The following is a 56,588-nucleotide window of genomic DNA, read 5'->3' as shown; positions in this document are numbered from 1 at the left end:
CGCCAGGTGCGTCGTAGGCTTTACACGCGACCAGCAGGCGATCAATCGGCTCGGGGCTGTCGGATGTTTGTGCACTAACCGGGTAAGACTGGGTATGCCCCTGCTCGATCAAGGTCAGCCCGGGCGTTGTCCGATAGCGGGCCAAGCGTGCCTGGTCGCGCAGGATCAGTGTGACAGGCAAGCCTGCGCGGGCCAGGCGTGCGGCCCATAACGTACCGAGACTGCCGGCGCCGAGGACATGCCAGGTGGTGGACATCAATTTTGCTCCGTCGGCCTTTGGGTGAGCCAAGCAGCTCAGGGTAAAGAATCGTTATAATGCCCCGGCATTTTACCCGCAAGCCAGGCGCGCTCCATCTTTACTGAGCCGCGCCCCTTTTTTATTGGAGAAACTACATGCCGTCGTTCGACGTGGTATCTGAACTGGACAAGCACGAAGTCACCAACGCCGTCGAGAACGCCGTCAAGGAGCTGGACCGTCGTTATGACTTGAAAGGCAAAGGCAGCTTCGAGTTCAAGGAAAAGGAACTGACGGTCAACCTGACCGCTGAAGCCGACTTCCAACTGGAAGCGATGATCGAGATCCTCAAGCTGGCCCTGGTCAAGCGCAAGATCGATGTGCAGTGCCTTGAAGTCAAGGAGGCCTATGCGTCGGGCAAGTTGATGAAGCAGGAAGCGGTGCTCAAGGAAGGTATCGACAAGGAGCTGGCGAAGAAAATCGTCGCTCACGTCAAGGATGCCAAACTCAAGGTCCAGGCCGCGATCCAGGGCGAGCAGGTGCGTATCACCGGCAAGAAGCGCGACGACTTGCAGGACGCGATTGCCGCCCTGCGCGCCAAGACCTTCGATATGCCGCTGCAGTTCAATAACTTCCGCGACTGACCCGGTTTTGGGGAACCCGCGGGGCTTTTCGACGTCCCACGCCCCAGCACCTGCAGAAACGATTGAGCCCTTCGGGGCTCAATTGCTGTGGCGACCTATATATGCAGTGGTAAACAGGAGAATCTAGATGGACTTGAATGCTGAAGTGGATCATTTGATCAAGGCTTCCCAAGCCTGGGTCCCGATGATCATGGAATACGGCAGCCGGGTGCTGCTGGCGGTATTGACCCTGGCCATTGGCTGGTGGCTGATCAACAAGCTGACCCACAAGGTTGGGCGCCTGCTGGCCCTGCGCAATGCCGACCTGGCGTTGCAGGGCTTCGTGACCAGCCTTGCGAACATCGTGCTCAAGGTGATGCTGATCGTCAGCGTGGCCTCGATGATTGGCGTCGAAACCACTTCGTTTGTTGCCGCGATTGGTGCCGCGACCCTGGCCATTGGCCTGGCGTTGCAAGGCAGCCTGGCCAACTTCGCCGGTGGCGTGCTGATCCTGCTGTTCCGTCCGTTCCGTATCGGTGACTGGATCGAAGCCCAGGGCACGGCGGGTACCGTCGATAGCATCCAGATCTTCCACACGGTGATCCGTACCGGCGACAACAAGACAGTCATCGTGCCTAACGGCATCTTGTCCAACGGCATCATCACCAACACCAACCGCCAGCCAACCCGCAAGGTGGTGTTTGATGTGGGTGTCGACTACGAAGCCGACCTGCAGAAAGCCCGCGCAGTGCTGCTGGAACTGGCCAAGGACCCACGGGTTCTGGCGGACCCAGAGCCGGTCGCTGTGGTTTCGACCCTGGGCGACAGTTCAATCACTGTTTCCCTGCGCGTATGGACCAAGACGGCGGATTATTGGGATGTGATGTTCATGTTCAATGAACTGGCGCGTGACCGTTTGAAAGCGGCGGGAATTGATATCCCGTTCCCGCAGCGTGTTATTCGCGTGATGCAAGACGCGCCTGCCAAATAAACGGGTACAGGGATTTAACTTGGCTGAAGAGTCAGGTTTCGTCTCGGCAATAAACTTGATAGTTAGCTTGCTAGTTATCAAGGTCGCAGAAATAAAAGTGTAATAAAAAAGCCGCTCACTGGTTAAAAGTGAGCGGCTTTTTCATTAAGAGCCGAAGCCCTCGGGCATCTTTGATTACAAGATGTTCAGCGGGTATTGCGCAATCAAACGCAGTTCGTCGATGGACGAAGAACCGTAGTAAACACCGTCAGACGAACGATAAGTCGCTTGGCGAATACGCAGGCTCAGGTCTTTGGCCGGGCCGCTCTGGATCACGTACTTGGCTTCGAGGTCGCGTTCCCACTCTTTGCCGTTCGAGGTCAGGGCGGTGTTGGCGCCGCTACCAGTGACGTACGCAGCCAGGAAGCTCAGGCCAGGTACGCCGAAGGTGGCCATGTCGAGGTCATAACGGGCCTTGAAGGATTTCTCGCCTTCGGCGTTGAAGTCGGAACGGGCCACGGAGTTGGCCAGGAACACTGTACCGCCGCCATCGATGCCGTAGCCGTAATCGCCGTCACCGGTAACCTTCTGTGCAGCCAGGGTGAAGGTGTGTGCGCCGATGGTGTAGGCACCCTGCAAGCTGAACGCGCGGTTGTCGAGTTTGGTAACGTCGTCTTTGAAGGCGCGTTGCAGGCCGGCTCCGTCGCTCTTGGTGTCGTAGATGTTGAAGTCTACGGCCACCGACTGGTCATCGCTAAGGGCGTGGGTCCAGTTGACGTTGGCGTAGTATTTGCGCCAGTAGTCTTCGACTTTCGAGTAGTAGAGGCTGGTGGTGAACTCAGGCGTCCAACCGTAGGTGCCGCCCACGAAATTGGCTTGCTTGATGCCTCGGGAGGTTTCAGGGAAGTCGAGGATACTGTCCTTGAAGGTTTGCGCCTGGGCAACGCTGGAAGTGAAGTGGCCGGCTTCCAGCTTGAGGTCCTTGATCTCGTTACTGACGATCGAGATACCTTGTGGCAGCTCTGGCAGCAAGCGACTGTCGTCGGATGCGAATACCGGTGCGGTGGTGTACTGGTCGCCGACTTTCAGCACGGTATTGGAGAGGCGGAACTTGATGGCGCCGCCGCCCTTGGAGTATTCATCCTCTGAGCGGCCATCCGAACCTTCCGGGAACAGGCCGGTGCCATTACGGCCTCTGCCGCTGTCCAGTTTCACGCCCAGCAGGCCGATAACGTCAACACCCACACCGATGGTGCCCTGGGTGAAACCCGACTGGTACAAACCGTTGAAGCCCAGGCCGGTTTCCCGGGTGTAGCTCGTACCCGACTTGTTGTTGCGGTTATCTCGGCTGAAGTACAGGGTGCGGGTATTGATGCTGAACGTACTGTCTTCGACAAAGCCCTTGGCATCATCTTGGGCGGACGCCATTGCGAACTGTGAGGTGCCTGCTGAAACAGCGAGGGCGATCATGCTCCACTTCATCACGCGCATCGTGATTTGCTCCTTTGGTTTTAGGAAGAGTACTGCCGTCCCACCTGTATTTTTGTCTGGGCGGCTCTTTCTTTTTTGTGACAGCGCAAACTTATAGCACGCTGGCAATAATTGGCGATACTTGCACATCTGTCCTTTCAGCTTCTTTACGAGGCTGTCGTAAATTGCTAGATCCATGTCGCAAATCTACAGTCTGTTTGTAGCCAGACTGACAACTTCAATACTGTTTTTAATACCCTGGACAGAGGTGCAAAGTACCCTGTTCAAAGTTTTAAAACTTCCTGTTTGTGTATTGGCTCACTGTTCTTTTTATCGTGAAGCACCGCCTTCCTGGCAGGTGCCGTTGTCGACGATATGGGAGTGAATGCAACAAGCGTGCTCAAACTGCCAGGCAGATGTCATTTTTTCGTGAAAAATGTGGTGAGTCTGTGAAAACCGCCTGGATGCGGGGCTTTTGCGTGGTTTTTTTTGGAATTTGGGGCGTTGGTTGTGCGGGATTTCGAACGGGTGAAAATACGTTTCCGTCAGAAATGTTACCGGTTCACCCTGCGCAGTGAGTAATCGGCGGATAGGCCCTGCCCGATGCGGGGCATAAAAGACTCATTTTGGTGCGTTGGCTTGCGGTCGGCAGATTGCCCATGGGGTGTGCGGCGATTGCCCCGTGAAGCAGCCGTCATTCGCAGGTATGCTGGGCGCCTGAAACTGACTAGCCGAACGGAGTGCCTGCGGTGTTCGCCTTGGATCCACGTCTGCAAAACGACACCTTGCCCATCGGGGAATTCCCCCTGTGCCGGCTGCTGCTGTCCAACGACTCTAACTACCTCTGGCTTATCCTGGTGCCGCGCATTGCCGGTATCAGCGAAGTGTTCCAGCTTGATGCTGGCGACCAGTCCCGGTTGTGGCACGAAACCACCACGTTGGCGCAACTGCTCAATGACGGATTCGGCGCCGATAAGATGAACATCGGTGCGCTGGGTAACGTGGTCAACCAGCTGCATGTGCACGTGATTGTGCGCAAGCGCGACGATGCGGCCTGGCCCGCACCGGTCTGGGGCAGGCACCCGGCGGTACCTTATTCCGACGACCAGGTAGCGCTGATTCGAGCCCGCCTGCGGGAGTTGATGCCGCCCGAATTCACTTTTGCCCAGGATTGAACCATGGACCTGCAAGACCGCGTGATGGACCTTGAGAGCCGCCTGGCTTTCCAGGACGACACCATCGAGACATTGAATGACATCCTGGTTGCCCAGCAGCGTGCGGTAGAGCGCCTGCAATTGCAGATGGCTGCCTTGCTCAAGCGTCAGGAAGAAATGGGCGGGCAGTTCGAATCCTCCGAGGAAGAGGCGCCGCCGCCTCATTATTGAGGGCAGGGGAAAACTTGCGGCCATAAAAAACCGCGATGCAGTTTCAACTGCATCGCGGTTTTTTTTCGGGCCTGGTCTGAATCAGCGACGCGGCAGGGCGGCGATCACGTCTTCAGCTTGCAGGCCTTTGTCACGGTTCATGACGGAAAACTCCACGCGCTGGCCTTCTACCAGAACGCGATGGCCTTCGCCGCGAATAGCCCGGAAGTGGACGAAGATATCGTCGCCCGAGTCCCGGGAAATAAAGCCGAAGCCTTTGGAAGTGTTGAACCACTTGACGGTCCCGGTATCCCGGTTGGTCATGTCGTAGTTTTGCGAAGTGGCCGGAGCAGACGAACGGTAGAAGCTGATGGCCAGGTGAAGAACGATAGCGACCACAGCGATGGCCAGGCTGAGCAGGATGGCTGGATGGCCGCCGACTTCAGGCATGGGGGCCAGGAGGGTGAGGGTTTGTACGACGACAGTCAGTACCAGCAATGCGCTGACCAGGTTTTGCAGTTGATGGCGTGTGCCTTTGTTCCAGTAGGGAATCACTGGCGCCAGCGTCAGGTTGAGAAGGCCGAACAGAGCCAGGTACAGCGCGTCGTGTTGTTGCAGGTACGGCAGGCTTTCTGGTTGCAGGCTCGGGATAAAGGACAGCAGCAAAGCTGCAGCGCCCGTTAGCAGGTGGACGATTTTCAACATTTTGATTAACTCACGTTAAGACGGATCACAAGGAAGAGCTGACTGGCACGGTTCGCTTCTGAACAATGGGAGGCGTTGGGCACGTGCGCGGTTATCAGCCTATGCCGCTTGCCGCAGGAAATAGCGGTGGCGACACGCTGCCTATTTAACAGCAAAGCCTGTGCCTTCTCAAATCAAGCGTTTCAAGGCGTTGCGAAGATCATCGCATTTGTGCGGCAAACCCTTGTCCTAGACAGGTCAGGCTGCTTTTTGCCGCGCCACGCCTTGCCGCTCGTGGTTGCGCGCGCTGTAACACGGCGATTTGCCGCAGGCCTGCTGCGGCACCAGAGCTGCGCAAGGCGAGTACTCTTGCTAGAGTGGGTAAGCACCTGATCAATGAATTTTCATCAATTGAAGGGAATAGACATGGCAATCGATATCGGTATCAGTGAAGAAGATCGTAAATCCATTGTTGACGGACTTTCACGGCTGCTTTCAGATACCTATGTACTTTATCTGAAAACCCATAACTTTCATTGGAACGTCACGGGGCCGCAATTCCGTACATTGCACTTGATGTTTGAAGAGCAATACAACGAGCTGGCGCTGGCAGTTGACTCCATCGCCGAGCGTATTCGTGCCCTGGGCTTTCCTGCGCCGGGTGCTTATTCCATCTATGCCCGTTTGTCCTCGATCAAGGAAGAAGAAGGCGTGCCCAGCGCTGAAAACATGATCAAGCAACTTGTCGATGGGCAAGAAGCCGTTACCCGGACGGCGCGCGGGATCTTCCCGTTGCTTGATAAGGTCAGCGACGAGCCGACCGCGGACTTGCTGACCCAGCGCATGCAGATCCACGAGAAAACCGCCTGGATGCTGCGCTCGCTGCTCGAAGGCAAATAAACCCTACGGGCCAGTGGTGCCTGGCAGGCGCCACTGGCTTGGCCTGATCACTTCCGGATACTCACGTTGGCTTGTCCTACGCACACCGACTCCCCGTCTTCTGGCTGCTCGTGGCTGCTTGATGTTTTATAGGCTCAACGGCAACTAAGAGCAGTTCATTCAACAGCCGTTTGGCAAGGGAGTGTCAAGTGTATGTCGCGTGGTATGGGTAATGGTGTGATGGAAACTTCCGGTTTTCAAAAGATCAAGATTGATCCCTTTGTCAAAGGGTTTGATATGGCGCTGGCGCGGCCATTGTCGCGGTCTGTCCGATTAAATGGTTTCTCGACATGCCTGCGGCTTGAAGAAGTCTATTGGAATATTCTTGCTGAGATTGCCAGGATCAATACCTGCTCGATCAGTGCGCTGCTGTCGTACGTGGATCGCGAAGTGCATTTACGTTATGGCGGAGTCAAGAATTTCAGCGGGCTGGTCCGGGTGGTGTGTGTGGTTCATGCGCTCAAAGGGCAGGCATCGGCCACAAGCCAGGCCGGCCTCATGTAGTCGGGTTGCGCGGTAGTGCAGGGGCTGGGCGGTTCTATATATAGTGCGCTGCACGTTGCTACGGCTGCACAGCCTCGATTTAACGGATATAATCTCGCCCTTTGCTGCGCACCCGGCTGGTACGGGGCGTGGCGCAGCAGTGACGTGATCGCCGAGATACTCCATGCCCATGTACGATTACCAATGCGCTTCCTGTGGTCACCAATTGGAAGCCATTCAGAAGATCAGCGACGCGCCGTTGGTCGATTGCCCCGCTTGCCGGGCGCCCGAACTGAAAAAGATGTTGTCCATGCCGGGCTTTCGCCTGAGCGGTAGCGGCTGGTACGAGACCGACTTCAAGACCGGCGCCAAGAAGAATCTGGCGGGCGGCGACAAAGCAGACTGAGTTGAACTCTACGCGCGAGCTCCTGCATTATCCGTGGCCTGACTCAACAGGTGCGGTGCCCGAGCAGGAACTCCACCGAATTTCGAATTACGAGAAGTGAAACCACTACCATGATGCGCAGCCACTATTGCGGCCAACTGAACGAGACCCTGGAAGGTCAGGAAATCACCCTTTGCGGATGGGTTCACCGTCGCCGCGACCATGGCGGGGTGATTTTCCTCGATATCCGTGATCGTGACGGTCTGGCCCAGGTGGTATTCGACCCGGATCGCGCCGAGAGCTTCGCCGCCGCCGACCGCGTGCGCAGCGAGTACGTCGTGAAAATCACCGGCAAGGTTCGCCTGCGTCCGGCCGGTGCCACCAACGCCAACATGGCGTCGGGCATGATCGAAGTCCTGGGCTACGAACTGGAAGTGCTGAATGAGTCGGAAACCCCGCCGTTCCCACTCAACGAGTTCTCTGACGTTGGCGAAGAAACCCGCCTGCGTTATCGCTTCCTCGACCTGCGTCGCCCGGAAATGGCCGAGAAGCTGCGCCTGCGTTCGCGTATGACTACCAGCATCCGTCGCTTCCTCGACGAGAATGGCTTCCTGGACGTCGAGACGCCAATCCTGACTCGCGCTACGCCAGAAGGCGCACGTGACTACCTGGTGCCGAGCCGTACCCACGCCGGTAGCTTCTTCGCCCTGCCGCAATCGCCGCAGCTGTTCAAGCAACTGCTGATGGTTGCCGGTTTCGACCGTTACTACCAGATCGCCAAGTGCTTCCGTGACGAAGACCTGCGCGCCGATCGCCAGCCTGAATTCACCCAGATCGACATCGAGACCAGCTTCCTCGATGAAAAAGAGATCATGGGCCTGACCGAAGAAATGATCCGCAACCTGTTCAAGGAAGTGCTGGACCTGGAATTCGGCGAGTTCCCGCACATGACCTTCGAAGAGGCCATGCGCCGCTACGGTTCCGACAAGCCAGACCTGCGTAACCCGCTGGAACTGGTCGACGTTGCCGATCAGCTCAAGGAAGTCGACTTCAAGGTGTTCAGCGGTCCGGCCAACGACCCGAAATGCCGCATCGCCGCACTGCGTGTGCCTGGCGGCGCGAGCATGCCGCGCAAGCAGATCGACGACTACACCAAGTTCGTCAGCATCTACGGCGCCAAGGGCCTGGCTTACATCAAGGTCAACGAGCGTGCCAAGGGTGTTGAAGGCCTGCAGTCGCCAATCGTCAAGAACATCCCGGAAGACAAGCTCAATGTGATCCTCGATCGCGTCGGTGCCGTTGATGGCGATATCGTGTTCTTCGGCGCCGACAAGGCCAAGATCGTCAGCGAAGCCCTGGGCGCGCTGCGGATCAAGCTGGGTCACGACCTCGACCTGCTGACCTGCAAGTGGGCCCCGATGTGGGTCGTCGACTTCCCGATGTTCGAAGAGAACGACGACGGCAGCTTCAGCGCCCTGCACCACCCGTTCACCGCGCCCAAGTGCACGCCGCAAGAGCTGGAAGCCAACCCGGCTGGCGCTCTGTCCCGTGCCTACGACATGGTGCTCAACGGCACTGAGCTGGGTGGCGGTTCGATCCGTATCCACCGCAAAGAAATGCAACAGTCGGTCTTCCGCCTGCTGGGTATCAACGAAGCGGAACAGGAAGAGAAGTTCGGCTTCCTGCTCGACGCCCTGAAATACGGTGCTCCACCCCACGGTGGCCTGGCCTTCGGCCTTGACCGCCTGGTGATGTTGATGACCGGTGCCCAGTCGATCCGTGAAGTGATTGCCTTCCCGAAAACCCAGAGTGCTGCGGACGTCATGACCCAGGCACCAGGTGTGGTGGATGCCAAGGCACTGCGCGAGCTGCACATCCGTCTGCGCGAGGCGCCGAAGGCTGAGTAAGTCTGCGGCGTGAAAGCGCGATAAGGTTGTACGCAGTCAAAAAGGCGCATCTTCGGATGCGCCTTTGCGTTTAAAAGAGGGAAATCCTGCCTGGGGTGGGATTGAAAGGTTTCTAGAGAATTTCGGAGTTGTGTTATGGCTGGCCATTCCAAGTGGGCGAACATCAAGCACCGCAAAGAGCGTCAGGATGCCAAGAAAGGCAAGATCTTCACCAAGTGGATTCGCGAACTGACCGTCGCAGCCCGCCAGGGCGGCGGTGACCCAGGCTCCAACCCACGCCTGCGCCTGGCGTTGGACAAGGCCCTGGGCGCCAACATGAGTCGCGACATCATCGACCGCGCCGTGGCCCGTGGTGCGGGTGCGGCGGATACCGACGATATGGTCGAACTGACCTATGAAGGGTACGGCCCGGGCGGTGTCGCGGTAATGGTCGAGTGCATGACCGACAACCGCAACCGCACTGCAGCTGCCGTACGCCATGCGTTCAGCAAGTGTGGCGGCAACCTGGGTACGGATGGTTCGGTGGCCTATCTGTTCGAGCGCAAGGGGCAGATTAGCTTCGCGCCGGGGACGGATGAAGATGCGCTGATGGAAGCCGCAATGGAGGCGGATGCCGACGACGTGGTGACCAACGAAGACGGCTCCATCGACGTGTTTACCTCGTTTGCCGGTTTCTACGCGGTGCGTAACGCTTTGGAAGCTGCTGGCTTCAAGGGCACCGACGCGGAAATCGTCATGCTGCCGACCACCAGCGCCGAACTGGACCTGGATGGCGCGCAAAAGGTGCTCAAGATGTTGGATATGCTTGAAGACCTGGATGATGTGCAGAACGTGTATTCCAATGCCGACATCCCGGAATCCGTCGCCGAACAGCTAACTTAAGCGCGATGAAAATCTAATGTGGGAGCTGGCTTGCCTGCGATAGCGGTTTATCAGATACAGAATTTCTGACTGAAACACCGCTATCGCGGGCAAGCCCGCTCCCACATTGGATCTATATGTACCCATAAACCCGCAGGCGTTATGACTTTAATCCTAGGTATCGACCCCGGTTCGCGCATCACCGGCTTTGGCGTGGTGCAGCAGACGCCGCGTGGCTGCATCTACGTCGCCTCGGGGTGTATCCGTACCGGCGCTGGCGAGCTGGCCGAGCGCTTGCAGATTGTCTATCGCGGCGTGCGCGAAGTGATCCAGACCTACGGGCCGGTGACCATGGGCATTGAAAAGGTGTTCATGGCCAAGAACGCCGACTCGGCCCTGAAGCTGGGCCAGGCCCGTGGCGCAGCCATTGTTGCCGGGGCGGAGGAGGGTATGGAAATCGCTGAATACACCGCGACCCAGGTCAAGCAGGCCGTGGTCGGCACCGGTGCGGCCAATAAAGAGCAGGTGCAGATGATGGTCATGCACATGCTCAAGCTCACGTCAAAACCACAGATCGATGCCTCTGACGCGCTGGCCATCGCCATTTGCCATGCCCATACCCGTTCCAGCCTGCTGCCCCACGGCCTCGGTACGGCACGCAGTCGTGGCGGGCGCCTGCGTCTCTGATAGCATCAGCGCAATCGTTATGGTCGGGCCTCGATCTGACCTCAAGCTTTAAGGATCTGAACCGTGATTGGACGCTTGCGCGGCACCCTGGCTGAGAAACAGCCGCCGCACCTGATTCTGGATGTAAACGGGTTGGGGTATGAGCTGGAAGTGCCCATGACCACCCTGTATCGCCTACCGTCGGTCGGTGAACCGATAACCTTGCACACCCATCTGGTGGTGCGCGAAGACGCGCAACTACTCTATGGTTTCATTGGCAAGCGCGACCGGGACTTCTTCCGCGAGCTGATCCGCCTCAATGGTGTCGGCCCGAAATTGGCCCTGGCATTGATGTCGAGCCTGGAAGTGGACGAGTTGGTGCGTGCCGTTTCGGCCCAGGACACCTCGGCACTGACCAAGGTGCCGGGGGTCGGCAAGAAAACCGCCGAACGCCTGCTGGTAGAGCTCAAGGACCGCTTCAAGGCCTGGGAAGTGGTGCCAAGCATGTTTGCCCTGGTACCCAACCAGCCGGATCTGCCGGCGGCGCAGGTTGCCAGTGCCGAAAGCGACGCCGTCAATGCGCTGATTTCCCTGGGCTACAAGCCCCAGGAAGCCAGCAAGGCAGTGTCAGCCATCAAGGACAAGAACCTGAGCGCCGAAGACATGATCCGCCGAGCCCTGAAGGGAATGATTTAAGTGATTGAAGCTGATCGTCTGATTGCAGCCACCGGCCCTCGCGACCGTGAAGAGGTCCAGGATCGGGCCATTCGCCCCCTGAGCCTTGCCGACTACATCGGCCAACCCACCGTGCGCGAGCAGATGGAGTTGTTCATCCAGGCGGCGCGCGGGCGTGCCGAGTCCCTGGACCACACGTTGATCTTCGGCCCGCCGGGGTTGGGCAAGACCACCCTGGCCAATATCATCGCCCAGGAAATGGGGGTGTCGATCAAGAGCACCTCCGGCCCGGTGTTGGAGCGCCCGGGCGACCTGGCCGCGCTGTTGACCAACCTTGAGCCCCATGACGTGCTGTTCATCGACGAAATCCACCGGTTGTCGCCCATCGTCGAAGAGGTGCTGTACCCGGCTATGGAAGATTTCCAGCTGGATATCATGATTGGCGAAGGGCCGGCTGCGCGCTCGATCAAGCTGGATCTGCCGCCGTTCACCCTGGTTGGCGCCACCACCCGTGCGGGTATGCTGACCAACCCGTTGCGAGACCGTTTCGGCATTGTTCAACGTCTAGAGTTCTATAGCACTGCCGACCTTGCGACGATTGTCAGTCGTTCGGCGGGGATTCTCGGTTTGCCGCTCGATCCGGAAGGTGCCTTTGAGATTGCCCGGCGCGCCCGTGGCACGCCACGGATCGCCAACCGCTTGCTGCGCCGGGTACGGGACTTTGCCGAAGTGCGAGCCAAGGGGCATATCACCAAGGCCGTGGCCGACCTGGCGTTGAACCTGCTGGACGTTGATGAACATGGTTTCGATCATCAGGACCGGCGCCTGCTGTTGACCATGATCGAAAAATTCGATGGTGGGCCGGTGGGCGTGGACAGCCTGGCCGCTGCCATCAGTGAGGAGCGCCATACCATCGAGGATGTTTTGGAGCCTTACTTGATTCAACAGGGTTACATCATGCGTACACCGAGGGGCCGTGTGGTCACGCGCCATGCGTATTTGCACTTCGGGCTAAACATTCCGTCACGATTGGGGGAGATGCCTGTGGTAGACGAATTCCTCGATGCAGTGGACGATTAAAAAGGCATGGCGAGTCGATTTATTCGACGTTTGTGCTGTCCTAGTGGCTGGCGTCGTCATTCTTTCGTTAGAAATGTTGCAGAGAATGAAAAACAGTTGCCTGGCCGGATTGGCAACCTGAGGAGTAAGCACTAGAGTATGCGCGCGCAAAACGGGGATCAGTCGTTCGCACATCGCTGTCGCGTTTATTACGAGGACACCGATGCGGGCGGCATCGTGTATTACGTCAACTACCTGAAATTCATGGAACGGGCTCGAACCGAGCGGCTGCGGGAGCTGGGCTTTGCCCAATCCCAGCTTGCAGGGGAGGACCTGTTATTTGTCGTGCATTCCAGCGAGGCCCGTTACCACGCGCCGGCGCGACTGGACGATGAGTTGCTGGTCAGCGCCGAAGTAATCGAATTGAACCGTGTCAGCCTGCGCTTTAAACAGCAGGTCAGGCGGGCAACGGATGCAACGCTGCTCTGTGAGGGGCAGTTCCTGGTGGCGTGTGTGCGCACCAATAGTTTGAAACCCCGGGCCATTCCCGAAGCTTTACGTGCGGCCTTTGCCGGCGTGAGCGGCGCCGGTAAACAATCAGAGCAGGAGATTTAGCGTGGAACCTACCGTCGTCGACCATTCCTCCATGTGGAGCCTGGTCAGCAATGCCAGTGTCGTGGTTCAACTGGTGATGCTGACCCTGGTAGCCGCATCGGTTACCTCATGGGTCATGATTTTTCAGCGCAGCAACCTGCTGCGTGCCGGTCGACGTGCCCTGGAGAGCTTCGAAGAGCGCTTCTGGTCGGGTATCGACCTGTCCAAGCTGTATCGCCAGGCAGGCAGCAACCCAGACCCGGATTCGGGCGTAGAACAGATCTTCCGCGCCGGGTTCAAGGAATTCTCCCGCCTGCGCCAGCAGTCCGGCGTTGACCCGGAAGCGGTCATGGAAGGCGTGGCCCGTGCGATGCGCGTCGCGATCTCCCGTGAGGAAGAAAAGCTCGAACAGAGCCTGCCGTTCCTCGCAACCGTCGGTTCGGTCAGTCCGTATATCGGTCTGTTCGGTACCGTATGGGGCATCATGAACTCCTTCCGTGGCCTGGCAACGGCCCAGCAAGCGACCCTGGCCACCGTGGCCCCGGGTATCGCCGAAGCGCTGATCGCCACTGCCATCGGCCTGTTCGCTGCAATCCCCGCAGTAATTGCCTACAACCGTTTCGCCGCCACCAGCGAAACCCTGATTGGCCGTTACTACACCTTCGCCGATGAATTCCAGGCGATCCTGCACCGTAAAGTGCACACCAGCGAAGAATAAGCAGGTAATTCCCAATGGCTTTAATCGCTCGAGCTCGCAAAAAGCGCAAGCCGGTCGCCGAGATGAACGTAGTGCCTTACATCGACGTGATGCTGGTGCTGCTGGTGATCTTCATGGTGACCGCGCCGATGCTCAATCAGGGTGTGAAGGTTGATCTGCCCAAGGTTTCCAGCGAAGCCTTGCCGCAGGACAACAACACCCAGGTCCTGACCATCTCGATCAAGGCTGACAAGACCTATTACTGGAACCTTGGCAGCGAAGTCGACACCCAGAAGCAACAGGACAAGGCCATGACCTTGCCGCAAATGACCGACGCGGTGACCAAGATCATCCGCGCCGGCAATGAAGGCGGCAAGCACACCCAGGTGTTCATCCGCGGTGACAAGTCGGTCGACTACGGCTCCGTCATGGGCGCCATGGGCGGGCTGCAGAAGGCCGGGGTCGGTAATGTTGGCTTGATTACCGAGGCGCCCTGATGCAGCAACAGCGAGAGCCGTCCGCCTCGGAAAGCTTCTTCTGGCCTAGCGTCTGGGCAATTGCCCTGCACGTTCTGGTGTTTGGCATGCTGTTTGTCAGCTTTGCCATGACGCCGGAGCTGCCGCCAGCCAAGCCGATCGTGCAGGCGACCCTGTATCAGCTGAAATCGAAGAGTCAGGCCACCACCCAGACCAATCAGAAGATTGCGGGTGAGGCCCAGAAGTCGGCTGCGCGCCAGACTGAAGTCGAACAGATGGAACAGAAGAAGGTCGAGCAGGAAGCGGTGAAGGCTGCTGCGGAACAAAAGAAAGACGAGGCGGCTCAAAAGGCCGAAGAATCGAAAAAGGCTGACGAAGCCAAGAAGGCCGACGAGGCGAAAAAGGCTGATGAAGCCAAGAAAGCCGAGAAAGCTGCCGAAGCTAAAAAAGCCGAAGAGAAACAATTGGCTGATATAGCCAAGAAGAAATCTGAAGAAGAAGCCAAGAAAGCGGCTGAAGAAGAGGCCAAGAAAAAGGCCGCTGAAGAAGCCAAGAAGAAGATAGTCGAAGACGCGAAGAAGAAAGCCGCCGAAGACGCCAAGAAAAAAGCTGAAGCAGACGAGGCGAAGAAGAAAATCGCCGATGACGCGAAGAAGAAAGCTGCCGCCGATGCCTCGAAGAAAAAGGCCCAGGAAGCAGCGCGTAAATCCGCCGAAGATAAAAAGGCCCAGGCCTTGGCTGATTTGCTTTCCGACACGCCGCAACGTCAGCAAGCTTTGGCCGATGAACGTGGTGATGAAGTCGCGGGCAGTTTCGACGACCTGATTCGGGCGCGGGCAGCAGAGGGCTGGACACGTCCACCTTCGGCACGCAAAGGCATGACAGTGGTGCTGCAGATCGGCATGTTGCCGGACGGTACGGTGACTTCGGTCAGCGTGGCCAAGTCCAGTGGCGACGGTTCGTTCGACAGTTCAGCGGTTGCAGCGGTCAAGAACATTGGCCGGTTGACCGAGATGCAGGGAATGAAACCAAGCGACTTCGCTCCCTATCGTTCATTCAAGATGACATTCACACCTGAGGATCTAGCCTTGTGAGAAACCTTCTTCGAGGAATGCTTGTCGTTATTTGCTGTATGGCAGGGATAGCGGCGGCGGATGAAAAGAACATCCTGGTAACCAGCGGTAGCGATCGGGCGACCCCGATTGCAGTAGTGCCGTTTGGTTGGCAGGGCGGTAGCGTACTGCCGGACGATATGGCGGAAATCATTGGTAATGACCTGCGCAACTCGGGTTACTACGCGCCCGTTCCGAAGCAGAACATGATCAGCCAGCCGACCCAAGGCAGCGAAGTGATCTACCGTGACTGGAAAGCCCTGGGCGCCCAGTACCTGATGGTAGGCAGCATCGTGCCAGCGGGCGGTCGCCTGCAGGTGCAATACGCCCTGTTCAACGTGGCCACCGAGCAGCAAGTGCTGACCGGTAGCGTGTCGGGCAGCGTCGACCAACTGCGGGACATGGCGCACTACATCGCCGACCAGTCGTTCGAAAAACTGGTGGGTATCAAAGGTGCGTTCTCTACCCGCATGTTGTACGTGACGGCTGAGCGTTTCTCGGTGAACAACACGCGCTACACCCTGCAGCGTTCGGACTACGACGGTGCCCGGGCAGTGACCCTGCTGCAATCGCGCGAGCCGATCCTGTCGCCGCGTTTTGCGCCGGATGGCAAGCGTATCGCCTATGTGTCGTTTGAACAGAAGCGTCCGCGCATCTTCGTCCAGCACATCGACACCGGCCGCCGTGAGCAGATCACCAACTTCGAAGGTTTGAACGGTGCACCAGCCTGGTCGCCGGATGGCAATCGCCTGGCATTCGTACTGTCCAAGGACGGTAACCCGGATATCTACGTGATGAACCTCGGTTCGCGCCAGATCACCCGTGTCACTTCCGGCCCTGGCATCAACACTGAACCGTTCTGGGGCAAGGATGGTTCGACCATCTACTTCACATCAGACCGTGGCGGCAAACCGCAGATCTATAAGAGCAGTGTTGGCGGTGGTGGTGCAGAACGTGTGACCTTTATCGGCAACTACAACGCCAATCCGAAGCTTTCGGCCGATGAAAAGACCCTGGTAATGATCCATCGCCAGGATGGTTTCACTAATTTCAAGGTGGCGGCCCAGGATTTGCAGCGCGGAAGCGTAAAAATCCTCACAGATAGCACTCTTGATGAGTCGCCTACTGTTGCGCCCAACGGCACCATGGTAATCTACGCCACCCGCCAGCAGGGCCGGGGAGTCTTGATGCTCGTGTCCATTAATGGACGCGTAAGGCTCCCGCTTCCTACCGCACAAGGCGAAGTCAGAGAACCGTCCTGGTCCCCTTACCTGAACTGACGCGGCGCTACAAAAAGAAGTACTTAACACACTGGGGTTCATTAGGAGTTTCACGATGGAAATGCTGAAGTTTGGTAAGTTTGCTGCTCTGGCTCTGGCTCTGTCCGTAGCCGTTGGTTGCTCGTCTAAAGGCGGCGACAATGCCGGTGAAGGCGCAGCTGTTGATCCAAACGCTGGTTACGGCGCCAACACTGGTGCAGTTGACGGCTCCCTGAGCGAAGAAGCTGCTCTGCGCGCGATCACCACTTTCTACTTCGAATACGACAGTTCGGACCTGAAGCCAGAAGCCATGCGCGCTCTGGACGTTCACGCGAAAGACCTGAAAGGTAACGGCGCTCGCGTTGTACTGGAAGGCAACACCGACGAACGTGGTACTCGTGAGTACAACATGGCACTGGGCGAGCGTCGTGCGAAAGCCGTTCAGCGCTACCTGGTACTGCAAGGCGTTTCCCCAGCTCAGCTGGAACTGGTTTCCTACGGTGAAGAGCGTCCAGTTGCTACCGGCAACGACGAGCAATCCTGGGCTCAAAACCGTCGCGTCGAACTGCGTAAGTAATTCGTCATGCGAACGTGCCGTCGTGTTGTAACCGTATTGGCTCTCAGCCTCGCACCGCTTGCGGTGTGGGCTGCGGTTCCCGTGGAAGATAGCAACTCTGGCTATAACAATAGTGGGAGCAGCTATCCACCTGCAGGTTATGGCACGAACGGCGCCTATGCGGGGGGAGCGGCCACGGCCGCTCCTTCGGCACAGGGCGAACTGTTCAACCAACTGCAACGCATGCAGGATCAATTGGCGCAGCAACAAGGCACCATTGAAGTTCTGCAGAATGAGGTGCGTCAGCTCAAGCAAGAAGGCCTGGAGCGTTACCAGGATCTTGACCGACGTATAGGAACCGGCGTTACACCAGCCGCTACTCCTGATAATTCTTCTGCCGGTGGCGCCGCAAGCGCCGCCGGTGGTGCAGCCGCAGGCGCCACACAGGCCCCTGCCGCCAGCAGCGAACCGGCTGACCCGGCGAAGGAAAAGCTGTATTACGACGCAGCCTTCGACCTGATCAAGGCCAAGGATTTCGACAAGGCCAGCAAGGCGTTCACCGCTTTCCTGGGTCGTTATCCAAACAGCCAGTATGCGGGCAATGCCCAGTACTGGTTGGGTGAGGTCAACCTGGCCAAGGGTGATTTGCAGGGTGCAGGCCAGGCGTTTGCCAAGGTCAGCCAGCTTTACCCCAAGCACGCCAAGGTGCCAGATTCGCTGTACAAACTGGCTGATGTAGAACGCCGCCTGGGTCATACCGACAAGGTCAAAGGCATTCTGCAGCAAGTAGTGGCCCAATACCCGGGCACATCTGCCGCCCAGTTGGCCCAGCGCGATTTGCAGCGTTTGTAAGCATTGCTGATCCGCTTGGAAGAAACCCGCGCCTGTCGCGGGTTTTTTCGTTAGAATCCACGCCCTTTTATGAAATACGCTTTTTGGGGTTCACGCTTTGCCGGGATCCCATGAAGTGCCTGACGGAGGCGGACAGCCTGTTTAGCTGTTACGCCCGTGGCGACTATGCAAGACACATTACGCATCACCGAAGTTTTTTACTCGTTACAGGGTGAAACGCGCACTGCCGGCCTGCCCACAGTATTTGTGCGCCTGACCGGTTGCCCGTTGCGCTGCCAGTACTGTGACAGTGCCTACGCGTTCAGCGGCGGCACTATTCGTACCCTCGACGACATCCTGGAGCAGGTGGCAGGCTACAAGCCGCGCTACGTCTGTGTTACAGGCGGCGAGCCGTTGGCCCAGCCCAATGCCATTCCTTTGCTCAAGCAGCTGTGTGACGCCGGTTACGAGGTGTCCCTTGAAACCAGCGGTGCCCTGGATATTTCCGCAGTCGATCCTCGCGTCAGCCGAGTGGTTGACCTGAAGACGCCGGACTCCAAGGAAGCGCATCGCAATCGCTATGAAAATATCGAGTTGCTCACCGCCAACGACCAGGTCAAGTTCGTCATCTGTTCACGGGACGACTATGACTGGGCCAATTCCAAGCTGATCCAGTACGGTTTGGACCGACGCGCCGGCGAGGTGCTGTTTTCTCCAAGCCACCATGACTTGAACGCTCGCGACCTGGCTGATTGGGTGGTCGCGGACAACCTGCCGGTGCGCCTGCAATTGCAGCTGCATAAATATCTTTGGAACGACGAGCCAGGACGCTGAAATGACTGAACAAACCACTGAGCAAAAACGTGCCGTAATCCTGCTGTCTGGCGGCCTCGACTCCGCCACCGTGGTGGCGATGGCACGTGCCGAGGGTTACAGCTGCTATACCATGAGCTTCGACTATGGCCAGCGCTCCCATGCCGAGTTGCACGCTGCCGCCCGTGTCGCCCGCGACCTCGGCGTGGTGGAGCACAAGGTGATTGGCCTGAACCTCAACGGCATTGGCGGCTCGGCCCTGACCGACAGCACCATCGACGTGCCTGAGGCGCCCACTGAGGGCATCCCGGTCACCTATGTACCGGCACGCAACACCGTGTTCCTGTCGCTGGCCCTGGGCTGGGCAGAGGTACTCAATGCCCGCGACATCTTTATCGGCGTCAATGCCGTCGACTACTCCGGCTACCCGGACTGCCGTCCAGAGTTCGTCGAGTCGTTCGAGCGCATGGCCAACCTGGCGACCAAGGCGGGCGTAGAAGGGCACGGCTTCCGTATCCAGGCGCCACTGCAAAACCTGAGCAAGGCGGATATCGTCAAGGCAGGTGTAAGGCTTGGTGTCGACTACTCGCTGACTGTTTCCTGCTACCAGGCAGACAATGACGGTCGTGCATGTAGGAAATGTGACAGCTGCCGACTGCGTGCAGAAGGCTTCCAAGCGGCCGGAATTACTGACCCAACGCGTTATTTCTGATTTATTTAAAATAAGGTGTTGAATAATCCTTAGAAATCAGTATTATACGCGCCACCACACAGCGGGTCGTTAGCTCAGTTGGTAGAGCAGTTGGCTTTTAACCAATTGGTCGTAGGTTCGAATCCCACACGACCCACCATTTTTGGCGGTTTAGAAAATCCGGAAGGCCCACGCAAGTGAGGATTTCCGGGTTTTTTTTTGCCTTGTACAAAGGCAAGCGTAGGGCTCTCTGAGGAGCGTGACGTACTGCTTGCACGGCCTCCTCAGCAAATACAATTTCAGGCTCCCCACCTCATCCCCTTCCTGTTACCGCCCCAAACCATATGACTACGCCTGAAGTCTTAGGGCGCTGATGATGAAAGCATGAAGGCTATTGACCGCCTTAGACCCGCGAGAGGCTCGGCTACGTAAAATCGAAACTTCCATAGGTTCAATGTTCCCTAAGCCGTGCTCGCTACTTAAGACGTGAAGCGAGGCCTGTACGCTGCACTGAGTGATTGCGGCAATAGCGAGCCCGCCCTCGACTGCGGCCACCTGGCCAGCAAGGCTGGAGCTGTTGTACACCACCTTGAATTCGCGCCCCTGCTGGGTCAGTGAGTTCACTGCATAACGCCGGGCCAGGCTTTCACTTTCGTAGACTGCGATAGGCACCGGGTCTCGCCTCCACAGTTCGAACTGGGGTGAGCCCACCCAAACCATGGGTTCTTTGAAGAGAAATGTTCCGCTTTGAGGCGAGTCCCTGGACACCAGCGCCAGATCAAGATCGCCGCTTCGCACACGCGGGATAAGCGTGGTCGATTGTTCACAGGTCAGTTCTATTTCCACGCCTGCGTAACGCGGCGAAAAGCGCTTCAGCACCGGAGTGAGATACTTGGCCGCGTAGTCCTCCGCGACGCCAAGGCGGATTCGTCCGGTCAACTCTTCACCATGAAAAGCCGCTTGGGTCTCGGCGTGCAGTGCGAGCATGCGACGGGCGTAGCTCAGCAGTGTCTGGCCGTCAGCGGTCAGTTGAAAGTGCCTCGGGCCACGACTCAACAACCGCCGTCCAAGCGCGGCCTCGAGTTTCTTCATCTGCATGCTGACGGCGGACTGCGATCTGTTTACCTCGTGGGCTGCGCCAGATAGCGAACCTGCATCCACCACTGCCACGAAGCACTTGAGCCAATCGATCTGCAAATCACTGGCAGGCATCGCTGTTACCTCTATTCGTTAATCGAATGGCTAAGACGTGAATTATGCGCTTTTTATGATGGCTGCTCACCCGCAAGATACTGGCCTGAACCAACACATACTGGATCTGATTATGCCATTTGAGACCTGGTTGCTCTATCTGTTTACCTGCTGCGGCATAGCGGTAGTACCAGGGCCCAATGCGTTATTGGTGCTAACCCATGGAGCTATTCACGGGAGTCGCAAAACGCTGTTCACTATCACCGGTGGCGTGCTCGGCTTTGCCGTGGTGCTTTCGCTTTGCGCGTTGGGATTGGGCGCACTGATCCAGGCGTCGGCCACCTGGTTCACAGCCTTGAAGGTGGGCGGCGGGCTCTATCTGATCTGGTTGGGCTTCGGGCTGTGGCGGGCTGCACCCGTCAGCCTTGATACGACCGGCACAACAACCTTGCAACGTTGGTCACTGTTCCGCCAAGGGCTGGTATCAGCCATTTCAAACCCTAAGGCACTGCTGCTATTCATGGCGTTTATCCCGCCGTTCCTGAATCCCCACAGAAGCATCATCGCGCAGACGATCGTCATCGCGCTGACTTACGCGGTCGTGGAGTTCGCCGTTGAGTATCTAGTGGCCAGCGCTGCGCACCGGGTCAGGCCTTGGTTAGCCCGAACCGGGCGCAGATTCAATAAAGTCTGTGGTGGGTTTTTTGTACTTTTCGGGTTGGCCCTGCCCATCCATACCTGAAGCCACGGCTACCCGTATCAGACGGGATTCTGACCACAAATGTGGTGACAGTTGATGCGCTCAGGTTGCGCATTGCCGCTCACGACTTGCGCTGGTAAACCGGCCGCCTTGTCTGGCTTTCAGCCCCGGCGCCCATTCATCCACGGGCTGTAGTCCACCTGCACATAACCCAGGGGCAGGCCTTTAGGGTGGTTGGCAAATCCCGGCATCTGGCGCAGGTCCAGCCGTTTGCACTGCGTGGCGAGGCGTTGCTGCAACGCGCTATCTGCCTTGAACCCCTGTGAGCGGAACGGGCTTTGATTCAGGTTGACCATGCACTCACTCACTTTGCCCTGTGCGTCGGCAATGAAGTGGAAGCTGGCGACGCCAATGCTCTGGATGTCATGCCCTGCAAACAGTTGTTCGCGGAAGAAACGGATCTGCCTATAGAGGTCGATTCGGGTTTTCTGCAGTTGCTGCTGTTCTTCCGAGAGCCCAATCAGAGGGGTGAACACCATGGGGGCGACAATCACCTGGGAATCCTCGTTATCAGCGAAGGCCTTTTGTGAGACCTCGGGAAACAGTGTGGTCCAGCACAGCTCGGTGACCAGTTTGGCCAGCTTGGCCTGACGCAGTTGGTTCTGGCCCTCGTTGGGCAACAGCGTTCCGCGTTGGGTTGAGCAGTCCACTACATGGTTCTGCGTGTCGACGGTCATGACCATATTCATCACACCTGTCAGCTCCTGTTCATTGGCGGCCAGGGCATAACTGCGCAGTATTGTTTTGAACGAGTTGACGAACTTTGCGTATTCCTGTCGTCCCTGTGCCTGTTCTGCTAGCTGCTCTGGCGTTTGACTCTGGCAGCCGGACAGTGACAGTAGGCTTGCACCGAACAAGGCCAGTAGCCAGCGGGATGAAGAAGGCGCGTTGAATTCCATTTCTTGGGGGCTCATACACAATGGATTGGAGAAAATGTAGACGGGAACCATTCTCACCCATCGGGCGTTAAAGTGCGATTCGAAATAACGAAAAGCATGCCACTAGGACCTTTGGTTTTAAAAGCTGACACGGGATGTTGTAGTGGTTTGCTCTGTAGACCTCAGGCGTCTATATTTGAGTCTGTAGATTAATTTGAGGTGGCACCATGAGCCTGGCCCTACAAGTACAGCCCTTTACCCGCGAGCAATGTGTCGCCGGACTACGGGCGGCCGTGAGCATCCTGGAAAAATGGCGGGCCAGCAGCGACCAGGCCTGCCGCATCTTGCGCATCTCGCGTAGTACCTACACCCGCGCCCGGCAGTGCGATGCCGCCTGGTCCGTGAGCCTGGATGCCGATCAGATGCAGCGCATCAGCTTCGTGCTGAATATCCACGCCACGCTGCGCATGGTGTTCGATAACCCCGAGAACGTGTACGGCTTCCCCGCTATGCCCAACGACAACCTGTTTTTCAACGGCCGCTCGCCTCTGGAGATCATGGCCCAGGGCGATATGATTTCCCTGTACGAAACCTTCCGGCGCATCGATGTGCTGCGTGGCGCGCAATGGTGAGGGCCAGCCAGTTGGGCGATCTGCCCGGGGGGCAGTTGCAGGCCTATCGCCTGGTCAATTCAAAATTCCCGCCGATTGCCTTATTTGACGATGTGGCGGATGCCGAGGAGTTTGAGGCGCTTTATCAGATCCAGGCCCTGACCAACCCGCGACTGGGCAATGAGGTCGGGCGGATCGAGCTGATAGCCCGTAGGGAAATCCCGTTCGGGATTGTGGGATGTTCCTACGCAATTGCGCCGTTCACCCACGTCAACCCGGCAGGGTCGCGTTTCAGCGCGGGTGATTTTGGTGTGCTGTACCTGGCGGCCACTATCGAGACGGCACTGGCAGAGGTGCGTCACCACCAGAACCAGTATTGGTCCGGGGTCCGTGGCCTTAATTATGAGCGTTTTGTGTTTCGCGCACTGGCGTGTAGTTTTGCCGGCGACTCGATGAAGGATGCGACGTCGGTGCCTATGAGCGACCCGATCTACGACCCTGACGACTACAGCCACGCCCAGCGCTTGGGTGGCGAGTTGAAGAAGGCCGGTTGTCCCGGCCTTCGTTACCTGTCGGTGCGCTCAGAGGGCGATCACTGCTGGGCCTTGCTGACACCCCGGCCGGTGTCGTCGATTGTCCAGGCCTCCCATTATGAGATGGTCTGGAATGGCCAGATCACCAGTGTCAGCCAGATCCGCGAAGCCTGACTCTGGCGAGTCAGATCTGCCCGCGCACCAGGATTGACTCATCGATCTGCGCAATCGACGTAACCCCGGTCAGGGTCATGGCCACGCGCATTTCCTTGGCAAAAATATCCAATAGATTCTCCACGCCGCGCTGGCCATCAGCGGCCAACGCGTAGGCGGGCGCTCGTCCCAGCAACACACCCCGGGCGCCCAGGGCGAGCATGCGCACCACATCCAGCCCCGAGCGCACCCCAGAGTCCACCAGCACCGTGAGGTCGCTGCCAACCGCCTGGGCAATCTCAGGCAACGCCTTGGCGGTAGACAGCACGCCATCGAGCTGGCGGCCGCCATGGTTGGACACGACGATACCGTCGGCCCCGAAGCTCACCGCATCCTTGGCATCCTGTGGGTCGAGGATGCCCTTGATGATCATTGGGCCCTTCCAGAACTCGCGGATCCATTCCAGGTCTTTCCAACTGATGGACGGGTCGAAGTTGGTGGCCAGCCAGCCGATGTAGTCTTCAAGGTGGGTTGGTTTGCCGAGGTATTTGGAAATATTGCCCAAGTCGTGGGGGCGGCCCATAAGTCCCACGTCAAAAGCCCAGGCTGGCTTGGTCACGGCCTGCAACATGCGCCGCTGGGCGGCGTACGGGCCGGACATCCCGGAGTGAGCATCGCGGTAGCGGGCACCGGGGGTTGGCATGTCGACGGTGAACACCAGGGTTTTCACCCCGGCGGCCTGGGCGCGCTCCAGGGCGTTCTTCATGAAGCCGCGGTCTTTGAGCACATAGAGTTGAAACCAGATCGATTGCGCGGTCTGCGATGCGACTTCCTCGATCGGGCACACGGAAACGGTCGACAGGCAAAAAGGGATGCCTTTATTGGCCGCCGCGTTCGCCACCTGGACTTCCCCGCGCCGGGCAAACATGCCGGTCAGGCCTACCGGGCTCATGACCACCGGCATCGCCAGCGGTTGGTCGAACAGCGTGGTTTCCAGGCTCAGGCTCTCGACGTTGCGCAGGACGCGCTGGCGCAGGCTGATGTCTGCCAGGTCCGAGCTGTTGGCCTTGAGGGTGTGCTCGGCGTAGGCGCCACCGTCAATGTAGTCGAACAGGAAACGCGGCAGTTTGCGGCGTGCGGCTTCGCGGTAATCCGATGCAGACGAAATGATCATGAACAGTGAGGCCCCGGAATAAGGAAAACGGTGGGTGGAGGATAGTCAAAGGCTTTTCATGGTAAAAACAACTTTTACAACTTAATTCAAGTCGCAAATGGAATAGTCATGAACCTGCGAACGCTGCGAGCCTTTGTCGAAGTGGTGCGCCAAGGCAGTTTCTCACAAGCGGCCGAGATGGTTTCGCTCACGCAATCGAGCGTCAGCAAAGCGGTCAAGACCCTGGAAGAGGAGCTGGGCACGCCGCTGTTCAGCCGTATCGGCCATAAGAGTGAACTGACAGCCGCCGGCGAGATTGCCTACCGCCGCGCCCTGGTGCTGCTCGCCGAGCGCAGCGACCTGGTGGCCGAGATCAATGACCTGCTGGGTCTCAAGCGTGGCGTCTTGCGCATCGGCCTGCCGCCGGTGGGCAGTGGTGAGTTGTTTGCGGCGATGTTTGCCGAGTACCGCCAGCGTTACCCGCAGATCGAGATCGAGCTGATCGAGCATGGCAGCAAGAAGCTGGGCGAGTGCCTGCAAGCGGGGGAGGTGGATGTCGCCGCGCTGCTGGTGCCGGTGGAGGGCGAGTTCGAGTATCAGGACGTGCGCGTCGAGCCGTTGATGGTGGTCCTGCCCAGCAGCCATCCATTGGCCGGGCGCAAAAGTGTGGATTTTTCCGACTTGTCCGACTCACCATTCATACTCTTCGAGGCTGGATTTGCCCTGAACCGCATCATTCTTTCCGCCTGCGAGCGTCGGGGTGTCTCGCCGAAGGTTTCTGTGCGCAGTGCCCAGATCGACTTTATCGTCGACCTGGTCGGCGCGGGCCTGGGCGTTGCCTTCCTGCCGCGCATGCTGGCCTATAAACACCTGCATGCCGGCATTGCGTTGATTGCGTTGGATGAACCCCGGACCGACTGGCATATAGCCCTGACCTGGCGGCGTAATGCTCACTTGCCGCCGGCTGCGCGAGCCTGGTTGGATCTGGCCAGGGAAATGGGTAATGTCCCTGCGCCATATTAGGCTTTTGAATCCAATCGATATTCTGTAGCCTTGCGCAGCTTCACCCGTGCTTGATGAACACAATCACTTCGTCCGGCGGCGCCCGAAGGGCTCCAGAGCCGGTGGTACACTCGACTTTCGCGCAACTGCGCCTGTAGGTCTTGCGAACATGACGCAAATTTCCGAACGCCTTCTGGTCCAAGCCCACCTCGATGCCAAGCAACCCAAGGTGCTCAGTGCCGAGCAAGAGGCAAGCTTACGTTCTGCCATCGCTGCCGAGCTCAAGGCTCAAGACGCGGTACTGGTGGCGCACTTTTACTGCGACCCGGTGATTCAGGCCCTGGCTGAAGAAACCGGCGGCTGTGTTTCCGACTCCCTGGAAATGGCCCGCTTCGGCGCCGCCCATCCGGCCAAGACCGTACTGGTTGCTGGCGTGCGCTTCATGGGCGAGACGGCGAAAATCCTTACCCCCGAAAAACGGATCCTGATGCCGACCCTGGAAGCCACGTGCTCCCTGGACCTGGGTTGCCCGGTGGAAGAGTTTTCGGCGTTCTGCGACCAGCATCCGGAGCGTACCGTGGTGGTCTACGCCAACACTTCGGCGGCAGTCAAAGCCCGTGCGGATTGGGTGGTGACCTCCAGTTGCGCCCTGGAAATCGTCGAAAGCCTGATGGATAACGGCGAAACCATCATCTGGGGCCCGGACAAGCACCTGGGTACCTATATCCAGCGCCAGACCGGTGCCGACATGCTGCTGTGGGACGGTGCGTGCATCGTCCACGAAGAGTTCAAGTCCAAGCAGTTGGAAGACATGAAGGCGCTGTACCCGGATGCAGCGATCCTGGTGCACCCGGAGTCACCAACCTCGGTGATCGAGTTGGCCGATGCCGTGGGTTCTACCAGCCAGTTGATTGCGGCGGCGCAGCGTTTGCCGAACAAGACGTTTATCGTCGCCACTGACCGTGGCATTTTCTACAAGATGCAGCAGCTGTGCCCGGACAAGGTCTTTGTCGAGGCGCCCACCGCCGGTAATGGCGCGGCATGCCGCAGTTGTGCGCATTGCCCGTGGATGGCGATGAATACCCTGGAGCGCACGTTGCAATGCCTGCGTGAAGGCAGCAACGAGATCTTCGTCGAACCCTCGTTGATCCCCCATGCCGTACGCCCGCTCAAGCGCATGCTGGACTTTACCCAGGCGGCCCGCCTGAAGCTGGCCGGCAACGCCTGATCCAAGGCTGCCACAACCAAACTGTAGGAGCAGGCAAGCCTGCTGCTACAGTTTGATTTGCATCGTTTGGCGCTATTTCTTTTTCTTCGGGATTCGCACCAACTGCGTGTCCGAATAAATGTCATGCCAGGCCCGCTGTTTCTTGTCCACCAGCGACCAGATAAACCCCAGCCCTGCGCACAACCACGACGCAATCGATACCACAAACCGCAACAGCGCCTGCCATAGGCTGATGCGCGAGCCGTCCGCGTTCTGCACGCGCACGCCCCACACTTGCATACCCAGGGTCTGCCCGGAATGGGTCCAGAACTTGGCAAAGAAGCCAAACAGTACAAAAAACAGAATCGTCGACAGCAGCGGATCACCGTCCAGAGCGCCGGACTCCGAGAGCGTGCGCATTTTTGCCTCGCCCACAAACGCGATCCACACCAGCTTGTAGAGGAAGGCGGTAACGATCAGCAGGGCGGTACACAACAGGAAGTCATAGAACATCGCTGCCAGACGACGGCCCAGGCCAACGGCGGGGAATTCGCCTTGGGGGCTTAGCAGGTGTTTCGACATGGCTCGGCTCTCTGGAGGAAAAAAGCCATTTTACGGACAAACGCACATAAAAAAGCCTCTGATGTCACCATCAGAGGCTTTTTGTCGCAGTAAGGATCAGGCTTCTGCTTGTACTTCGTCCGCTTGCATGCCTTTTTGGCCCTGCACAGCGATGAAGGTCACTTTCTGGCCTTCTTTGAGGCTCTTGAAGCCGTTGCCCTGGATAGCGCGGAAATGCACGAACAGATCCGGACCGCTTTCTGGAGTGATAAAACCAAAACCTTTCTCGTCGTTAAACCACTTGACGGTACCGCTCTGACGTTCAGCCATTTTCTTATTTCCTTGACGCTAAAAATTAATGACAGCCCCTTTCACATGAAAGAGTACTGGGCTGGGTTGCAGGAAAGTAAGAGACGTCGAACGGGTTGTAGCACAACTACTTCAGCTACTGCCCAGGTCCAGGTTCCAAGCGACCCATGCAAACACAGTGGGCAAACTCTACGCCAACTAACACAGGAAAAACAAGCCCTCTGCAAGCCACGTATTTACTAGCCCTGCTCGCACTTAGGGCAATATTGCCGCAGGGTGTTATTCGATAGATTGAGTCACTTGTTATAGGTTGATCGACATAACATTGACTATCGTCGGCGCACTGTTTTATGGCGGTTGTGTTACAGATTAGTGCAAGTGAACACAACCGCGTTACTTATAGGAACAGTCAATCAGCCACGATAGTAACGCTGTGGCACGAATGGCATTTTACTTACACGAAGTGGCACCTTTTTCCCACGCACCAACGCAGAGACTTCGCTATCCAACGCGGTGAAGGCCATGTCGAGGTAGCCCATGGCGAGCGGGCCGCCCAGGCTTGGGCCAAAGCCGCCGCTGCACACGGTGCCGATCACGGTGCCGTGGTCGTCGACAATCTCTGCCCCTTCACGCACCGGCGTGCGCTCCTGTGGCAACAAGCCAACGCGCTTGCGGCTGATACCGGTCTGCTGCTGGGTGAAGATCCGGTCTGCGCCCGGGAAGCCACCGGCACGCGCACCATCAGCACGGCGGACCTTGGAGATGGCCCACAGCAGGCTGGCCTCAATCGGGGTAGTTTCGCTGTTCATATCGTGCCCATAGAGGCACAGCCCGGCTTCCAGGCGCAGGGAGTCTCGAGCGCCCAGGCCAATGGCCGCTACTTCTGTTTCGGCCAGCAGACTGCGCGCCAGGCTCTCGGCGTTGGCCGCGGGGACGGAGATTTCAAAACCGTCTTCGCCGGTATAACCGGAACGGCTGACATAGCACTCCACCCCCAGCAGGCGCAGGGGGGCGAACTGCATAAAGGTCATCTTGGTCACTTCCGGGGCCAGGCGCGCCAGCACCTTCACCGCCGCCGGGCCTTGCAAGGCCAACAGGGCGCGCTCTTCAAACAGCGGCTCGATCTGGCAGTGCTCGCCGATATGCTGGCGCAGGTGGGCCAGGTCTTGATCCTTGCAAGCGGCGTTGACCACCAGGAACAATTCATCGTTACCCAGGTTGGCGACCATCAGGTCATCGAGGATGCCACCCTGGTCGTTGGTGAACATGGCGTAGCGTTGCATGCCCACTGGCAGGTCGATGATATCAACGGGCACCAGGGTTTCCAGGGCCTTGGCGGCATTGGCCCCGGTCAGGCGGATCTGGCCCATGTGCGACACATCGAACAACCCGGCCTGTTCACGGGTGTGCAAGTGCTCCTTCATCACACCCAGTGGGTATTGCACCGGCATGTCATAGCCGGCGAACGGCACCATGCGTGCGCCCAGTTCAAGATGCAGGGCGTGCAGTGGGGTTTTCAACAGGGTTTCGGTGGACATATTCAGCTCCTGAAAAACGTGCTGGCGCGTTTATAAGCATCAGCACTCGATAATGTTGACGGCCAAACCGCCACGGGCGGTTTCCTTGTATTTGCTTTTCATATCGGCGCCGGTCTGGCGCATGGTGCGGATCACCTTGTCGAGGGACACGAAATGCTGCCCATCGCCGCGCAAGGCCATGCGCACCGCATTGATCGCTTTCACCGAACCCATGGCATTGCGCTCGATGCAGGGCACCTGCACCAGGCCGCCAATCGGGTCGCAGGTCAGGCCGAGGTTGTGCTCCATGCCGATCTCGGCGGCGTTCTCCACTTGAGAGACGCTGCCGCCCAACACTTCGCACAGCGCGCCCGCCGCCATCGAACAGGCCACGCCAACTTCACCCTGGCAACCGACTTCGGCGCCGGAAATCGAGGCGTTTTCCTTGTACAGAATGCCGATGGCAGCGGCGGTGAGCAGAAAACGCACCACGCCGTCTTCGTTCGCGCCGGGGATAAAACGCATGTAGTAATGCAGTACGGCGGGCACGATCCCCGCAGCGCCGTTGGTGGGCGCCGTGACCACGCGCCCGCCGTTGGCGTTTTCTTCGTTGACCGCCAGGGCGTACAGGTTGACCCAGTCCAGCACCGACAGCGGGTCGCGCAGGGCGGATTCGGGGTTCTTGCACAACTGACGATGCAGCGCGGCGGCGCGACGTTTGACCTTCAAGCCTCCCGGCAGGATTCCTTCATTGCGACAGCCTGCGTCCACGCAGTCCTGCATCACCTGCCAGATCTTCAGCAGGCCGCTGCGGGTCTCGGCTTCCGGGCGCCAGGCGCTTTCATTGGTCAGCATCACCTGGCTGATGGACAGCCCATAGGTGGTGCAATGGCCAAGCAAATCCTTGGCATGTTTGAACGGGAAGGTCAGGGGCGTGGCGTCTTCGACGATCCGGTCGGCGCCGGCAGCGTCTTCATCCACCACAAAACCGCCGCCGACCGAGTAGTACTCGCGGCTGCGGATCTGGATGCCGGCAGCGTCAAACGCACGGAAGATCATGCCGTTGGGGTGATAGGCGAGGGGTTTGCGAATCATCGCCAGGTGTTCTTTCTCGTTGAACGCAATGCTGTGTTCACCGAGCAGGTTCAAGCGCGCGTCGCTGCGCATCTGCGCCAGGCGTGCGGCCACGGTTTCAGTGTTCACGGTGTCTGGGTGTTCGCCCTCCAGGCCCAGCAACACGGCCTTGTCGCTGCCGTGGCCTTTGCCGGTGGCGCCCAGTGATCCATAGAGCTCCACCTTGACGCAGGTGGTGGCGTGCAGCAGGTCGTCACGCTTGAGGCCTTCGGCGAATCGGGCTGCGGCGCGCATCGGGCCAACGGTGTGAGAGCTTGAGGGGCCGATGCCAATCTTGAACAGGTCGAACACGCTTAAAGACATGAGTGGTTCTCCGGTTTCTTATTATGTGGCGGGTACAATCGGTCCAATTGTGGGAGCGGGCTTGCTCGCGAATGTGGAGTGTCAGTTGATGCATCTGGTGACTGAACCACCGCATTCGCGAGCAAGCCCGTCACTCAGTCAGATCAGGCGTAGCTCTCGATCGACGGGCACGCACACACCAGGTTGCGATCACCAAACACGTTATCGACCCGGCCAACCGGCGGCCAGTACTTGCCTTCGATCAACGACGCCACCGGGTACACCGCTTGTTCGCGGCTGTACGGATGGCTCCATTCACCGACGATTTCGGCAGCGGTGTGCGGTGCGTTCTTCAGTGGGTTGTCATCCTTGTCCAACGTGCCGTTTTCCACTGCGCGGATTTCTTCGCGGATGGCGATCATGGCGTCGCAGAAACGGTCCAGTTCTTCCTTGGATTCACTTTCGGTCGGCTCGATCATCAAGGTGCCGGCGACCGGGAACGACATCGTCGGTGCATGGAACCCAAAGTCGATCAGGCGCTTGGCCACGTCATCGACGCTGATACCGCTGCTGTCCTTGAGCGGGCGCAGGTCGAGGATGCATTCGTGTGCCACCAGGCCGTTGCTACCGGTGTACAGCACCGGGTAGTGCTCTTCCAGGCGACGGGAAATGTAGTTGGCATTGAGGATTGCCAACTGCGAAGCGCGCTTGAGGCCCGCGCCGCCCATCATGCTGATGTACATCCAGGTGATCGGCAAAATGCTTGCGCTGCCGAATGGCGCCGCGCACACCGCGCCTTCCTTGCGTTCCATGGCCGCGTGGCCGGGCAGGAACGGCGTGAGGTGTGACTTGACGCCAATCGGGCCAACGCCCGGGCCGCCACCGCCGTGGGGGATGCAAAAGGTCTTGTGCAGGTTCAGGTGGGACACGTCGCCGCCGAACTTGCCAGGGGCGCACAGGCCGACCATGGCGTTCATGTTGGCGCCGTCGATATACACCTGGCCGCCGTTGTCGTGGATGATCCCGCAGATTTCGCGGATGCCTTCCTCGAACACGCCGTGGGTCGATGGGTAGGTGATCATCAGCGCGGCGAGGTGTTCGCGATGCTCGATAGCCTTGGCGCGCAGGTCTTCAATGTCCACGTTGCCGCGGGCGTCGCACGCGGTGACGACCACGCGCATGCCGGCCATGTTGGCGGTGGCCGGGTTGGTGCCGTGGGCCGACGATGGGATCAGGCAGATATCGCGGCGTTCTTCGCCACGGCTCTGGTGATAGGCACGGATTGCCAAGAGGCCTGCGTACTCACCCTGGGAACCGGCGTTCGGTTGCAGGGAGATGGCGTCGTAACCGGTGGCCGCGCAAAGCATGGCTTCCAGTTCGCTGGTCAGTTGCAGGTAGCCGGCGCTTTGTGCGGCCGGGGCGAACGGGTGCAGGGCGCCAAACTCGGCCCAGGTCACCGGGATCATTTCACTGGCAGCGTTGAGCTTCATGGTGCACGAGCCCAGCGGGATCATGGTGCGATCCAGTGCCAGGTCCTTGTCGGCCAGCTTGCGCAGGTAGCGCATCAACTCGGTTTCGGAGTGATAACGGTTGAACACCGGGTGGCTGAGGATCGGCGACTGACGCAGCAGTGCGGCGGGCAGGGTGCTGTCGACGCTGGCGGCCAGGGCGGCGAAGTCTGGCAGGGCTTTACCGCCTGCGAACACGCTCCACAGGGTTTCGATATCGGCTTGGGTGGTGGTTTCGTCCACCGACAGGCCCAGGCGTGCCGCGTCCACTACGCGCAGGTTGATGCGCTGGGCGCGGGCCTTGTCGTGCAGGGCAGCGGTGTTGGCGCCGGTGGCCAGGGTCAGGGTGTCGAAGAACGTCTCTTGTTCAACCGTGAGGCCCAGCGCGCTCAAGCCATTGGCCAGGATCGCGGCCAGGTGATGGATACGCGTAGCGATCTGCACCAGGCCTTTGGGGCCGTGGTACACCGCGTACATGCTGGCGATGTTGGCCAGCAGCACTTGGGCGGTGCAGATGTTGCTGGTGGCTTTCTCGCGGCGGATATGTTGCTCGCGGGTTTGCATGGCCAGGCGCAGGGCCGGCTTGCCGAAACGGTCCACGGACACCCCGACCAGACGGCCCGGCATATCGCGCTTGAACGCATCCTTGGTGGAGAAGTACGCCGCGTGCGGGCCACCAAAGCCCAGCGGCACGCCGAAGCGTTGGGCACTGCCGATGGCCACGTCGGCACCGAACTCGCCCGGTGGGGTCAGCAGGGTCAGGGCCAGCAGGTCCGCGGCCACCGCCACCAGGGCGTTGGCGGCGTGGAAGCGTTCGGTCAGTTCGCGGTAGTCGAATACGTCACCGTTGCTGGCCGGGTATTGCAGCAGGGCGCCGAAGAACGGGCTGACGTCGGTCAGCTCGCGCTCATCGCCCACCACCACATCAATGCCCAGCGGCTCGGCACGGGTGCGCAGCACGTCGAGGGTCTGCGGGTGGCTGTGCACCGAGGCGAAGAAGGCGTTGCTGCCTTTGTTCTTGCTCAGGCGCTTGCAGAAGGTCATGGCTTCGGCGGCGGCGGTGGCTTCGTCGAGCAGGGAAGCGTTGGCGATCGGCAGGCCGGTGAGGTCGCTGATCAGGGTCTGGAAGTTCAGCAGCGCTTCCAGGCGGCCCTGGGAAATCTCTGGCTGGTACGGCGTGTAGGCGGTGTACCAGGCCGGGTTTTCCAGCAGGTTGCGCAGGATCGGCGACGGCGTGTGGCAGTTGTAGTAGCCCTGGCCGATGTAAGTCTTGAACAGTTGGTTCTTGGCCGCGATGGCCTTGATCGACGCCAGGGCATCGGCTTCGCTCAGGCCGTCGCTCAGCCCCAGCACGGCGGTGCCCTTGATGCTTTCCGGGATCACGCTGGCGCTCAGGGCTTCGAGGGAATCAAAGCCCAGGGTCGCAAGCATCTGCTGCTCGTCGTCCTGGCGCGGGCCGATATGGCGGGCGATAAATTCGTTGGCGGTGGTCAATTGAACGGTCATGGCACGCTCCTCAAGCTTGCGCATTGGCTTTGATCAGGCGGTCGTACGCATCCTGATCCAACAGCTTAGCTACCGCATCGGCATCGGCCGGTTTAAAGCGGAAGAACCAACCTTCGCCCATCGGGTCTTCGTTGACCAGTTCCGGGCTGTCGCTGAGCTTGTCGTTCACTGCCAGCACTTCGCCGGTCAAGGGCATGTACACACCGCTGGCGGCCTTGACCGACTCTACGGTGGAAGCTTCTGCACCCTGGTCGTAGGCCTGCAGCTCAGGCAGTTGTACGAAAACCACATCACCCAGTGCGTTTTGCGCGAACGCAGTAATACCTACGGTGACGCTGCCGTCGGCTTCGGCACGCAGCCATTCGTGATCTTCAGTAAAACGCAATTCGCTCATGGAAACTCCTCAGGGCCAGAATCGTCTGGTGGACGGGATTGGAATGGGTAAGTCCTTAGCAAAAATGCGGCCAATATATTTTTATCGTTACAAATCAATAAGTTAAAAAATAATGCCGCGTGTGAGTTCCCAACAGCTGTAGCGAAATCGCTACGCTTCGATGGCAGAAAAAAAGCCTATGCGGATCAAAGCCTTGCATAGCGAAGGAGGATCAGTGGTGTATTGAAAACGTTCCGCTGTAGCGTTTTCAATACATGCGTCCCGCTCGATGAAGCGCCAGTGCATTGATTTATGTAGTGCCCCGCACGCCCATGGCCAACCTATTTTCCCCGCTCCGAATCATCAGGACGCGCGACATGAGCCATTCACCGGCGGCACTTCACGACACTTCACAGGCATATGCCTCCCGCGACTACCTCGGGCGTATGTTTGCCCAGCGCCCGACATTGATGCAGGTGGCCGAGTCGATGATCCAGGACTGGCTCGACGAAGGGTTTGCTGGCGCCGGCCTGCGCGCCACGGCTACCTGGATCGGCGTGCGAACCCAGGCGCCGGGCACATACGGGCAGCTCACTTGCCTGGGAGATGCGTTGATTCGGCGTCGCATGGGGGCTCAGGAGGGGAGCGACAGTGCAGGTCGCTATCAGTTACTGGTCAGCTCCATCAGTCGAGACCTGGTACCGGCCCCCGCCGGGGTTTCGGTCGACGATATCGAACGCATGCTCGACACCCTGGCCCCTGGGTTGTTCGAGGCCTTCAGTGCGCGGTTGGTGGCCTTCTGGAATGCGCCGGTGGCGGATGATCCTGGCCTCAGTCGCTGGGGCGCGGTGGGCAAGCAACTGCGCGCGTGCCTGCTCACGGCCTGGCAAAACCCGCCGCTGACGTCGCAGGAGGGCAGTCAGCTGTTGGGCTTGGGCGACGGCCCGCAGCAGCTTTGGGGTTATCTGGCGGACCGCCAGGCCCTGGGCCAGCCGGATGCGCTGCATATCTATCAGGTCTATGCCGCCCAGGAAGGCCAGCCGGGGGAGTGGCTGACGCTGTTGGTCCTGCAGCGCCAGGTGGCGCAGCAGCCGGTGACCCTGGTCTATGTGCCGGTGATGAGTGTGCTCAAACTCACGACGCAGGACGAGTTGGGTCACTTGTTGCCGCGCTATATGAGCAACTACAGGCCCGGCCTGCTCGTCAGCTGGGTGCTCAAAGAGCCCCAGGGTGATGTGTTCGATGCACAGGCCCAGGCCTTGCTGGAGCGCCAACTGCGTAACCTGCAACAGGTCAATTGGCAGGCGCTGCCCGGTGTCGACAGCTACAAGCGCCTGTTCAGCCGGCTCACCGCGCCCCAGGTGTGGTTCGATGCCGATTATGTCCAGCAGCCCCACGAAGAGCAGTTGCCCCTGTGGCTGCAGACCGCTGACAGTGCTGATCGATACACCTATGGCCAGTGGCTTGAGCGCTTGGCGCACCTGCAAAAACGCAGCGCTGGCGCATCGTTCCTGGACGGGCTCGATCCGATCGACGTGTACGCGCGCAAGGCGCTGCAACGCCAGATGCGCCTGGACTACCCGCACCAAACGCCGGTCAATCCGGATGATTGCCAACTGACGTTTGAACGCACCCAAGGCGCAACGGTGGGCTGGACCGAACGCACCACCAAGAGCCTGACGTTGTGGTCGCTGGAAAATCCCTTTGCCACACCCTACGCCAGCGTACAGATCAGCCCAGGGGCGCATGGCGGCTGGGTCACGCCTGGCTACCTGAAAACACTCATCGAAACCGTCGATGTGGGCCGGCACTATCCGGCGCGACTCAAGGCCGCGTTACTGTCAGACCCGCTAGAGTCGGCACGCCGCCGGCGTTTGTTTGTCGAGCAGATGGCGCTGCAACTGCCGATGCGAGCCTTGGAAAATCGCTTGCGTCAACGCCATGGGTTCACCGCGGCAGGCGTGCGGGTGGTGCAGGCCTTGCTGCAGAGCAGCCCCGACCAACCCGTTATCGTTGGCCGGCCCCTGGCGTTTCTGACCCATGCCGGCGGCGTCGTCCATAAGGCCAGCAACCTGTTTGTCATCGGCCCGCGGGACAACAGTGAGCTGCCCCATATTCTGTATCGGCCCGATCAGGTCGAAGCTGCGCTCCAGCAGTTCCCCAGCCGCCAGGCGTTGCTCGACGCGATCGCCAGCACAGGCAGCGACCTGCAGGCCGTGGTGCTGGAACGCCTGGACGAAAACAGCCGGACGCTGTTCGCCAATGGCGGTTTCCTGCACCCCCATGTCCAGCGTTTTCTGCAGGGAGACGAGTACAGCGCACAGCCAGCGTCCAGCCCAGCCTTGCTCAGTGACGAGGCGGTGCCGGGGGTGTTTCTTGAGCGCGTCTTTGATGAAAACGCCAGGAACCTCTGGCAGACCGCTGAAAAACAATCCATCTCTACCGAAGCATTACGCTGGACGCTGTTCAGAAATGACCTCTGGCAGTTGTTCAACGCGCTCTTGCCCATGCTCAGGGGGCCGGTGGCGGTGGCCGGGTGGCTGACCCTGGTATTGGGCAGCTTTCGCACGGTACTCGCGTTGCCAGCCACGGCCAGTGAAGAAGACCGCGCCACGACGCTGGTGGAGTTGATGGGCAGTCTGGCGGGCCTGTTGTTGAGCCCCATCGTCGGAATCGATGAGCGCCTGCGCCTGAGCGAGACCAGGCCCGTCACCCAGCGCTCGATTGCGCGGCTCGACAGCCTGCCGGTCAGGCATGCCCGGCAGACGCCGGCGACGTTCGCCTGGCAGCGCTCGCTAGGGGATGTCACCGGGATGGATTTCTCCTGGGCCAATGCGCGCTTACGGCTTGACCCCGCGCAGCAGGCCCAGCTTGAAACCTTCCACTGGTCGCCGGGGCGCGGTGAGCGGTGGCCGGGACCTCCCACCATCACCTCGGCGGATACGCCTGTCCGCGGGCAGGTCATGGTCCGGGACGCGCAAGGGACCGTTCGCCATGGCGATTACCTGCTGCTCGACAGCAAGGTCTATGGGGTCAAACAGGCCGAAGGACGCTGGCGAATCGTCGACCTCAGAGCACCGCTGCGTCAGGGTCCCTGGCTGCGCAAGAATGCGCGCGGGGTATGGAAGCCGGACGTGGGCCTGCAGTTGCTCGGCGGCCAGCCCAAACCCTCGGTCGCCAGCCGTCGCGCGAGCATTCAGCGGCATAACCAGATGCTGGAACGTCTTTACCAGGAGGCGACGACGCGCTTGGTGGCGCAGGAGACGGCGGTCGCTACCGCGCAAAAGCGCTTTCAGAAGGCCCATATGCGCCAACCGGAAAGTTTCACTGAGGCAGACCGGCAAGACATCCGCGCCAGTTTTATCGTGCAACTGGAAAAACAAACCCAGGCACAACTCGCCAAACTGGATGCATTGATTGCCTGTAACGCCAACAAACCGGTGGCGCGGTTCGAGCAGGAAAAGATCCTGCAACTCGAAGACCTCGTCGAAACGCTGCGCATGCAAATGGCGGTGCTGATAACCAGCCGCGCGTCCGAGGCGTTCACCGGCGAGCGCCGCAGCCAGTTGCAAGCGCAACTGGAAGATGAAGACGTCGCCGTTGCCCAGGCCGCGCACCAGACGTTTTTCCAGGCGACGCAGAAGATCATCGGCTACAACGACAAACTGATCGAGTTGAGCATCCTGGAACGCAACAACCATGCGCGTCTGGCCCAGGTGCCCGGTTACGACGCACGTCCCGACGCGGTGCCGCCTTCGGTGCTCGGGACGCCGCTGGACTGGAAGTCTGTCCAGCTGAAAGCCCTGAGTGGCGTGCTGCTGCGCAGGCCGCCGCTCCTGGAGGAATATGACGACTTCATGCAGATCAGGTCGTTGATCGATGAGGCGATTCAATCGGTCCAGTCACAAAAAACCTTGCAGGCGGCCGGCCCCCTGAGTGTGCAACAGCGTATCGAGGGGTATGACGCGCTGCTGCTTGAGTACGACAACACCCAGGCGCGCCTGCGCGAGTACGACGACACCGCGGCCGACCTGCTGTACGACGGCAGCATCGGGCACGTAAACCGTCTGCTCAACGCCCTCGAACACGAAGTCAGGGGCTCAATGGCCACACTGCTGCGCGAGCGCGAGCGCACCCCCGGGCGCAAGCCGGGGCCCGCGCTGGGCGCTGGCAAACGCTTGATCCGAGATCGCAAGAACCGCTACCTGGTGGGGCAGGCCCGTAGTACTGCGGCGGCGGTGGACGCGGGTGTTGTCGATGTCATCAACCCAGTCGATCAGAGCCTGGTGGCGAGCTTTCGCCAGACACCGGGCAGTGAAGCCTTTGAGACGCTCACCGAGACCAGCACAGCGCCCGTGCGAGCCGTGCGCCCGCTGGAAAAGCTGCTGGGGGATGCGCGTAAACTGCTGGAGCGCCAGGCGATCGTTCTCGACCAGGCGCGCAACGAAGCGCTCCAGGCCAGCCTGCCCGCCAGCGTCGAGGCCAGGTTGTCGCGCCACAGCGAGAAGATGAACGTGGTGGCCGAAAAAATCCGCAAAGCCCTGGGGCAGGACAGTTCCCAGGCCACCCAAGAGCCGTTGCTCGGTGAGCTGGCCCAGGGCTCGCGCAACCTGCGCGAGCAAGGCCGGCTGATTCGCATCGAAATGGTCAAGCGCCTGCCACCCGACGAAGCGGGCATTGCGTATCTGCAAAGCCAGAATCAGGTGCAGATCGTACCGATAGAGGGGCGCATTGCGCTCAAGCGGGCGAATGATTTTTTACAGGAATATACGGTCAAGGACATGGACGGCAAGGTCTTGGCCTACGCCCATTTTCATTACCGCACGCCCGCGACACCGAATGCCGACTACAGCGCCGGGCATTTGAAACGGCCGGAACAGCGCTTCATGAGCTTTCGCAGCCTGGCCGACAAGACCGACAGCGATGTCATCGCCATCTATTATTCGCGGATCAGCGCGGCCATGGCCCAAAGCCTGTTTTTCAGCGCCACGGGGGCGGTCATGCAACGCGGGCGGCGGATCTTCTGGTGAGTTCCTGGTTCAGGGTTTGCCGGGGATACCGTACTTGCGCAACCGATGGGCGATCGCCGTGTGGGATGTTTGCAGGCGGTTGGCCAGTTGGCGTGTCGAGGGATAGCTGACGTAGAGCTTTTCCAGCAGGCTGCGTTCGAAGTCCTCCACCGCTTGCTCCAGGCTGTCGACCTCGCCGTCGCTCTGGCGGGCGACCGAGGTGCCGGCGATGTCCAGGTCGCCAATGTCCACCAGGTTGCTTTCGCAAATGGCGGCGGCGCGGAAGATCACGTTCTGCAACTGGCGCACGTTACCCGGCCAGCGGTTACCCAGCAGGGCCGGGTAGGTGCCCGGCGCCAGGCGGCAGACCGGACGCTGGATCTGCGCGCAGGCCTGCTGCATGAAGTAGCGGGCCAGCAGCAGGATGTCCTGGCCACGCTCGCGCAGTGGCGGGACTTCGACATTCAGCACATTGAGGCGGTAGAACAGGTCTTCGCGGAACGTGCCTTCAGTGACCATTTTCTCCAGGTCGCGGTGGGTGGCACTGAGGATGCGCACATTGACCTTGACCTCACGGTCGCCACCGACCCGGCGAAAGCTGCCGTCATTGAGAAAACGCAGGAGCTTGGCCTGCAGGTAGGGCGACATCTCGCCAATCTCATCGAGAAACACCGTGCCCTGGTTGGCCAGCTCCATTAGCCCCGGCTTGCCGCCGCGCTGGGCACCGGTGAAGGCGCCGGGGGCGTAGCCGAACAGCTCGCTTTCGGCGAGGTTCTCCGGCAGGGCTGCGCAGTTGAGCGCCAGGAACGGCGAGCTATGCCGCGCACTGATGGCATGGCACGCGCGGGCCACCAGCTCTTTGCCGGTGCCGGTTTCGCCTTGGATCAACAGCGGGGCATCGAGGGCCGCGACCCGTTGCGCGCGGGTCTTGAGGGTACGGATGGCCACGGATTCGCCCAGCAGCGCATCGAAGCCTTCGGCATGGTCATGGTGCAGGGCTGACAGCCGCTCACCGATCCGGTTGGGCGGGTACAAGGTCAGCAGCGCGCCCGCATCGGTAATCGGCGTGGCGTCCAGCAGCAAGGTCTGGCCGTTGACGCTGATCTCGCGCAGGGGCAGGCGAAAGCCATGTTCAAGCAAGGTGTCCAGCAGCGCCGGATCGTCAAACAGCTCGGCGATACTTTCGCCCGCCGGCTCGCGACCATACAGGGCAATCAGCGCCGGGTTGGCCAGCAGCACCTTGCCGGCACTGTCCAGGGCCAGTACCGGGTCGGTCATGGCCGCCAGCAGTGCGTCAAGTTGCAGGTGGCGACGCTGGCCGGGAAGGATATCCACCACCGTCACCGCTTGTACGCCGTGGACGCTGAACAGTGCGTCGCGCAATTCTTCCAGCACTTGCACGCTCAGGGTCGGCGCGTCGATGTAGACGTTGGGCGGGATCATCTCCACCGCATCCAGGTTGAGATTGCGCCCACCGAGCAGGGCCAGAACTTCCTGGGTGATGCCGACGCGGTCGATGAAGCTGACGTGGATACGCATGGGGCGGACTTTGATTCTGCAATGCGGAGGGTGGCCAGTATGCCTGAGCGGGGGTGGAGATCAAAAAATGTGGGAGCTGGCTTGCCTGCGATAGCCATAGGTATCTACACAACTTTCAGAAACTGACGAACTCTCCTGTGGCGAGCGGGCTTGTCGGAACGCCGCATCGCCCGCGCTGGGCTGCGAAGCAGCCCCAAAACCAGCCGCTGCGGTGTATCTGGTACAACGCATTCGGCTTATAGGGGCTGCTTCGCAGCCCAGCGCGGGGCAAGCCCGCTCGCCACAACAGCCCTATCTGCTTGGATTTAGGCGTTGCGGCAACGTTGTGTAGATCCCTATCGCAGGCAAGCCAGCTCCCACATTTGACTGGTTATGGCAGTGGAACCGAGGTTATTCCAGATGCTCTGGCTTGATCGGGTCGCCCGGTTTTACATCCAGTTGGTGGCGCACATCCTCGAACATCAGGTCGTACTGTTTATGCATGCCACCGTTGAGCACCGCAGTTTTCGGCATGCCGTACTTCTGCGCGATGTTCATGGCGTGGCGGGCAAAGTCGAAGGCCTGGTCCTTGGGCAGGAAGAATTCTTCCTTGAGGTCTTTGCCCTGCACCGAACCGTGCATCTTGAAGAGCATTCCCTTGCCTTCCTTTGGGTCCTGGCTGACTTCGTAGTCGATGCACAGGTCGTAGCTGTGATCCTGGGCATTCAATGCATGGCGTTCAACATGCAAGTGACCGGGTTCAAAAATGGCCATAGGCGTCTCTCCCTAACAAGGCATTGGAGAAGGGCGGCTGCAACAACCGCCCGGGGTGTATTTATAAGTAGGTGATGCCAGGTTTTGCCGTGCTGATACGGGTGCCGGCGGTGCCCTGGACAATGGCTTCGATGTCCGAGAGTGAACCGATCACTGCGGTTTTGCCAGTGTTGCGGGCGAACTCGCAGGCGGCCTGGACCTTGGGCCCCATGGAACCGGCGGCGAAGCCGAGTTTTTCCATGTCGTCAGGGTGCGCCTGGCCGATGGCTTTTTGCGTCGGTTTGCCGAAGTCGATAAAGGCCGCATTGACGTCGGTGGCGATCACCAGCAGGTCGGCTTCCAGTTGCTGGGCCAGCAGCGAGGAACACAGGTCTTTATCGATCACAGCTTCGATGCCCTTGAGCTTGCCGTTCTCGTCGTACATGGTCGGGATGCCGCCGCCGCCGGCGCAGATCACGATGCTGCTCTTTTCCAGGAGCCACTTGATCGGGCGGATTTCAAAGATGCGTTTGGGCCGTGGGCTGGCCACTACCCGACGGTATTTATCGCCGTCGGGGGCAATTGCCCAGCCTTTTTCGGCGGCCAGTTTTTCGGCTTCGGCCTTGGAGTAGACAGGGCCGATCGGCTTGGTCGGGTTCTGGAAGGCCGGGTCCTTGGCGTCCACTTCGACCTGGGTCAACAGGGTGGCGAAAGGCACTTCAAAGTCCAGCAGGTTGCCCAGTTCCTGTTCGATGATGTAGCCGATCATGCCTTCGGTTTCGGCGCCCAGCACGTCCAGCGGGTAGGGGGAAACCTGGGTGTAGGCGGCCGCTTGCAGCGATAGCAGGCCGACTTGCGGCCCATTGCCGTGGGCGATCACCAGCTCATTACCGGGATGAATCTTGGCAATCTGTTCGGTGGCGACCCGGATATTGGCGCGTTGGTTGTCCGCAGTCATGGGTTCACCACGGCGGAGCAGGGCGTTACCGCCCAGTGCAACGACGATACGCATAATGCAATCCTTCTAGAATTCTGCCTTGTGAACACTGGGCCAAGTGTGGGAACAGGCTTTATGTAGGAGCCGGGCTTGCCCGCGATGCAGTCACCTCGGTCTGCCAGACATATTGAGGTGATGCCATCGCAGGCAAGCCAGCTCCCACATAAAGCTCGCGCCCACATTGACCGTGTTGCATCAGTGGGAGCGGTGCCGGGTTACAGGTCCGCTAGGGTCGAAACCAGGATCGCCTTGATGGTATGCATGCGGTTTTCCGCTTGCTCGAAAGCGATGCAGGCCGGGGACTCGAACACGTCGTCGGTCACTTCGATGCCGTTGGCCAGGTGCGGATACTGCTCGGCAATCTGCTTGCCGATCTTGGTATCGCTGTTATGGAACGCCGGCAGGCAGTGCATGAACTTGGTGCGTGGGTTGCCGGTGGCTTTCATTAGTTGGGCATTGACCTGGTATGGCAGCAGTTGCTCGATACGTTCGGCCCAGGCCTCTACTGGCTCGCCCATGGACACCCAGACGTCGGTGTGGATGAAGTCCACACCCTTGACCGCCGCTTTCGGGTCTTCGGTGAGGGTGATGCGTGCACCGCTTTCTTCTGCGTATTTTTTGCAGCGACCGACCAGATCGTCATGGGGCCACAGGGCTTTTGGCGCGCAGATGCGCACGTCCATGCCCAGCTTGGCGCCGACCAGCAGCAGCGAGTTGCCCATGTTGTTGCGGGCGTCGCCCAGGTAGGCGTAGCTGATGTCGTGGATCGGCTTGTCGGCGTGTTCACGCATGGTCAGCACGTCGGCGATCATCTGGGTTGGGTGGTACTCGTCGGTCAGGCCGTTGAATACCGGCACGCCGGCGAATTTCGCCAGTTCTTCGACGATTTCCTGCTTGAAGCCACGGTATTCGATGGCGTCGTACATGCGCCCAAGTACGCGGGCGGTGTCTTTCATGCTTTCTTTGTGGCCGATCTGCGACGAGTTCGGGTCGATGTAGGTGACGTTGGCGCCCTGGTCATAGGCCGCCACTTCGAAGGCACATCGGGTGCGGGTCGAGGTTTTCTCGAAGATCAGCGCGATGTTGTTGCCTTTGAGGTGCTGCTGCTCGGTGCCGGTGTACTTGGCGCGCTTGAGGTCGCGGGACAGGTCCAGCAGGTAGCGCAGTTCGCGCGGGGTGTGGTGTTCCAGGCTCAGCAGGTTACGGTTGTGGATGTTGAACGCCATGATGATTCTCCTTGGATTCGGTAATCGGCCCGTGCGGCATCGGGTGGACGCCGCCGGGGAGATGGTCGTTTAGTAGTCGATAGGGTCGCGGATGATCGGGCAGGTCATGCAGTGGCCGCCGCCACGGCCGCGCCCCAGTTCGCCGGCGCTGATGGTGATGACTTCCACACCGGCCTTGCGCAGCAGAGTGTTGGTGTAGGTGTTGCGGTCGTAGCCGATCACCACGCCAGGCTCCACGGCCACCACGTTGTTGCCGTCGTCCCACTGTTCGCGTTCGGCGGCGAAGCTGTTGCCGCCGGTCTCCACTACGCGCAGGGCCTTGAGGCCGAGGGCGGCGGCCACGGTATCGAGGAAGTTGGTTTTCTCCCGTTGGATATCAATGCCGTGGGGCTTGCTTTCATCTGGACGCAGGGTGAAGGGCACGATCTGGTTCACCACTTCCGGGAAGATGGTCACCAGGTCGCGGTCGCAGAAGCTGAACACGGTGTCCAGGTGCATCGCCGCGCGGGATTTCGGCAGGCCGGCAACGATGACCTTTTCCACGGCCTTGTTCTTGAACAGGTTGCGCGCCAGTTGGCCGATAGCCTGGTGGGACGAACGCTCGCCCATGCCGATCAACACCACGCCGTTGCCAATCGGCATCACGTCGCCGCCTTCCAGGGTGGCAGCGCCGTGCTCCTGGTCAGGGTCGCCGTACCAGATCTGGAAGTCGGCGTTGGTGAACTCGGGGTGGAACTTGTAGATGGCGGTGGTCAGCAGGGTTTCCTGACGTCGCGCCGGCCAGTACATGGGGTTGAGTGTCACGCCACCGTAGATCCAGCACGTGGTGTCACGGGTGAACTGAGTGTTGGGCAGCGGCGGCAGGATGAAGCTGGCGTGGCCGAGGAAGTCGCGGAACATCTCGATGGTCTTGCCACCGAAGCTGCTCGGCAGATCATCGGCGGACACGCCACCGATCAGGAACTCGGCGATCTTGCGCGGCTCCAGGCTGCGTAGCCACGAGCCGACTTCATCGACCAGGCCCAGGCCAACGGTGTTGGCGGTGATCTTGCGCTCCAGGATCCAGTCCAGCGCTTCGGGGATGGCGACAATCTCGGTCAGCAGGTTGTGCATTTCCAGCACATCGATATCGCGCTCGCGCATCTTGGTGACGAAGTCGAAATGGTCGCGCTTGGCCTGGGCCACCCAGAGCACGTCATCGAAGAGCAGTTCGTCGCAATTGTTGGGGGTCAGCCGCTGATGGGCCAGACCTGGGGAACACACCATGACTTTGCGCAGTTTGCCGGCTTCGGAATGTACGCCGTACTTAACTTTTTCCGTGGTCATTACAGATCCTCCAGTGAACAAAAAGATTCAGGTGTTACAGGGTCAGGAAGCCGTCGTAGAGCCCATAGGCCGCCACCAGGGCGCCAATGACCACTGCGGCGAAAATCAGCTTCTCGACGTTGGTGAAAATCGGTTTGCCCAGCTCACGCTTGGCCTTGGCGAACAGGATCGCGCCAGGGGCGTAGAGCAGGGCGGACAACAGCAGGTACTTGGTGCCACCGGCATACAACAGCCAGACCGCGTAGATCAGGGCGATGGCGCCGATGAACAGGTCTTTCTTGCGCTCGGCCAGGGCCGCCTCGTAGGTCTCGCCGCGTACCGCCAGCAACAGTGCGTAGGCCGCCGACCACAGGTAAGGCACCAGGATCATCGAGGTGGCGAGGTAGATCAGCGACAGGTAGGTACTGGCGGAGAACAGGGTGATTACCAGGAATATCTGCACCATGGCGTTGGTCAGCCACAGGGCGTTGACCGGCACATGGTTGGCGTTTTCCTTACGCAGGAACTCCGGCATGGTGTGGTCTTTGGCGGCGGCGAACATGATCTCTGCGCACAGCAGCACCCACGACAGCAATGCCCCGAGCAGGGAGATGATCAAGCCGACGCTGATCAGCACCGCGCCCCAGTGGCCGACCACATGCTCGAGCACGGCCGCCATCGACGGGTTCTGCAGCTTGGCCAGTTCCGGTTGAGTCATGATCCCCAGGGACAGCACGTTCACCAGCATCAGGAACAGCAGCACGGTGATAAAGCCGATGACGGTGGCCTTGCCCACATCCGAGCGCTTTTCGGCACGGGACGAGAAGATGCTCGCGCCTTCGATACCGATAAATACCCAGACGGTAACCAGCATCATGTTGCGCACCTGGTTCATCACACTGCCCAGGTCGGGGTTTTTCACGCCCCAGATATCCGCGGTGAAGATGTCCAGCTTGAACGCGAACAGTGCGATCAATACGAACAGCACCAGCGGCACGACCTTGGCGACCGTGGTGACCAGGTTGATGAACGCTGCTTCCTTGATGCCGCGCAGCACCAGGAAATGCACGGCCCACAACAACACCGAGGCGCCAATCACTGCCGCCGGGGTGTTGCCTTCGCCGAAAATGGGAAAGAAGTAACCGAGGGTGCTGAACAGCAGCACGAAGTAACCGACGTTGCCCAGCCAGGCGCTGATCCAGTAGCCCCAGGCCGACGAGAAACCCATGTAGTCGCCAAAACCGGCCTTGGCGTAGGCGTATACACCGCCGTCCAGGTCGGGTTTGCGGTTGGCCAGGGTTTGGAACACAAAGGCCAGGGTCAACATACCTACGGCGGTGATAACCCAACCAATCAATACCGCACCAACATCGGCGCTGGCGGCCATGTTTTGCGGCAACGAGAAGATCCCACCGCCAATCATTGAGCCCACAACTAGAGCAACAAGGGCGCCTAATCGAAGTTTTCCGGGAGATTCAGACATTGCGTGACTCCAATGCAGGAGAAGAGAGACCACAGAATAAAACTGTGCGCTATTCAAACAGCTGACTCAGATCACTTCATTGGCACATTCCATTGTGAATTAAAGACTTATGAATAAATGCTGCGGGCGTATAATTACTCGGATAAGCGCGTCCCAGAGCTTTTATCCGTTTGGATTAATGCGATATGCGTAAGGCGTGGATGTTTGAAGCTAGCCCGTTTTCGCAGATGTGCAAACTTTTTCAAAAGGCTTTGCCAAATACCTCTCAAGGATAAAAGACAAGGGGTATTTAAATTCTAAATTTGCCTAAACTCGACTAACTGAAATGTCATTAAGTTATGAGGCGAGCAGTGTTATTCGCTATAGATAATAAACGTTGCATGTTTTCGATAAATTAGCCGAGTGCACAGTTGTTAGCTCAATGACGGTTTTATCTGCAGGAGTTTCTATGTCGCAACCGGCACAAAAGCTGCGCCTCAGCGCCCTGGTGGCGTTGGTGGTGGGCTCGATGATTGGCGGCGGGATCTTCTCGTTGCCGCAGAACATGGCGGCGCGGGCAGAGGTGGGGGCGATCCTGATCGGCTGGGGCATCACCGCCATTGGCATGTTGACCCTGGCCTTTGTGTTCCAGACCCTGGCCAACCGCAAGCCCAACCTGGACTCGGGTGTGTATGCCTACGCCAAGGCCGGTTTTGGTGACTACATGGGCTTCTCGTCGGCCTGGGGCTACTGGATCAGCGCCTGGATGGGCAACGTCGGCTACTTCGTGTTGCTGTTCAGCACCCTGGGCTATTTTTTCCCGGTGTTCGGCCAGGGCAACACGCCCGTGGCGATCGGTTGCGCGTCGTTGCTGCTGTGGGCCGTGCATTTTCTGGTGATGCGCGGCATCAAGGAGGCGGCGTTTATCAACCAGGTCACGACCGTGGCCAAGATCGTGCCGTTGCTGATGTTCATCGTGATCGCCGCCGTGGCCTTCAATGCAGACATTTTTACCCGGGATATCTGGGGCCTGGGCAACCCGCAATTCGGTGGGGTGATGGACCAGGTGCGCAACATGATGCTGGTCACCGTGTTTGTGTTTATCGGCATCGAAGGCGCCAGTGTGTACTCGGCGCGCGCCGAAAAACGCTCCGACGTGGGGCGCGCCACGGTGATCGGGTTTGTCGGGGTGCTGGCCCTGCTGGTGCTGGTGAACGTGCTGTCCCTGGGGATCATGAGCCAGCCCGAGTTAGCCAACTTGCAAAACCCGTCACTGGCGGGCGTGCTGGAACATATTGTGGGCCCCTGGGGCGCGATGTTGATCAGCATCGGCCTGGCGGTGTCGTTGCTGGGGGCGCTGCTGTCATGGGCCTTGCTGTGCGCCGAGATTCTCTACGCCACCGCCCATGACAAGACCATGCCGGCCTTCCTGAAGAAGGAAAATGCCAACCGTGTGCCGGTCAATGCGCTGTGGCTGACCAATGTGATGATCCAGCTGTTCCTGGTGATCACGCTGTTTTCCGCCAGCACCTACACCACGTTGATCTACCTGGCCTCGTCGATGATTCTGGTGCCGTATTTATGGTCGGCGGCCTATGCCGTGCTGCTGTGCGGGCGCGGGGAAACCTATGAGGGCGCCCAGGGCGAGCGGCTCAAGGACCTGCTGGTGGGCGTGATTGCCCTGGGGTATGCGGTCTGGCTGCTGTATGCCGGTGGCTTGAAATACCTGCTGCTGTCGGCGCTGCTGTATGCGCCGGGCGTCATCCTGTTTGCCCAGGCCAAGCGCGAGCAGGGCCAGCCGCTGTTTACCTTGTTGGAAAAAGGCATTTTCAGTTGTGTGATCGCTGGGGCGAGCCTGGCGGCGTATGGGTTGTACAGTGGTGTGTTGAGCCTGTGAGCGATTGTGCGGGCTTCATCGCGGGCAAGCCCACATTGACTGAGCTGTACACAATCAACTGTGGGAGCGGGCTTGCCCGCGATGACAATCCCAAGGTCACCACTGTGCCCGATGCGCGCCCAATTCCCCGGCCGGCAAGTCCCATTGCAGCGGTGTCCCGGTAATAGTGACCGGGGCTAGCAAACGATGTGTCGGCCCCCAGGCCGTCTGTTCCACCAGCAACCCCTGATCAGCGGGTTGTTCTTCACGCAATGCGGGCTGCTTGCCGTGTCCCGCCTCAACCAACAATTTTGCCGTACGCGCCAGCGACAGCCGTGCCGAACCTGCGTGCCCGCTGTTCAAGCGCTGGGCCAAGGCCTGTATCGCACTGGCGGCCATCAGGTAGCCGGTAGCATGGTCCAGAGCCTGCACCGGCAGCGGCACGGGTTGATCCACCTGTTTGCTCTGCATACCGGCGTGGGCGATGCCGCTGCTCATCTGCACCAGGCTGTCGAAGCCCCGGCGATTGCGCCACGGGCCGCTCCAGCCGTAGGCGTTAAGGCTGACGTCGATCAGGCCTGGGGCAATCTGCTGCAGTGCGGTTGCGTTGTAACCCAGGTGTTCCAGCGCATCTGCCCGATAACCGTGAAGCAGAATGTCGGCATCCCTGAGCAGGTTTTCGAATAGTTGCCGGTCGTTGGCGTGTTTAAGGTCAAGGCGCGCGCAGCGCTTGCCCAGGGTCATTTCCGGGACAACCCCGGGTTCGTTCCAGTCGGGTGCGTCGATGCGCAATACGTCGGCACCCAGGCCTGCAAGAAAACGACTGGCCACGGGGCCGGCCAGGACGCGGGTCAGGTCCAGGACCTTGACCCCCGCCAGCGGGCGCGCAACGCTGCCGAGCCAGCGGCTTTTACCGCGCGCGACGAAGCGCTCCCATGCGATCAGGGGTTCCTGATTGACCGCCAACCCTTGTGGATGGGCCTGCCACTCCTGCCAGGTGCGCATCTGCGCCGCGCAGCCGGCTTCGTCGACTATCGCTTGTTCAAGCTCGCCAGCGTTCCACTGGGCGACCTTGAGGGCCATTGCCGTCCGCTGCGCCGCCTGTCCGAGTACTCGCTCGGCGGCGGCGCGATGGTGTGGGGCGTTGGTGTGCAGGCGAATCCAGCCATCGGCGCAGGCGTAGTCGCCGGCAATCGGGTCCCATAATGGCGGAACGCTCCAGCCCAGCGGGCGCAGGGAGCTGGAGAACCAGAACGAGGCCAGGCGCCGGTCGACGCTGACCATAGGCAAGCGCGCGGTCTGTTGTTCAAGCAGGCGGGCCACTGCCTGACCCGCCGCACCCATGCTGGCGCAGGCCAACTCGGTGACGGCGAAGGCCGACGGCAGGGCACCGGCTTCTGTGGTCGCCAGCGGTGCGGCCGGCAGATCGAGTGCAAGTTGGATCGATGTGAGCAGATCAGTCATCAGAGGCCCTCCTTAACAGGAGGGCCATCATAGAAGATCTTCAGGGGTGTCCTGCAATCCCCGGTTGCAAGGGCAAATCCAGGGTGGCGATAAAACCGCCGTCGGGGTGGTTGGCCAGGCTCAGGCTGCCGCCGTGACGCTCGGCGGCGCGCCGGGCGATGGCCAGGCCCAGGCCATGACCTTGGGCGGTTTGCCCGGGGGCACGGTAAAACGGCTCGCCCAGTTTTTGCAGGCACTCGGCATCCACGCCCGGGCCGTGATCGCGCACGCTGATCACAATGCGTTCGCCCTCACGCTGGGCGCGCATTTCAATCGGCTGGGTGGGCGGGTTGAAGCGCTGGGCATTGCGCAACAGGTTGTCCAGCGCCCGTTCGATCATATGGGGCCAGCCCTTGAGGTTTAACGCCGGGTCGGCCTGAAGCCGGACTTCCTGGTCCGGGGCGCCGAGCTGGGCGTCCTTTTGCAGGGTCTCGAGCAGCCTATTGAGGTCGATGTCTTCGGCGCTGGCGTTGTCGGCGTCGACTCGCGCCAGTACCAGGATCTCGCTGATCAGGGCTTCGAGGCGGTCACATTCCAGGGTCAGGCGCGGCCAGAGCTTTTCCCGTGCCTCGGGGGTGGCCCGTTCCGCCAGGGCCAGGGCGATCCGCAGGCGGGCCAGGGGCGAGCGCAGCTCATGGGAGACGTCGCGCAGCAGTTGCCGCTGGCTGCCGATCAGGCTTTGCAGGCGCGCGCCCATGCGGTTGAAGTCGGTGGCCAGCACGCCAAACTCATCGCGCCGGTCGGCCAGGCGCGCCAGGCTGTTTTGCTGGTACGTGGTCTGCCCCAGATCATGCACCGCGCCGCGCAGGCGGCTCAAAGGCCGCGTGATCGACAGGGTCACCAGCAGGCTGAACAGGGTCAGCACCACCAGCGCAATCGCCAGGGCGCTCAATGGCCAGAGCAGGCTGCTGCGGTGCCAGGCATCCAGCTCCGGCAGGGCGATGCGGTAGATCAGCAGGTAGGTATCACCGGTCTTCTCGCTGGTGTATTCGGCCGTCAGGCGACGCCAGGGCAGCCGGCCCTCGTGGCTCTCATGCTGTCGCGCTTCGAAGGCGGCGGCACGGCGCGGGAAGGTGCCACGTACCACCGGGTCGCCGCTTTCGTTGAGCACTTGCACATCGACGTGGTATTGGCGCTTGCGCTGTTGCAACAAGTCCTGGGCCGCATCCTCGCCTTGGGTTTCGTAGCGCTGGGTCCATTCCTCGGCCAAGTTACTGAGGCCAGGGTGGCGGCTGAGAATCCAGGCATCCTGGTTGAGCATATGCCCAAGCAGGATCGACAGCCCGGCAACCAGGGCGATGGCCAGCCAAAAACTGGCAAGGATGCGCCAGAAGAGTGAACGCACAGGAAACCCTCAAACAGGAAAAGCCCAGTGACGTGGGCCACTGGGCTGGGAGACTGCTAACGCATTATTGCGCTTTTTGCGGTTGTTGCGCTTTCCAGGCCTGGAACTGCTGCCACTCGGCCTGACGCTCGGCGCGTTTCTTCGCCATTTCGTCGAACTTCTTCTGCTGATCAGGCTTGAGCAGGGCGCGGATATCGGCTTGGGTTTTCTGCTTGGCGGCGGCCATCTCGTCGTTCATGGCTTTCTGCTCAGCGGCCGGGAGTTTGTCCAGGTACTTTTTGACCAGTTGCTGACGACCTTCACGTTGCTCGCCCATCAACTTGCCGATCTGCTGGCGCTGTTCGCGGGTCAGGTCCAGTTGGCTGAAAGGGCCGCCTTTGCCGCGCATGCCGTGTTCACCGCCGTGGCCCGGGCCGCCCATCATATGGCCTTCTGGGCCGCCCATCGGGCCTGGGCCTTCTGGCATGGCCATGGCAACGGTAGGCAGGGCAGCAGCGAACATCAGAGCGATAAGGGTCTTGCGCATGGTGTTTCTCCTTGTCTCGGTTCCGGTGAGTCCGGATGTGAGTAGATTACGAGGATCAAGGTCAGCGGCGGTCAGGGGAGGGTAAAGCTTGGGTAAAGACGGGTTGGGTGGGGGCTTACAAAACAGGTAAGAGCCGGCAAGCCGGCTCTTACAGGGGATTTCAGGGGGTGTAGTAGTAGCCACGGCTGCGCAGGGCGACGATCCGCGGACGGCCGTCGGCATGCGGGCCGATTTTCTTGCGCAGGTTGCTGACGTGCATGTCCAGGCTGCGGTCATACAGGGTCAGCTTGCGGCCCAGGGCAATCTGCGCCAGTTCCTGCTTGTCCAGCGGCTCGCCCGGCTGGCGCAGCAAGGCTTCCAGCAGGCGGCTTTCGGACAGGGTGAGGGTCAGTTCCTGATGGTCGATGATCACCACGCCGCGCACCGGGCTGAAGCACAGGTCGCCCAGTTCCAGTTGGGTCGACACAGCCGTCGGATGGCTGCGGCGCAACACCGCCCGTAGGCGGGCGGTCAGTTCGCGGGGGTCGCAGGGCTTGGCCAGGTAGTCATCGGCGCCCAGTTCCAGGCCGAGGATCCGGTCCAGGGGCTCGCCCCGTGCCGAGAGCATCAGCACCGGCAGTTCCGGGTGGTCGGCGCGCAATTGCTTGAGCAGCTCCAGGCCGCTGCCGTCGGGCAGCATCACGTCCAGCACCACGGCTGCCGGCGCGGCTTCGGCCAGGGCCTTGCGGGCGCTCACGCCGTCATGGCAAGCGCGCACCTGGAAACCTTCCTGGCTCAACCAACTGGTCAGCAGCTCACAGAGCTCCTGGTCATCATCTATCAGTAACAGCTCGCTCATGACTCACTCAATTTAGCCATTGTCGACGGCGCCGATGCCCGCCACTGGCGAAGATACCGCACAGCAGGGCAACCAGCGCAACTCCTGCGCCAATCACGAACCATTGCTGCTGGTCGGTGAGCCAGCGGGGCAGGGTGCTGCCTTGCGCGTCCTTGAGTTGCTGGGCCAGGCGCTGGTTCTCCTGGCGCAAGCGGCTCAATTGCGCACTCTCGCGGGCGGCATCGGCAGTTTGCAATTGTTTGCTCAGTTCTTCGCGCAGGCGTTCGCTTTCTTTCAAGCGTTGCTGCAACTCGGTGATCTGGCTGCCGGCACTCAAGGACAGGGGCGTAGAACTGCCGGTGTTCGAGGTTTCTTCAGCCTGGGCCGTAGCCCCGATCGTTAACACTGCCAACAGACACAACTGACTTAAGCGCATCGGAACTCCTGATTCCACACGAATATTCAGAACGTTGTCGGCAGGTTACCGAGAATAATGAGCGATCAGGCGTTTGCCGAACCCAATAGGTTCAGCGCCACCCGGATCAAGGCAGGACTTGCTTGAAGGGTTTGATCACGACATCGGCATACACACCGGCCGCTACATACGGGTCGGCCTTGGCCCAGGCTTGGGCATCGGCCAGGGACGCGAACTCGGCAACGATCAGGCTGCCGGTGAAGCCGGCTTCACCTGGGTCATTGCTGTCGACTGCCGGGTGCGGGCCGGCGAGCACGATGCGTCCTTCGGCTTGCAGCGCTTTGAGGCGTTCCACGTGGGCCGGGCGCACAGCCAGGCGCTTTTCCAGGGAGTTGGCGACGTCGGTGGCAATGATTGCGTAGAGCATGTCAGTCCTCGGTTTTTGGCGTGGTGGAGTCGGTGTCGTGCAGGTGGCGCGACAGGTAGATGCCCTGGGCAACCAGGAATACCACGGTCATGCCCAGGCTGCCGAACACCTTGAAGTCGACCCAGTAGCTCTGGAAGGTAAAGGCCACGAACAGGTTGGCCGCGCCGCAGAACAGGAAAAACAGGATCCAGGCGATGTTCAGGCGGGTCCAGATCGGCTCCGGCAGGCTCAGGGCATGGCCCATGATCCGCTTGATCAACAGGCGGTCGCCGATGAAGTGGCTGCCGATAAAGGCCAGGGCGAACAGCCAGTTGACCACCGGGGCTTTCCATTTAAGGAAGGTTTCGCTGTGGAAGGCCAGGGTCAGGCCGCCAAAGACCAGGCAGGCGATCAGGGTCAGCCATTGGCTTTTTTCCAGCTTGCGCTGGGAGATGAAGATCGCGCCATAGACCACCAGGGAACTGATGATCAGCACCGCGGTGGCGCTGTAGATGCCGCCGAACGACAGCTCATGGCCGCCGATATCCAAGACCCGTGGGTCGGTTTTGAAGACGATGAAAAACAGCAACAGCGGGATGAAGTCGATGAATTGTTTCACAGTAAGAGCCAGAAGCTGGATGTGGCGGCATAATAACAAACATCCTTGGTTGCGATAGCGCCAGCTGACTTGAGGTTACACACTCCCGTGAATGTTGATTTGCACTGCCACAGCACGGCCTCCGACGGCGCCCTGGCGCCCGCGGTACTGGTTGCGCGTGCGTTTGAAAAAGGCGTGCGAGTCCTGTCGCTGACCGATCACGACACCCTCGAAGGCCTGGACGAGGCGCGCAGCGCCGCCACGGCACTGGGTATGCATCTGGTCAATGGCGTCGAACTGTCCTGCACCTGGGGCGGGGCGACCATTCATGTACTGGGCTACGGTTTCGACGTCAACGCCCCGCCATTGGTGGCGGCCATTGCCAGTTTGCACGATGGCCGCTGGCTGCGGTCCGAAGAAATAAGCCGCAAACTGGCGCTCAAAGGCATGCCCAACGCCCTGGAGGGCGCCCGTGCCATCCAGCAGGAGCTGGGCGACAGCGGCAACGCGCCGGCCCGTCCGCATTTTGCCGACTGGATGGTGCGCGCAGGTTACGTCAAGGATCGCGCCGAAGCGTTCCGCAAATGGCTGGGCGCCGGCAAGCTGGGGGACGTGAAGTTGCACTGGCCGACCCTCGAAGACACCGTGGCTACCCTGCGCGCTTCGGGGGCCTGGGTCAGCCTGGCGCATCCCTGGCACTATGATTTCACCCGCAGTAAACGCCGCAAGCTGATAGGCGACTATATTCAAGCAGGTGGCCACGCCATCGAAGTGGTCAATGGGCATCAACCCGCCGAACAGGTTGGCAGCCTGGCGATTCTTGCCCGTGAATTTGGGCTGCTGGTCAGCGCCGGCAGTGATTTCCATGGCCCAGGCGGCTGGTCGGAGATCGGCGAATACCGCCCGGTCCCGGAAGACTTGCCGCTCCTGTGGGGGCGATTCAAGCATGACCCCATTACCGCCACCGTCTGAACAGGTAGAAAACGTGAGTCAATTTTTCCAGATTCATCCGGAAAACCCGCAAGCGCGGCTGATCAAGCAGGCCGTGGAGATCATCCGTGCCGGTGGCGTGGTGATCTACCCCACGGACTCCTCCTACGCCATTGGTTGTCAGATCGGCGACAAGAATGCGGTGGAGCGCGTAAGACGCCTGCGCGACCTGGATAAGAACCACAACTTCGCGTTGATCTGTAGCGACTTGTCGCAACTGGGTCTGTTCGCCAAGGTTGATACGGGCACTTTCCGCCTGCTCAAGGCCCATACGCCAGGGCCCTACACGTTCATCCTCAATGCCACCCGCGAGGTGCCGCGCCTGTTGCTGCACCCGAAGAAGCGCACCATCGGCCTGCGGGTGCCGGAGCATCCCATCGCCCTGGCATTGCTGGCCGAGCTGGGTGAGCCACTGATGAGCGTGTCGCTGATCATGCCCGGAGAGTCCGAGCCGCTGTACGACCCTTACGAAATGCGCCAACTCCTGGAAAAACACGTAGACCTGATCATCGACGGCGGCTACGGCGGCAACAAGGCGTCTACTGTGATCAACCTGGCCGACGGCGAGCCTGAAGTGGTGCGCGTCGGTTGCGGCGACCCCACGCCGTTCATGGTCGAGGCCTGAATGTCGGCCGTGGAAACCGTCGACAGCCAGGCCGGTGCCCAGCAGGAGCTGCCATTTGCCATGGTCTACGGCCAGGCGGTCATGGAAATGCCCCTGGACTTGTATATCCCGCCGGATGCCCTGGAAGTCTTCCTTGAGGCCTTCGAGGGGCCGCTGGACTTGCTGCTGTACCTGATCCGCAAACAGAACATCAATATCCTCGATATCCCGGTGGCGGAAATCACCCGCCAGTACATGGGCTATGTCGAATTGATGCAGTCGGTGCGCCTGGAACTGGCCGCCGAATACCTGGTGATGGCCGCGATGCTGGCCGAGATCAAGTCGCGCATGCTGCTGCCGCGCTCGGAGACGATCGAGGCCGAAGAGGACGACCCGCGCGCCGAACTGATCCGCCGCCTGCAGGAGTACGAGCGCTTCAAGGCAGCCGCCGAGGGCATTGACGGCTTGAGCCGCGTGGGCCGTGACGTGGTGGTGCCCAAGCTGGATGCGCCGGAAGCCCGGGCGCGCAAACTGTTGCCAGATGTGAGCCTGGAAGAATTGCTGATGTCCATGGCCGAGGTGCTGCGCCGTGGCGATATGTTTGAAAGCCACCAGGTCAGCCGTGAAGCCTTGTCCACTCGCGAACGCATGAGTGATGTGCTGGAGCGCCTCAAGGGCGGTGGTTTTGTGCCGTTTGTCGAGCTGTTCACCGCTGAAGAAGGGCGCCTGGGGGTGGTGGTGACTTTTATGGCGATCCTCGAGCTGGTCAAGGAGTCCTTGGTCGAGCTGGTACAGAATGAGCCTTTTGCGGCTATCCACGTGCGGGCGCGAGCCGAATAACGAGCTGAATCGATGAATCTGACTGAACCCCGCGAACTGGCCCCGCTGTTGGAAGCCTTCCTCTTGGCCTCGGGCAAGCCGCAATCACTGGAGCGCCTGTTCGAACTGTTTGAAGAGGCTGAGCGCCCGGAGCCGCCGGTATTCAAGAAGGCCTTGGAGATCCTGCGCAAATCCTGTGAAGGCCGGGCCTTTGAGCTGCGGGAAGTGGCCTCGGGCTACCGCCTGCAAATTCGCGAAAAGTTTTCGCCATGGGTCGGGCGCCTGTGGGAAGAGCGCCCGCAGCGTTACTCCCGGGCGATGCTGGAAACCATGGCGCTGATTGCCTATCGCCAGCCCATCACCCGTGGCGAGATCGAAGACGTACGCGGCG

The 56,588-nt window shown here is 60.0% G+C and carries 57 protein-coding genes and 1 tRNA gene (2 of these 58 running past the window's edge); 33 read left to right on the top strand and 25 right to left on the bottom strand.

Going from position 1 to position 56,588, the window contains the following annotated elements:
• Positions 1-256, bottom strand: the 5' portion of a protein-coding gene (locus C5F71_RS05860) for a putative 2-dehydropantoate 2-reductase (RefSeq protein ID WP_104910789.1). Its footprint begins 662 nt before the window's first position; the window shows 256 of its 918 coding nt (coding positions 1-256); the start codon lies at positions 254-256; its stop codon lies off the left edge, out of view.
• Between the two features lie 137 nt (positions 257-393).
• On the opposite strand from C5F71_RS05860, the gene C5F71_RS05855 reads away from it, so the two are divergent.
• Both C5F71_RS05855 and C5F71_RS05850 read left to right on the top strand, forming a co-directional pair.
• The gene (locus C5F71_RS05855) at positions 394-879 is read left to right on the top strand and encodes a YajQ family cyclic di-GMP-binding protein (RefSeq protein ID WP_029300327.1); all 486 of its coding nucleotides are present in this window, start codon (positions 394-396) and stop codon (positions 877-879) included.
• 127 nt (positions 880-1,006) lie between these two features.
• Positions 1,007-1,849, top strand: coding sequence for a mechanosensitive ion channel family protein (locus tag C5F71_RS05850; RefSeq protein ID WP_029300326.1), 843 nt, complete (start codon positions 1,007-1,009; stop codon positions 1,847-1,849).
• 174 nt (positions 1,850-2,023) lie between these two features.
• On the opposite strand, the gene C5F71_RS05845 is transcribed toward C5F71_RS05850, so the two are convergent.
• Complete coding sequence (locus C5F71_RS05845; protein ID WP_029300325.1) at positions 2,024-3,319, bottom strand: OprD family porin; 1,296 nt, start codon at positions 3,317-3,319, stop codon at positions 2,024-2,026.
• Positions 3,320-4,047: 728 nt separating this feature from the next.
• On the opposite strand from C5F71_RS05845, the gene C5F71_RS05840 reads away from it, so the two are divergent.
• Together C5F71_RS05840 and C5F71_RS05835 are read left to right on the top strand one after the other, a co-directional pair.
• A complete protein-coding gene (locus C5F71_RS05840) occupies positions 4,048-4,473 on the top strand; it encodes an HIT domain-containing protein (protein ID WP_029300324.1) in 426 nt (141 codons plus the stop codon).
• 3 nt (positions 4,474-4,476) lie between these two features.
• A complete protein-coding gene (locus C5F71_RS05835) occupies positions 4,477-4,683 on the top strand; it encodes a SlyX family protein (RefSeq protein WP_029300323.1) in 207 nt (68 codons plus the stop codon).
• Between the two features lie 81 nt (positions 4,684-4,764).
• Here the strand turns inward: C5F71_RS05835 and C5F71_RS29545 are convergent, their stop codons facing one another.
• Positions 4,765-5,367 carry a cold-shock protein gene (locus tag C5F71_RS29545; RefSeq protein WP_029300321.1) on the bottom strand — a complete coding sequence of 201 codons (603 nt, stop codon included), beginning with the start codon at positions 5,365-5,367 and terminating at the stop codon, positions 4,765-4,767.
• A 405-nt stretch (positions 5,368-5,772) separates the two neighbouring features.
• On the opposite strand from C5F71_RS29545, the gene C5F71_RS05825 reads away from it, so the two are divergent.
• The 18 genes from C5F71_RS05825 to C5F71_RS05740 all read left to right on the top strand — a co-directional run bounded on the left by C5F71_RS05825 (position 5,773) and on the right by C5F71_RS05740 (position 19,510).
• The gene (locus tag C5F71_RS05825) at positions 5,773-6,246 is read left to right on the top strand and encodes a Dps family protein (protein WP_029300319.1); all 474 of its coding nucleotides are present in this window, start codon (positions 5,773-5,775) and stop codon (positions 6,244-6,246) included.
• Between the two features lie 192 nt (positions 6,247-6,438).
• Complete coding sequence (locus C5F71_RS05820; RefSeq protein ID WP_029300318.1) at positions 6,439-6,789, top strand: ribbon-helix-helix domain-containing protein; 351 nt, start codon at positions 6,439-6,441, stop codon at positions 6,787-6,789.
• A gap of 163 nt (positions 6,790-6,952) precedes the next feature.
• Positions 6,953-7,174, top strand: a complete 222-nt coding sequence (locus C5F71_RS05815; protein ID WP_029300317.1) for an FmdB family zinc ribbon protein — start codon at positions 6,953-6,955, stop codon at positions 7,172-7,174.
• 110 nt (positions 7,175-7,284) lie between these two features.
• Positions 7,285-9,060, top strand: a complete 1,776-nt coding sequence (gene aspS, locus C5F71_RS05810) for an aspartate--tRNA ligase (protein WP_092237820.1) — start codon at positions 7,285-7,287, stop codon at positions 9,058-9,060.
• A gap of 135 nt (positions 9,061-9,195) precedes the next feature.
• Positions 9,196-9,942, top strand: coding sequence for a YebC/PmpR family DNA-binding transcriptional regulator (locus C5F71_RS05805; RefSeq protein ID WP_070994434.1), 747 nt, complete (start codon positions 9,196-9,198; stop codon positions 9,940-9,942).
• Between the two features lie 141 nt (positions 9,943-10,083).
• Positions 10,084-10,608: a crossover junction endodeoxyribonuclease RuvC gene (gene ruvC, locus C5F71_RS05800; protein ID WP_005790910.1), complete on the top strand. Its 525-nt coding sequence runs from the start codon at positions 10,084-10,086 to the stop codon at positions 10,606-10,608.
• 63 nt (positions 10,609-10,671) lie between these two features.
• A complete protein-coding gene (gene ruvA, locus C5F71_RS05795) occupies positions 10,672-11,283 on the top strand; it encodes a Holliday junction branch migration protein RuvA (RefSeq protein ID WP_029300310.1) in 612 nt (203 codons plus the stop codon).
• Complete coding sequence (gene ruvB, locus C5F71_RS05790) at positions 11,284-12,342, top strand: Holliday junction branch migration DNA helicase RuvB (RefSeq protein ID WP_029300308.1); 1,059 nt, start codon at positions 11,284-11,286, stop codon at positions 12,340-12,342. It begins immediately after the preceding gene.
• A 138-nt stretch (positions 12,343-12,480) separates the two neighbouring features.
• Entirely contained in the window at positions 12,481-12,936 is a 456-nt protein-coding gene (gene ybgC / locus C5F71_RS05785) for a tol-pal system-associated acyl-CoA thioesterase (RefSeq protein WP_029300306.1), read from the top strand.
• A 1-nt stretch (position 12,937) separates the two neighbouring features.
• Positions 12,938-13,633, top strand: coding sequence for a protein TolQ (gene tolQ, locus C5F71_RS05780; protein WP_029300305.1), 696 nt, complete (start codon positions 12,938-12,940; stop codon positions 13,631-13,633).
• Positions 13,634-13,656: 23 nt separating this feature from the next.
• The gene (gene tolR / locus C5F71_RS05775; protein WP_162473200.1) at positions 13,657-14,109 is read left to right on the top strand and encodes a protein TolR; all 453 of its coding nucleotides are present in this window, start codon (positions 13,657-13,659) and stop codon (positions 14,107-14,109) included.
• A complete protein-coding gene (gene tolA, locus C5F71_RS05770; RefSeq protein ID WP_029300302.1) occupies positions 14,109-15,182 on the top strand; it encodes a cell envelope integrity protein TolA in 1,074 nt (357 codons plus the stop codon). The genes tolR and tolA overlap by 1 nt, the downstream gene beginning before the upstream one ends.
• 17 nt (positions 15,183-15,199) lie before the next feature.
• A complete protein-coding gene (tolB, locus tag C5F71_RS05765) occupies positions 15,200-16,480 on the top strand; it encodes a Tol-Pal system beta propeller repeat protein TolB (RefSeq protein ID WP_177410398.1) in 1,281 nt (426 codons plus the stop codon).
• Positions 16,481-16,535: 55 nt separating this feature from the next.
• The gene (pal, locus tag C5F71_RS05760; RefSeq protein ID WP_029300299.1) at positions 16,536-17,036 is read left to right on the top strand and encodes a peptidoglycan-associated lipoprotein Pal; all 501 of its coding nucleotides are present in this window, start codon (positions 16,536-16,538) and stop codon (positions 17,034-17,036) included.
• A gap of 6 nt (positions 17,037-17,042) precedes the next feature.
• Positions 17,043-17,867: a tol-pal system protein YbgF gene (ybgF, locus tag C5F71_RS05755; RefSeq protein ID WP_092237813.1), complete on the top strand. Its 825-nt coding sequence runs from the start codon at positions 17,043-17,045 to the stop codon at positions 17,865-17,867.
• Between the two features lie 165 nt (positions 17,868-18,032).
• Complete coding sequence (gene queE / locus C5F71_RS05750; protein WP_029300296.1) at positions 18,033-18,680, top strand: 7-carboxy-7-deazaguanine synthase QueE; 648 nt, start codon at positions 18,033-18,035, stop codon at positions 18,678-18,680.
• 1 nt (position 18,681) lies between these two features.
• Positions 18,682-19,371: a 7-cyano-7-deazaguanine synthase QueC gene (gene queC, locus C5F71_RS05745; RefSeq protein WP_029300294.1), complete on the top strand. Its 690-nt coding sequence runs from the start codon at positions 18,682-18,684 to the stop codon at positions 19,369-19,371.
• A gap of 63 nt (positions 19,372-19,434) precedes the next feature.
• Positions 19,435-19,510, top strand: a tRNA-Lys gene (locus tag C5F71_RS05740).
• A 188-nt stretch (positions 19,511-19,698) separates the two neighbouring features.
• On the opposite strand, the gene C5F71_RS05735 is transcribed toward C5F71_RS05740, so the two are convergent.
• The gene (locus C5F71_RS05735) at positions 19,699-20,562 is read right to left on the bottom strand and encodes a LysR family transcriptional regulator (protein ID WP_070994432.1); all 864 of its coding nucleotides are present in this window, start codon (positions 20,560-20,562) and stop codon (positions 19,699-19,701) included.
• A gap of 112 nt (positions 20,563-20,674) precedes the next feature.
• Here C5F71_RS05735 and C5F71_RS05730 point away from each other — a divergent pair, with 112 nt between their 5' ends.
• Positions 20,675-21,283 carry a LysE family translocator gene (locus C5F71_RS05730; protein WP_104912598.1) on the top strand — a complete coding sequence of 203 codons (609 nt, stop codon included), beginning with the start codon at positions 20,675-20,677 and terminating at the stop codon, positions 21,281-21,283.
• 119 nt (positions 21,284-21,402) lie between these two features.
• Here C5F71_RS05730 and C5F71_RS05725 read toward each other — a convergent pair whose 3' ends face one another.
• Positions 21,403-22,200 carry a hypothetical protein gene (locus C5F71_RS05725; RefSeq protein ID WP_029300288.1) on the bottom strand — a complete coding sequence of 266 codons (798 nt, stop codon included), beginning with the start codon at positions 22,198-22,200 and terminating at the stop codon, positions 21,403-21,405.
• Between the two features lie 206 nt (positions 22,201-22,406).
• Here C5F71_RS05725 and C5F71_RS05720 point away from each other — a divergent pair, with 206 nt between their 5' ends.
• Entirely contained in the window at positions 22,407-22,811 is a 405-nt protein-coding gene (locus C5F71_RS05720) for an antitoxin Xre-like helix-turn-helix domain-containing protein (protein ID WP_104910787.1), read from the top strand.
• Complete coding sequence (locus tag C5F71_RS05715) at positions 22,805-23,497, top strand: RES family NAD+ phosphorylase (protein WP_092237807.1); 693 nt, start codon at positions 22,805-22,807, stop codon at positions 23,495-23,497. The genes C5F71_RS05720 and C5F71_RS05715 overlap by 7 nt, the downstream gene beginning before the upstream one ends.
• A 10-nt stretch (positions 23,498-23,507) precedes the next feature.
• Here the strand turns inward: C5F71_RS05715 and lldD are convergent, their stop codons facing one another.
• Positions 23,508-24,650 (bottom strand): FMN-dependent L-lactate dehydrogenase LldD, encoded by a 1,143-nt coding sequence (gene lldD, locus C5F71_RS05710; protein ID WP_070994429.1) that lies wholly within the window; start codon positions 24,648-24,650, stop codon positions 23,508-23,510.
• A 108-nt stretch (positions 24,651-24,758) separates the two neighbouring features.
• Between lldD and C5F71_RS05705 the strand changes: the two genes are divergently transcribed.
• Positions 24,759-25,652: a LysR family transcriptional regulator gene (locus C5F71_RS05705; RefSeq protein WP_104910786.1), complete on the top strand. Its 894-nt coding sequence runs from the start codon at positions 24,759-24,761 to the stop codon at positions 25,650-25,652.
• Positions 25,653-25,800: 148 nt separating this feature from the next.
• The gene (gene nadA, locus C5F71_RS05700) at positions 25,801-26,859 is read left to right on the top strand and encodes a quinolinate synthase NadA (protein ID WP_029300280.1); all 1,059 of its coding nucleotides are present in this window, start codon (positions 25,801-25,803) and stop codon (positions 26,857-26,859) included.
• A gap of 72 nt (positions 26,860-26,931) precedes the next feature.
• On the opposite strand, the gene C5F71_RS05695 is transcribed toward nadA, so the two are convergent.
• From C5F71_RS05695 to gcvH, 6 genes are all read right to left on the bottom strand, one after another.
• Positions 26,932-27,420: an RDD family protein gene (locus C5F71_RS05695; protein WP_029300279.1), complete on the bottom strand. Its 489-nt coding sequence runs from the start codon at positions 27,418-27,420 to the stop codon at positions 26,932-26,934.
• 96 nt (positions 27,421-27,516) lie between these two features.
• Positions 27,517-27,729, bottom strand: coding sequence for a cold-shock protein (locus C5F71_RS05690; protein ID WP_029300277.1), 213 nt, complete (start codon positions 27,727-27,729; stop codon positions 27,517-27,519).
• A gap of 392 nt (positions 27,730-28,121) precedes the next feature.
• Positions 28,122-29,246, bottom strand: coding sequence for a glycine cleavage system aminomethyltransferase GcvT (gene gcvT / locus C5F71_RS05685; protein ID WP_104910785.1), 1,125 nt, complete (start codon positions 29,244-29,246; stop codon positions 28,122-28,124).
• A gap of 39 nt (positions 29,247-29,285) precedes the next feature.
• Positions 29,286-30,662, bottom strand: coding sequence for an L-serine ammonia-lyase (locus C5F71_RS05680; protein WP_029300275.1), 1,377 nt, complete (start codon positions 30,660-30,662; stop codon positions 29,286-29,288).
• 143 nt (positions 30,663-30,805) lie between these two features.
• Complete coding sequence (gene gcvP / locus C5F71_RS05675; protein WP_104912597.1) at positions 30,806-33,655, bottom strand: aminomethyl-transferring glycine dehydrogenase; 2,850 nt, start codon at positions 33,653-33,655, stop codon at positions 30,806-30,808.
• A gap of 10 nt (positions 33,656-33,665) precedes the next feature.
• Positions 33,666-34,049, bottom strand: coding sequence for a glycine cleavage system protein GcvH (gene gcvH, locus C5F71_RS05670; protein WP_029300273.1), 384 nt, complete (start codon positions 34,047-34,049; stop codon positions 33,666-33,668).
• Positions 34,050-34,405: 356 nt separating this feature from the next.
• Between gcvH and C5F71_RS05665 the strand changes: the two genes are divergently transcribed.
• Positions 34,406-39,058 carry a hypothetical protein gene (locus C5F71_RS05665; RefSeq protein ID WP_104910784.1) on the top strand — a complete coding sequence of 1,551 codons (4,653 nt, stop codon included), beginning with the start codon at positions 34,406-34,408 and terminating at the stop codon, positions 39,056-39,058.
• A gap of 9 nt (positions 39,059-39,067) precedes the next feature.
• Here C5F71_RS05665 and C5F71_RS05660 read toward each other — a convergent pair whose 3' ends face one another.
• The 6 genes from C5F71_RS05660 to arcD (C5F71_RS05635) form a co-directional block, all read right to left on the bottom strand.
• A complete protein-coding gene (locus C5F71_RS05660; protein ID WP_029300271.1) occupies positions 39,068-40,576 on the bottom strand; it encodes a sigma-54-dependent transcriptional regulator in 1,509 nt (502 codons plus the stop codon).
• A gap of 390 nt (positions 40,577-40,966) precedes the next feature.
• On the bottom strand, positions 40,967-41,329 hold the full coding sequence (locus C5F71_RS05655; RefSeq protein ID WP_029296312.1) for a DUF5064 family protein: 363 nt from the start codon (positions 41,327-41,329) through the stop codon (positions 40,967-40,969).
• Positions 41,330-41,390: 61 nt separating this feature from the next.
• Entirely contained in the window at positions 41,391-42,320 is a 930-nt protein-coding gene (gene arcC, locus C5F71_RS05650; RefSeq protein WP_029296314.1) for a carbamate kinase, read from the bottom strand.
• A 200-nt stretch (positions 42,321-42,520) separates the two neighbouring features.
• The gene (locus C5F71_RS05645; RefSeq protein WP_029296316.1) at positions 42,521-43,531 is read right to left on the bottom strand and encodes an ornithine carbamoyltransferase; all 1,011 of its coding nucleotides are present in this window, start codon (positions 43,529-43,531) and stop codon (positions 42,521-42,523) included.
• 69 nt (positions 43,532-43,600) lie between these two features.
• Positions 43,601-44,857 carry an arginine deiminase gene (arcA, locus tag C5F71_RS05640; RefSeq protein WP_070995314.1) on the bottom strand — a complete coding sequence of 419 codons (1,257 nt, stop codon included), beginning with the start codon at positions 44,855-44,857 and terminating at the stop codon, positions 43,601-43,603.
• A gap of 34 nt (positions 44,858-44,891) precedes the next feature.
• Positions 44,892-46,319 (bottom strand): arginine-ornithine antiporter, encoded by a 1,428-nt coding sequence (gene arcD / locus C5F71_RS05635; RefSeq protein ID WP_029296320.1) that lies wholly within the window; start codon positions 46,317-46,319, stop codon positions 44,892-44,894.
• Between the two features lie 448 nt (positions 46,320-46,767).
• On the opposite strand from arcD (C5F71_RS05635), the gene arcD (C5F71_RS05630) reads away from it, so the two are divergent.
• Positions 46,768-48,195, top strand: coding sequence for an arginine-ornithine antiporter (gene arcD, locus C5F71_RS05630; RefSeq protein WP_104910783.1), 1,428 nt, complete (start codon positions 46,768-46,770; stop codon positions 48,193-48,195).
• Between the two features lie 96 nt (positions 48,196-48,291).
• Here the strand turns inward: arcD (C5F71_RS05630) and C5F71_RS05625 are convergent, their stop codons facing one another.
• From C5F71_RS05625 to C5F71_RS05595, 7 genes are all read right to left on the bottom strand, one after another.
• The gene (locus C5F71_RS05625) at positions 48,292-49,638 is read right to left on the bottom strand and encodes a CoA transferase (RefSeq protein WP_104910782.1); all 1,347 of its coding nucleotides are present in this window, start codon (positions 49,636-49,638) and stop codon (positions 48,292-48,294) included.
• A gap of 40 nt (positions 49,639-49,678) precedes the next feature.
• Positions 49,679-51,022 carry a HAMP domain-containing sensor histidine kinase gene (locus C5F71_RS05620; RefSeq protein WP_104910781.1) on the bottom strand — a complete coding sequence of 448 codons (1,344 nt, stop codon included), beginning with the start codon at positions 51,020-51,022 and terminating at the stop codon, positions 49,679-49,681.
• A gap of 64 nt (positions 51,023-51,086) precedes the next feature.
• Entirely contained in the window at positions 51,087-51,548 is a 462-nt protein-coding gene (locus C5F71_RS05615; RefSeq protein ID WP_029296329.1) for an LTXXQ domain protein, read from the bottom strand.
• 160 nt (positions 51,549-51,708) lie between these two features.
• The gene (locus tag C5F71_RS05610; RefSeq protein WP_104910780.1) at positions 51,709-52,386 is read right to left on the bottom strand and encodes a response regulator transcription factor; all 678 of its coding nucleotides are present in this window, start codon (positions 52,384-52,386) and stop codon (positions 51,709-51,711) included.
• 7 nt (positions 52,387-52,393) lie between these two features.
• The gene (locus tag C5F71_RS05605; protein WP_070995318.1) at positions 52,394-52,801 is read right to left on the bottom strand and encodes a translation initiation factor 2; all 408 of its coding nucleotides are present in this window, start codon (positions 52,799-52,801) and stop codon (positions 52,394-52,396) included.
• Positions 52,802-52,907: 106 nt separating this feature from the next.
• On the bottom strand, positions 52,908-53,207 hold the full coding sequence (locus C5F71_RS05600) for a YciI family protein (protein ID WP_070995319.1): 300 nt from the start codon (positions 53,205-53,207) through the stop codon (positions 52,908-52,910).
• Position 53,208: 1 nt separating this feature from the next.
• Complete coding sequence (locus C5F71_RS05595) at positions 53,209-53,805, bottom strand: septation protein A (RefSeq protein ID WP_029296338.1); 597 nt, start codon at positions 53,803-53,805, stop codon at positions 53,209-53,211.
• A gap of 87 nt (positions 53,806-53,892) precedes the next feature.
• On the opposite strand from C5F71_RS05595, the gene C5F71_RS05590 reads away from it, so the two are divergent.
• From C5F71_RS05590 to scpB, 4 genes are all read left to right on the top strand, one after another.
• On the top strand, positions 53,893-54,756 hold the full coding sequence (locus tag C5F71_RS05590) for a PHP domain-containing protein (RefSeq protein WP_029296341.1): 864 nt from the start codon (positions 53,893-53,895) through the stop codon (positions 54,754-54,756).
• 13 nt (positions 54,757-54,769) lie between these two features.
• Entirely contained in the window at positions 54,770-55,399 is a 630-nt protein-coding gene (locus tag C5F71_RS05585) for an L-threonylcarbamoyladenylate synthase (RefSeq protein ID WP_070995321.1), read from the top strand.
• A 120-nt stretch (positions 55,400-55,519) separates the two neighbouring features.
• On the top strand, positions 55,520-56,218 hold the full coding sequence (locus C5F71_RS05580; protein WP_169851199.1) for a ScpA family protein: 699 nt from the start codon (positions 55,520-55,522) through the stop codon (positions 56,216-56,218).
• Positions 56,219-56,230: 12 nt separating this feature from the next.
• On the top strand, positions 56,231-56,588 hold the start of the coding sequence (gene scpB / locus C5F71_RS05575; protein ID WP_104910779.1) for an SMC-Scp complex subunit ScpB. It continues 569 nt past the right edge of the window; the window shows 358 of its 927 coding nt (coding positions 1-358); it begins with the start codon at positions 56,231-56,233; its stop codon lies off the right edge, out of view.

This window comes from Pseudomonas sp. LG1D9 (genome assembly GCF_002949995.1).
Lineage (GTDB): Bacteria > Pseudomonadota > Gammaproteobacteria > Pseudomonadales > Pseudomonadaceae > Aquipseudomonas > Aquipseudomonas proteolytica.
The sequence above is the reverse complement of the archived record's forward strand: the minus strand, read 5'-3'. Positions and strand labels throughout refer to the sequence as shown.

Coding starts and splice junctions, on each gene's coding strand:
- ybgC (WP_029300306.1), top strand. CDS start 12,481: ATGCGCGCGCAAAACGGGGATCAGTCGTTCGCACATCGCTGTCGCGTT.
- C5F71_RS05835 (WP_029300323.1), top strand. CDS start 4,477: ATGGACCTGCAAGACCGCGTGATGGACCTTGAGAGCCGCCTGGCTTTC.
- C5F71_RS05815 (WP_029300317.1), top strand. CDS start 6,953: ATGCCCATGTACGATTACCAATGCGCTTCCTGTGGTCACCAATTGGAA.
- ruvC (WP_005790910.1), top strand. CDS start 10,084: ATGACTTTAATCCTAGGTATCGACCCCGGTTCGCGCATCACCGGCTTT.
- pal (WP_029300299.1), top strand. CDS start 16,536: ATGGAAATGCTGAAGTTTGGTAAGTTTGCTGCTCTGGCTCTGGCTCTG.
- lldD (WP_070994429.1), bottom strand. CDS start 24,650: ATGATCATTTCGTCTGCATCGGATTACCGCGAAGCCGCACGCCGCAAA.
- C5F71_RS29545 (WP_029300321.1), bottom strand. CDS start 5,367: ATGTTGAAAATCGTCCACCTGCTAACGGGCGCTGCAGCTTTGCTGCTG.
- queC (WP_029300294.1), top strand. CDS start 18,682: ATGACTGAACAAACCACTGAGCAAAAACGTGCCGTAATCCTGCTGTCT.
- C5F71_RS05600 (WP_070995319.1), bottom strand. CDS start 53,207: ATGCTCTACGCAATCATTGCCACCGACGTCGCCAACTCCCTGGAAAAG.
- C5F71_RS05680 (WP_029300275.1), bottom strand. CDS start 30,662: ATGTCTTTAAGCGTGTTCGACCTGTTCAAGATTGGCATCGGCCCCTCA.
- arcD (WP_104910783.1), top strand. CDS start 46,768: ATGTCGCAACCGGCACAAAAGCTGCGCCTCAGCGCCCTGGTGGCGTTG.
- C5F71_RS05735 (WP_070994432.1), bottom strand. CDS start 20,562: ATGCCTGCCAGTGATTTGCAGATCGATTGGCTCAAGTGCTTCGTGGCA.
- C5F71_RS05730 (WP_104912598.1), top strand. CDS start 20,675: ATGCCATTTGAGACCTGGTTGCTCTATCTGTTTACCTGCTGCGGCATA.
- C5F71_RS05825 (WP_029300319.1), top strand. CDS start 5,773: ATGGCAATCGATATCGGTATCAGTGAAGAAGATCGTAAATCCATTGTT.
- C5F71_RS05805 (WP_070994434.1), top strand. CDS start 9,196: ATGGCTGGCCATTCCAAGTGGGCGAACATCAAGCACCGCAAAGAGCGT.
- gcvT (WP_104910785.1), bottom strand. CDS start 29,246: ATGTCCACCGAAACCCTGTTGAAAACCCCACTGCACGCCCTGCATCTT.
- aspS (WP_092237820.1), top strand. CDS start 7,285: ATGATGCGCAGCCACTATTGCGGCCAACTGAACGAGACCCTGGAAGGT.
- arcA (WP_070995314.1), bottom strand. CDS start 44,857: ATGACCACGGAAAAAGTTAAGTACGGCGTACATTCCGAAGCCGGCAAA.
- tolB (WP_177410398.1), top strand. CDS start 15,200: ATGCTTGTCGTTATTTGCTGTATGGCAGGGATAGCGGCGGCGGATGAA.
- C5F71_RS05720 (WP_104910787.1), top strand. CDS start 22,407: ATGAGCCTGGCCCTACAAGTACAGCCCTTTACCCGCGAGCAATGTGTC.
- C5F71_RS05645 (WP_029296316.1), bottom strand. CDS start 43,531: ATGGCGTTCAACATCCACAACCGTAACCTGCTGAGCCTGGAACACCAC.
- C5F71_RS05610 (WP_104910780.1), bottom strand. CDS start 52,386: ATGAGCGAGCTGTTACTGATAGATGATGACCAGGAGCTCTGTGAGCTG.
- gcvH (WP_029300273.1), bottom strand. CDS start 34,049: ATGAGCGAATTGCGTTTTACTGAAGATCACGAATGGCTGCGTGCCGAA.
- C5F71_RS05725 (WP_029300288.1), bottom strand. CDS start 22,200: ATGGAATTCAACGCGCCTTCTTCATCCCGCTGGCTACTGGCCTTGTTC.
- arcC (WP_029296314.1), bottom strand. CDS start 42,320: ATGCGTATCGTCGTTGCACTGGGCGGTAACGCCCTGCTCCGCCGTGGT.
- C5F71_RS05845 (WP_029300325.1), bottom strand. CDS start 3,319: ATGCGCGTGATGAAGTGGAGCATGATCGCCCTCGCTGTTTCAGCAGGC.
- arcD (WP_029296320.1), bottom strand. CDS start 46,319: ATGTCTGAATCTCCCGGAAAACTTCGATTAGGCGCCCTTGTTGCTCTA.
- C5F71_RS05715 (WP_092237807.1), top strand. CDS start 22,805: ATGGTGAGGGCCAGCCAGTTGGGCGATCTGCCCGGGGGGCAGTTGCAG.
- C5F71_RS05850 (WP_029300326.1), top strand. CDS start 1,007: ATGGACTTGAATGCTGAAGTGGATCATTTGATCAAGGCTTCCCAAGCC.
- C5F71_RS05625 (WP_104910782.1), bottom strand. CDS start 49,638: ATGACTGATCTGCTCACATCGATCCAACTTGCACTCGATCTGCCGGCC.
- C5F71_RS05820 (WP_029300318.1), top strand. CDS start 6,439: ATGTCGCGTGGTATGGGTAATGGTGTGATGGAAACTTCCGGTTTTCAA.
- tolA (WP_029300302.1), top strand. CDS start 14,109: ATGCAGCAACAGCGAGAGCCGTCCGCCTCGGAAAGCTTCTTCTGGCCT.
- C5F71_RS05690 (WP_029300277.1), bottom strand. CDS start 27,729: ATGGCTGAACGTCAGAGCGGTACCGTCAAGTGGTTTAACGACGAGAAA.
- C5F71_RS05605 (WP_070995318.1), bottom strand. CDS start 52,801: ATGCGCTTAAGTCAGTTGTGTCTGTTGGCAGTGTTAACGATCGGGGCT.
- C5F71_RS05695 (WP_029300279.1), bottom strand. CDS start 27,420: ATGTCGAAACACCTGCTAAGCCCCCAAGGCGAATTCCCCGCCGTTGGC.
- nadA (WP_029300280.1), top strand. CDS start 25,801: ATGACGCAAATTTCCGAACGCCTTCTGGTCCAAGCCCACCTCGATGCC.
- C5F71_RS05855 (WP_029300327.1), top strand. CDS start 394: ATGCCGTCGTTCGACGTGGTATCTGAACTGGACAAGCACGAAGTCACC.
- C5F71_RS05655 (WP_029296312.1), bottom strand. CDS start 41,329: ATGGCCATTTTTGAACCCGGTCACTTGCATGTTGAACGCCATGCATTG.
- C5F71_RS05665 (WP_104910784.1), top strand. CDS start 34,406: ATGAGCCATTCACCGGCGGCACTTCACGACACTTCACAGGCATATGCC.
- C5F71_RS05660 (WP_029300271.1), bottom strand. CDS start 40,576: ATGCGTATCCACGTCAGCTTCATCGACCGCGTCGGCATCACCCAGGAA.
- gcvP (WP_104912597.1), bottom strand. CDS start 33,655: ATGACCGTTCAATTGACCACCGCCAACGAATTTATCGCCCGCCATATC.
- C5F71_RS05705 (WP_104910786.1), top strand. CDS start 24,759: ATGAACCTGCGAACGCTGCGAGCCTTTGTCGAAGTGGTGCGCCAAGGC.
- queE (WP_029300296.1), top strand. CDS start 18,033: ATGCAAGACACATTACGCATCACCGAAGTTTTTTACTCGTTACAGGGT.
- ybgF (WP_092237813.1), top strand. CDS start 17,043: ATGCGAACGTGCCGTCGTGTTGTAACCGTATTGGCTCTCAGCCTCGCA.
- C5F71_RS05615 (WP_029296329.1), bottom strand. CDS start 51,548: ATGCGCAAGACCCTTATCGCTCTGATGTTCGCTGCTGCCCTGCCTACC.